Origin of the sequence: Chitinophaga sp. YR627 (assembly GCF_900114995.1) — a bacterium.
Lineage (GTDB): Bacteria > Bacteroidota > Bacteroidia > Chitinophagales > Chitinophagaceae > Chitinophaga.
Genome location: NZ_FOUX01000007.1, coordinates 346,030 through 403,700, shown reverse-complemented (window position 1 = coordinate 403,700; position 57,671 = coordinate 346,030). Strand labels below are relative to the sequence as shown.

37 protein-coding genes and 2 tRNA genes (2 of these 39 only partly in view) are annotated in these 57,671 nt (G+C 45.7%); 25 read left to right on the top strand and 14 right to left on the bottom strand.

Features of this window, described 5'->3' with window-relative positions; translation table 11 throughout:
* From BMZ72_RS33815 to BMZ72_RS33780, 8 genes are all read left to right on the top strand, one after another.
* Nucleotides 1–658, top strand: partial view of a SusC/RagA family TonB-linked outer membrane protein gene (locus BMZ72_RS33815; RefSeq protein ID WP_177223012.1) — the 3' portion only. Its footprint begins 2,732 nt before the window's first position; only the last 658 of its 3,390 coding nucleotides appear in the window; its start codon lies beyond the left edge, outside the window; it ends in the stop codon at nucleotides 656–658.
* A 12-nt stretch (nucleotides 659–670) separates the two neighbouring features.
* Nucleotides 671–2,101: a RagB/SusD family nutrient uptake outer membrane protein gene (locus tag BMZ72_RS33810; protein WP_089815521.1), complete on the top strand. Its 1,431-nt coding sequence runs from the start codon at nucleotides 671–673 to the stop codon at nucleotides 2,099–2,101.
* Nucleotides 2,102–2,179: 78 nt separating this feature from the next.
* On the top strand, nucleotides 2,180–3,124 hold the full coding sequence (locus tag BMZ72_RS33805) for an ABC transporter ATP-binding protein (RefSeq protein ID WP_089815519.1): 945 nt from the start codon (nucleotides 2,180–2,182) through the stop codon (nucleotides 3,122–3,124).
* Nucleotides 3,121–5,331 (top strand): Gldg family protein, encoded by a 2,211-nt coding sequence (locus BMZ72_RS33800; protein ID WP_089815517.1) that lies wholly within the window; start codon nucleotides 3,121–3,123, stop codon nucleotides 5,329–5,331. Before BMZ72_RS33805 ends, BMZ72_RS33800 begins: the two co-directional genes overlap by 4 nt.
* A 297-nt stretch (nucleotides 5,332–5,628) precedes the next feature.
* Nucleotides 5,629–5,862, top strand: a complete 234-nt coding sequence (locus BMZ72_RS37250; RefSeq protein WP_143087858.1) for a serine hydrolase — start codon at nucleotides 5,629–5,631, stop codon at nucleotides 5,860–5,862.
* Nucleotides 5,859–6,386 carry a serine hydrolase gene (locus tag BMZ72_RS33795; RefSeq protein WP_089815515.1) on the top strand — a complete coding sequence of 176 codons (528 nt, stop codon included), beginning with the start codon at nucleotides 5,859–5,861 and terminating at the stop codon, nucleotides 6,384–6,386. Before BMZ72_RS37250 ends, BMZ72_RS33795 begins: the two co-directional genes overlap by 4 nt.
* Before the next feature lie 235 nt (nucleotides 6,387–6,621).
* Nucleotides 6,622–7,050, top strand: a complete 429-nt coding sequence (locus tag BMZ72_RS33785) for a VOC family protein (RefSeq protein WP_089815510.1) — start codon at nucleotides 6,622–6,624, stop codon at nucleotides 7,048–7,050.
* Nucleotides 7,051–7,223: 173 nt separating this feature from the next.
* Nucleotides 7,224–7,724: a hypothetical protein gene (locus BMZ72_RS33780; protein WP_089815508.1), complete on the top strand. Its 501-nt coding sequence runs from the start codon at nucleotides 7,224–7,226 to the stop codon at nucleotides 7,722–7,724.
* Between the two features lie 127 nt (nucleotides 7,725–7,851).
* On the opposite strand, the gene BMZ72_RS33775 is transcribed toward BMZ72_RS33780, so the two are convergent.
* From BMZ72_RS33775 to BMZ72_RS33760, 3 genes are all read right to left on the bottom strand, one after another.
* A complete protein-coding gene (locus tag BMZ72_RS33775; protein ID WP_089815506.1) occupies nucleotides 7,852–8,172 on the bottom strand; it encodes a DUF805 domain-containing protein in 321 nt (106 codons plus the stop codon).
* A 541-nt stretch (nucleotides 8,173–8,713) separates the two neighbouring features.
* Nucleotides 8,714–8,786, bottom strand: a tRNA-Lys gene (locus tag BMZ72_RS33770).
* A 611-nt stretch (nucleotides 8,787–9,397) separates the two neighbouring features.
* A complete protein-coding gene (locus tag BMZ72_RS33760) occupies nucleotides 9,398–10,072 on the bottom strand; it encodes a DUF4844 domain-containing protein (RefSeq protein ID WP_218155323.1) in 675 nt (224 codons plus the stop codon).
* Nucleotides 10,073–10,298: 226 nt separating this feature from the next.
* On the opposite strand from BMZ72_RS33760, the gene BMZ72_RS33755 reads away from it, so the two are divergent.
* Nucleotides 10,299–11,324 carry a zinc-dependent alcohol dehydrogenase family protein gene (locus tag BMZ72_RS33755; protein ID WP_218155322.1) on the top strand — a complete coding sequence of 342 codons (1,026 nt, stop codon included), beginning with the start codon at nucleotides 10,299–10,301 and terminating at the stop codon, nucleotides 11,322–11,324.
* Nucleotides 11,325–11,395: 71 nt separating this feature from the next.
* Nucleotides 11,396–12,301 carry a helix-turn-helix domain-containing protein gene (locus tag BMZ72_RS33750; protein WP_089815500.1) on the top strand — a complete coding sequence of 302 codons (906 nt, stop codon included), beginning with the start codon at nucleotides 11,396–11,398 and terminating at the stop codon, nucleotides 12,299–12,301.
* 97 nt (nucleotides 12,302–12,398) lie between these two features.
* Here the strand turns inward: BMZ72_RS33750 and BMZ72_RS33745 are convergent, their stop codons facing one another.
* Nucleotides 12,399–12,800: a hypothetical protein gene (locus BMZ72_RS33745; RefSeq protein ID WP_089815499.1), complete on the bottom strand. Its 402-nt coding sequence runs from the start codon at nucleotides 12,798–12,800 to the stop codon at nucleotides 12,399–12,401.
* Between the two features lie 341 nt (nucleotides 12,801–13,141).
* On the opposite strand from BMZ72_RS33745, the gene BMZ72_RS33740 reads away from it, so the two are divergent.
* Nucleotides 13,142–13,837, top strand: coding sequence for a peroxiredoxin-like family protein (locus BMZ72_RS33740; protein WP_089815497.1), 696 nt, complete (start codon nucleotides 13,142–13,144; stop codon nucleotides 13,835–13,837).
* Between the two features lie 20 nt (nucleotides 13,838–13,857).
* Here BMZ72_RS33740 and BMZ72_RS33735 read toward each other — a convergent pair whose 3' ends face one another.
* Genes BMZ72_RS33735 through BMZ72_RS33725 form a run of 3 tightly spaced genes read right to left on the bottom strand, consistent with a single transcriptional unit; the run spans nucleotide 13,858 to nucleotide 17,577 of the window.
* Nucleotides 13,858–15,129 (bottom strand): mandelate racemase/muconate lactonizing enzyme family protein, encoded by a 1,272-nt coding sequence (locus BMZ72_RS33735; RefSeq protein WP_089815496.1) that lies wholly within the window; start codon nucleotides 15,127–15,129, stop codon nucleotides 13,858–13,860.
* Nucleotides 15,116–16,678, bottom strand: a complete 1,563-nt coding sequence (locus tag BMZ72_RS33730) for a gluconokinase (protein WP_089815494.1) — start codon at nucleotides 16,676–16,678, stop codon at nucleotides 15,116–15,118. Before BMZ72_RS33730 ends, BMZ72_RS33735 begins: the two co-directional genes overlap by 14 nt.
* A gap of 8 nt (nucleotides 16,679–16,686) precedes the next feature.
* Entirely contained in the window at nucleotides 16,687–17,577 is an 891-nt protein-coding gene (locus tag BMZ72_RS33725; protein ID WP_089815492.1) for a helix-turn-helix transcriptional regulator, read from the bottom strand.
* 147 nt (nucleotides 17,578–17,724) lie between these two features.
* Between BMZ72_RS33725 and BMZ72_RS33720 the strand changes: the two genes are divergently transcribed.
* From BMZ72_RS33720 to BMZ72_RS33705, 4 genes are all read left to right on the top strand, one after another.
* Nucleotides 17,725–20,895 carry a SusC/RagA family TonB-linked outer membrane protein gene (locus BMZ72_RS33720; RefSeq protein ID WP_089815491.1) on the top strand — a complete coding sequence of 1,057 codons (3,171 nt, stop codon included), beginning with the start codon at nucleotides 17,725–17,727 and terminating at the stop codon, nucleotides 20,893–20,895.
* 11 nt (nucleotides 20,896–20,906) lie between these two features.
* Complete coding sequence (locus tag BMZ72_RS33715; RefSeq protein ID WP_089815489.1) at nucleotides 20,907–22,436, top strand: SusD/RagB family nutrient-binding outer membrane lipoprotein; 1,530 nt, start codon at nucleotides 20,907–20,909, stop codon at nucleotides 22,434–22,436.
* Between the two features lie 12 nt (nucleotides 22,437–22,448).
* A complete protein-coding gene (locus BMZ72_RS33710; protein ID WP_089815487.1) occupies nucleotides 22,449–24,170 on the top strand; it encodes an IlvD/Edd family dehydratase in 1,722 nt (573 codons plus the stop codon).
* 296 nt (nucleotides 24,171–24,466) lie between these two features.
* Nucleotides 24,467–25,747 (top strand): MFS transporter, encoded by a 1,281-nt coding sequence (locus BMZ72_RS33705; protein ID WP_089815486.1) that lies wholly within the window; start codon nucleotides 24,467–24,469, stop codon nucleotides 25,745–25,747.
* 301 nt (nucleotides 25,748–26,048) lie between these two features.
* Here the strand turns inward: BMZ72_RS33705 and BMZ72_RS33700 are convergent, their stop codons facing one another.
* The 3 genes from BMZ72_RS33700 to BMZ72_RS33690 form a co-directional block, all read right to left on the bottom strand.
* Nucleotides 26,049–26,654: a hypothetical protein gene (locus tag BMZ72_RS33700; RefSeq protein ID WP_089815484.1), complete on the bottom strand. Its 606-nt coding sequence runs from the start codon at nucleotides 26,652–26,654 to the stop codon at nucleotides 26,049–26,051.
* A gap of 238 nt (nucleotides 26,655–26,892) precedes the next feature.
* Complete coding sequence (locus BMZ72_RS33695; protein ID WP_089815482.1) at nucleotides 26,893–28,674, bottom strand: RagB/SusD family nutrient uptake outer membrane protein; 1,782 nt, start codon at nucleotides 28,672–28,674, stop codon at nucleotides 26,893–26,895.
* Between the two features lie 23 nt (nucleotides 28,675–28,697).
* Complete coding sequence (locus BMZ72_RS33690; protein ID WP_089815480.1) at nucleotides 28,698–31,883, bottom strand: SusC/RagA family TonB-linked outer membrane protein; 3,186 nt, start codon at nucleotides 31,881–31,883, stop codon at nucleotides 28,698–28,700.
* A gap of 763 nt (nucleotides 31,884–32,646) precedes the next feature.
* On the opposite strand from BMZ72_RS33690, the gene BMZ72_RS33685 reads away from it, so the two are divergent.
* From BMZ72_RS33685 to BMZ72_RS33675, 3 genes are all read left to right on the top strand, one after another.
* Nucleotides 32,647–33,204 (top strand): hypothetical protein, encoded by a 558-nt coding sequence (locus tag BMZ72_RS33685; RefSeq protein ID WP_089815478.1) that lies wholly within the window; start codon nucleotides 32,647–32,649, stop codon nucleotides 33,202–33,204.
* 415 nt (nucleotides 33,205–33,619) lie between these two features.
* Nucleotides 33,620–34,117, top strand: coding sequence for a hypothetical protein (locus BMZ72_RS36435; protein WP_143087853.1), 498 nt, complete (start codon nucleotides 33,620–33,622; stop codon nucleotides 34,115–34,117).
* Between the two features lie 194 nt (nucleotides 34,118–34,311).
* Nucleotides 34,312–35,223 carry an alpha/beta fold hydrolase gene (locus BMZ72_RS33675; protein ID WP_255373362.1) on the top strand — a complete coding sequence of 304 codons (912 nt, stop codon included), beginning with the start codon at nucleotides 34,312–34,314 and terminating at the stop codon, nucleotides 35,221–35,223.
* Nucleotides 35,224–36,488: 1,265 nt separating this feature from the next.
* Here the strand turns inward: BMZ72_RS33675 and BMZ72_RS33665 are convergent.
* The 3 genes from BMZ72_RS33665 to BMZ72_RS33655 all read right to left on the bottom strand — a co-directional run bounded on the left by BMZ72_RS33665 (nucleotide 36,489) and on the right by BMZ72_RS33655 (nucleotide 40,221).
* Nucleotides 36,489–36,561: transfer RNA gene (locus BMZ72_RS33665), tRNA-Lys, on the bottom strand.
* A gap of 74 nt (nucleotides 36,562–36,635) precedes the next feature.
* Nucleotides 36,636–39,059: a penicillin acylase family protein gene (locus BMZ72_RS33660; protein ID WP_089815470.1), complete on the bottom strand. Its 2,424-nt coding sequence runs from the start codon at nucleotides 39,057–39,059 to the stop codon at nucleotides 36,636–36,638.
* Nucleotides 39,060–39,111: 52 nt separating this feature from the next.
* On the bottom strand, nucleotides 39,112–40,221 hold the full coding sequence (locus tag BMZ72_RS33655; RefSeq protein ID WP_089815468.1) for an aminotransferase class I/II-fold pyridoxal phosphate-dependent enzyme: 1,110 nt from the start codon (nucleotides 40,219–40,221) through the stop codon (nucleotides 39,112–39,114).
* A gap of 26 nt (nucleotides 40,222–40,247) precedes the next feature.
* Here BMZ72_RS33655 and BMZ72_RS33650 point away from each other — a divergent pair, with 26 nt between their 5' ends.
* Nucleotides 40,248–40,844, top strand: a complete 597-nt coding sequence (locus BMZ72_RS33650; RefSeq protein WP_012790649.1) for a MiaE family protein — start codon at nucleotides 40,248–40,250, stop codon at nucleotides 40,842–40,844.
* Here the strand turns inward: BMZ72_RS33650 and BMZ72_RS33645 are convergent.
* A complete protein-coding gene (locus BMZ72_RS33645; protein ID WP_089815466.1) occupies nucleotides 40,841–43,081 on the bottom strand; it encodes a patatin-like phospholipase family protein in 2,241 nt (746 codons plus the stop codon). The genes BMZ72_RS33650 and BMZ72_RS33645 overlap by 4 nt on opposite strands.
* A gap of 173 nt (nucleotides 43,082–43,254) precedes the next feature.
* On the opposite strand from BMZ72_RS33645, the gene BMZ72_RS33640 reads away from it, so the two are divergent.
* The 6 genes from BMZ72_RS33640 to BMZ72_RS33615 form a co-directional block, all read left to right on the top strand.
* Nucleotides 43,255–44,739, top strand: a complete 1,485-nt coding sequence (locus tag BMZ72_RS33640) for an MFS transporter (protein WP_089815463.1) — start codon at nucleotides 43,255–43,257, stop codon at nucleotides 44,737–44,739.
* Nucleotides 44,740–45,154: 415 nt separating this feature from the next.
* Nucleotides 45,155–45,550, top strand: a complete 396-nt coding sequence (locus BMZ72_RS33635) for a hypothetical protein (RefSeq protein WP_089815460.1) — start codon at nucleotides 45,155–45,157, stop codon at nucleotides 45,548–45,550.
* Nucleotides 45,551–45,558: 8 nt separating this feature from the next.
* Nucleotides 45,559–47,094: a chymotrypsin family serine protease gene (locus tag BMZ72_RS33630; protein ID WP_089815458.1), complete on the top strand. Its 1,536-nt coding sequence runs from the start codon at nucleotides 45,559–45,561 to the stop codon at nucleotides 47,092–47,094.
* Between the two features lie 2 nt (nucleotides 47,095–47,096).
* Nucleotides 47,097–50,540: a DUF6603 domain-containing protein gene (locus BMZ72_RS33625; RefSeq protein ID WP_089815457.1), complete on the top strand. Its 3,444-nt coding sequence runs from the start codon at nucleotides 47,097–47,099 to the stop codon at nucleotides 50,538–50,540.
* The gene (locus tag BMZ72_RS33620; RefSeq protein ID WP_089815455.1) at nucleotides 50,537–53,926 is read left to right on the top strand and encodes a hypothetical protein; all 3,390 of its coding nucleotides are present in this window, start codon (nucleotides 50,537–50,539) and stop codon (nucleotides 53,924–53,926) included. Before BMZ72_RS33625 ends, BMZ72_RS33620 begins: the two co-directional genes overlap by 4 nt.
* 16 nt (nucleotides 53,927–53,942) lie before the next feature.
* Nucleotides 53,943–57,671, top strand: the 5' portion of a protein-coding gene (locus tag BMZ72_RS33615; RefSeq protein WP_089815453.1) for a hypothetical protein. 1,851 nt of this gene lie beyond the right edge of the window; 3,729 of the gene's 5,580 nt are visible here — the first part of the coding sequence; its start codon is at nucleotides 53,943–53,945; the stop codon falls past the right edge of the window.

Below are 57,671 nucleotides of genomic sequence, written 5' to 3'. Positions count from 1 at the left end.
CTTCCGCTCAGCAGGCCTCGATCCTACCAATGGTTCCATGCTGGTATACGATGCTGACGGGAAAGTGGTTACGAACTATGATCAGAGCGGTACGATAGTGGCCAACATGACTGATGTGAAAGGACTGGTATACAGCGGAACACTCCGCCCAACTTACACTGCCGGGCTTACCAACAGCTTTAGCTATAAACAGCTTTCTCTCAGCGTAATGATCATTGCCAATGGCGGCAACGTGATCCGGGATGTAGTTCCTACCATCCAGACCAACTTTCCACTCAGGAACACCGACCAGCGCGTAGCGAATTTCTGGCGTAAACCGGGTGATGAAAAAATACCTGGTATGATGCCTGCACCTGACCTTAAAGGTGATGGCGGCAGCTATTACACACTGCTCTCCTACGCGTCTGACCGCAACGTACTCAAAGGCGACTACATAAAAGTGCGCGACATTGCGCTCTCCTACAACTTTGAACGATTGTTGTCGCCAATCAGAAAACTGACTTCTGCCAAACTGACCCTTCAGGTACAGAATCCTTTCTCCTGGTACGCCAACGATGCCGGTATAGATCCGGAAGCATACGAGCACGCCTCACAATACGCCAACAGGCTGTTGCCGGTGATGCCAGTTTACTCAGCAGGCATTGATATCACCTTCTAAAAAAGCGGAATCATGAAAAAATTATCTATATATATATTCAGCCTCATTGTTTTATCCGGTTGCGACAAGTTTCTGGACATCAAACCGAAAGATAAGTTCATTCCCATAACCACCACCGACTACGAGAACATGCTCAATTCCGGTACCATGGTTAACTTTGGCGATTATTTCTGGGATTTACAATCCGATGACGCGTTTCTCCCAGAGGGGGAACCCGGTAACCTGTATACGAAGCAGCAACTACACGGCCGGCGCATATACACTTTTAACAACAATCCTTACGACCAGGGCGCCAACGATTATCTTTGGAGTGAAGGTTATAAAAGGATCTTCTACTACAATAGCATCATCAACAACATTATGGATGCTACTGAAGGAACGGAAGCCAACAAAAGGAGCGTTCGCGCCGAAGCTTACCTTGGCCGTGCTATGGAGCATCTCCAAATGGTAAACGTGTACGCGCAGCATTATGATGCTGCTTCTGCCGCTACAACGCCCGGGATTCCCATTGCATTGATCGCTGACATCAATGCTAAATTTACCCGGAACAGCGTAAAAGAAGTATACGATCAGATCTTGCGCGATGGAGAAGCCGCAGTGGCAGATCTCCCTGAGAAAAATAAACTCACAAAATTCAGGGCTTCTAAAGCCGGCGGATATGCACTACTGGCCAGGACATATCTGTTTATGGGCGATTATGAGAATGCCCGTAAAAACGCGGCACTGGCTATTTCGCTACAAGGCGGACTTAAAAACATGAATGATTACAGCATCATCATTCCCGGTCCGTTCCCTAATGTACCGGGAGCACCGCTGGGCTGGACCAACATCCCGGATGCGCAGCTGAATCCTGAAACCATCGTGGCACGACATTTCCTACGACCATTCGGGCTGGGCATGGACGTTTGCGCCTCACCCGAACTAAGTGCTTTGTTCACCAACGACGATAAACGCTGGACGCTATATTACGCCGATGGCTGGCCACCAGCACCACCGTTCAACTACATGTCGAGGTACCAGGTAAAAATTTTCCTTCGCGGAGACTTTTACAGTAACTACCTCAACGTACCTGAAATGTACCTTGTACGCGCCGAATGTTTCGCCCGTGAAGGCAAAAAGCAGGAAGCCCTGGACGATATCAACAAACTTCGTCTAAACCGGATTACACCGGCCGCTTACAAGGTATTTACGCCGGAAGATTTCGGGAACGATGATGAACGTATACTCCGTTTCGTACTGGAGGAAAGACGTCGTGAGCTTGCATTTACAGGCATGCGGGTTATCGATTTGAAACGTCTGAACAAGGAGACACGTTTTCGTAAAACCATTAAACATACCGCCGAAGGAAAAGAATATGAATTGCTACCCGGCAGCGACAAATATCTGCGTCAGCTATGGCCCAACGCCACCATATTCAATCCGGACTGGCCACTGAATCCATAAAAATATCCAACCAACCATTCCTATCAGGCGCCGGAAGTTTCCGGTGCCATTCATCTCTTATTGCGTAATAAATTGAATATGCAGGATAATATCGTAAAAATCGAAGGCCTATCTCACCGCTACAGCAAAGACTGGGCGGTGCAGGATATCAACTTCGAGATCAACAGAAACGGTATAGTAGGACTACTCGGTTCTAATGGGGCCGGGAAATCTACTACTATGAACATCCTTTGCGGCGTGTTGAGCCAAACACGTGGCCAGGTGTTGATAGAAGGCATCGACATGCGTACTGATCCGGAAGAGGCAAAAAAACGGATCGGTTTTTTGCCGCAAAACGCACCACTGTATCTGGAACAGACCGTAGACGAATACCTCACTTATTGTGCGCACTTACGGTTGATCGAAAAAAGGAACATTCGAGAAGCCGTTGACAAGGTGAAAGAAAGATGCGGCGTAGCTCATTTCAGCAAAAGACTGATCGGTAACTTATCCGGCGGTTACCGGCAACGGGTGGGCATTGCCCAGGCGATCATTCACCGGCCACTGCTAGTTGTCCTGGACGAACCTACCAACGGCCTGGATCCTAATCAGATCCTGGAAGTACGACAGCTGATCAAAGAGATTGCAACCGACCGCGCTGTAATCTTTTCTTCCCATATCCTTTCGGAAATACAGGCTACCTGCCAGGATATCATCATGATCGAAGGTGGCAAGATCGTATTTAAAGACACGATGGATACTTTCAACAATTACATCGAACCGGATAGTTTGGTAGCTACCATGGAAAACCCTCCTTCAGCCGAAGAACTACGGGCAATCGGAGGCGTGAAAGAAGTCGTGTTCCTCACGGACAAAACCGTTCGCATGCGCTTCGATCCTACCGCCGACATTGCAGAAGGACTGGTGGAAATAAGCGTTCACCGGAAATGGCGCCTGAAAGAAATCACACTGGAGAAAAGTTCGCTTGACGCCATTTTCGCACAGTTATCCAACAAAACATTTAAACCATCCGTTCAATCATGAAAGTAATTATCAGAATAGCCCGCCAGGAACTGAGCCTGCTGTTTCATTCGCCGGTGGCCTGGCTCATCCTGATCGTGTTTCCCGTACAGATAGGCGTTAACTTTCTTTATTACATACAAATGATCGGCCGCGCACAGCGTATGGGCAATCATTTTAACGATGTCACCTCCATGGTGTTTGCGGGATTACAGGAAGGATTTTATCCCGGTGTAAAGAATACCCTATACTTCTACATTCCATTGCTTACCATGGGCCTGATCAGTCGTGAAACACACAGTGGTTCCATAAAACTGCTGCTATCCTCTCCCATCAAAGTAAAAGATATTGTACTCGGCAAATACGTAGCCATGATGGGTTACGGCGCACTGTTGCTCATTATTATTTGTTTATACGGAGTGGCAGGTTCGTTTTTTATTACCAATATCGATTGGCTATTTTTAGCCTCCGGTGCGATTGGACTGTACCTGCTGATCTGCGCCTATTCGGCCATCGGACTATTTATGTCGTCACTCACTACCTACCAGGTTGTAGCAGCGATCAGCACACTCGCAGTATTAGCGGGACTTAACTTTGTAGGCGGATTGTTCCAGGGAAACGATACCGTACGGCATATCACCTACTTTATGTCGATTGCCGGCAGAACCGAACAATTTATTTTCGGTCTGATCAGTACCCAGGACATCATTTACTTCCTGATTGTGATTGGCTTCTTTTTGGCCATTACAGGAATGCGCCTGCAAGATCAACGCGAAGCCCGCTCCAAACTGATACGCACGACCCGGTACATCGGGTTGGTCGGATTGTGCTTCCTGATCGGTTATTTGAGCACCATTCCTGCCTTCACCGGATATATTGATATGACGGCTACGCAAACGCATACCTTAGGTAAACAAAGCCGGGAACTGATCTCCAAAATGGAGCATCCCCTGAAAGTAACCACCTACGTAAACATCCTGGATAATAACTACTACCTCGGGGCACCCGAAAAGAAAAGTGAGGACGAACGTATCCTCACCCCCTACCGCCGGTTTATGCCCAATATGAAGATGGAATACGTATATTACTACGACTTTTCAAATAACGAAGGACTTTACAAAAATTATCCTGGGGAAAGCGATGCAGCTATTGCCAAAAAAGTTGCCGATATCCAGGATCTCGATTTCCGAAAAGTGCTGAATCCGGACGCAGTAAAAAAGATCGTAGATCTGAATCCAGAAGAAAATCGCCTGGTACGACTGTTGGAGTATGGTGATAAGAAAACCTTTTTACGTTACTACAACGACATTCGCATATATCCTGGCGAACAGGAATTTACCGCGGCGCTGAAAAGGCTTATCACACCTGCTGACATTCCCGTTATTACTTTCCTGCGTGGCAACGGCGAACGCAGTATCACCAAAGCAGGCGATGCGGAATTCAGAACGTTTGTAAACGAACTTACGTTCAGGGGTGCGCTCATCAACCAGGGTTTTAATGTTGATACCGTAAATCTTGCGCTGCAAGACATTCCTACATCCACTTCGGTCCTGGTGATCGCCGATCCAAAAACCGCGTTCCCCTCCGAAGTGCAGCAAAAACTGGTACAGTACATAGCTAACGGCAGAAATCTTTTTGTGATCACTGAACCTGCTTCCCAAAACGTTGTAGCACCGCTGTTACAGCCACTCGGGATACACCCAGATACTACAACGATACAGGAAGAAAGCCGCGATTACGCCCCCGACTTTATCCTTGCCCGCTTTGCTGATAGTGCAGCCACGATAGCCCCTAAACTAGCCGGCTACAGGGCTGACAACGGTGTGGTATCTATGGTGGGTACCTCTGGCATCAGCTACCGGGACACAACCGGCTTTCACATTGTACCTTTGCTGGTAGCGAAAAATAGCGAAGCGCTGGCCATAGCGGCGCAACGTAACATAAATGGCAAAGAACAGCGGATCATAGTGACGGGTGATGCCGATTTCATGAGTTCCAGTGAACTGGGCCGCCGCAAGCCATATAACTGGAATCAACCGCTCATTACAGAAATGTTCCGCTGGTTTACCTACGGCACGTTCCCTGTTAACACTGGCGCCATCCGATCCAAAGATGTGATCGACAGCGACGATCAGGGTATTTTAATAATGCGAATTATCTTCTTTGGTGTAATACCAGGCGCCTTGTTAATCTTTGCCGCCGTCCTATTATTATACCGCCGCAGGCGATAAAATAGTAAAAGCAGCTGTTGTATGACAGCTGCTTTTTACTAATATCCCGAATACTCACCCCAAACCAACCTCTCCAATTTCAATTTGAAGCTCCGTAACAGTTCATAGACCTGATAAATAAACCCTGCTTATCAAGATAGAATAGCAGAAAAATGGGCAACAGGCTGAGAGCCAATCGGCAATTAAGAACAACAATCCGCTTAAAACGCCACTTGACAGTATTATTCAGCGGGCAGCAGAACATTACATGCAATCTCCCGCAACCTTTGATTTGTCTATCGGCATAATTAAAATGGCATACAGCATCAATATAACTTTCATCGTGGAGATGGCGAATTAAGTCAAAGTAACAGTATTTTCGGATTAGGCTCAATTGCAAAAACATTTGCCGGCATCATGCCTGCCCAGGCGGTTATAGATAAAAAGATGAAACTGACCGATGATATCAGGAAATACTTACCTGGAAAATACCCAAATCTACACTACAAAGGACATTCAGTCCGACTGGTTGACTTAACGGCAACGCTATGATGGTACTTATTGCTACTTTACAGCGAGTCTATCATACTTCATACAATCAGCTTGTTACCTCGTTTCCGAAAAAGCAGATAAGAATGGCAAATACTACACCTCAGTTAACAGCAAAAGAAGAACAACAACTCCTTACCGGCCATGACCAGAATGGGAAAGCATTACCATTTATTCCCGATTACGGTTTCCGGGCAGCCCGGTCCATGTTCTCGACATCCGCAGACATGCTCACATATGCAGCTGTTAATCTAAACAAGAAAAATGATGCAATTAATCTAAGCCATCAGGTTACCTTTACAAAACCAGACGGCATGAGCCTTGGATTAAACTGGATGTTAGGAAAAGAATACAACGGCTTACCATTTATAATGCATACTGGCAGAGATGGATTTGGCTTTACTTCTCTATGTTATATTTATCCTGATAATAATGCAGCTATTGTTATATTGGTAAATGATAGTAGTGGCGAAGAAAGGGTATCAGATTTAAAGAATGAACTTATTTCAAATTTATTTCTATTTTAAGTGTGACATCTCATCGTGGAAATCCCCGTAAGTCATGGATTGTGGCTTTACCCGTAAAAAAATCAACATAAAAGCCATGAAAGACTCTCCCTTCCGTCGGGTCGTAGCTTCATTTCCATGGCTTAAAAACCCCCTTATTTGTCGCGAATAACCCTCATTAAACATCTTGTCATCACCTACCTTTGATTCATGACGGTAGTAAGATTCCCCATAAAGCAATAAATAAAATACTATTATGAGAACAATCAATCCATGGATTAACTTTAACGGTAATGCCGAAGAAGCTTTCAATTTTTACAAATCAATTTTGGGCGGTGAATTCAGCAAGATCATCCGTTTCAAAGATTTGACAGTTGGCGAAATTCAAATCCCCGAAAGCGAAGCAAATAAGATCATGTACATCGCTTTACCGATAGGCGGACAGAACGTGTTAATTGGGAACGATGTACCGGAATTTATGGGCCAGGTAAATGAAAGGGAAAACAGGTCGAAGATACTTGTAAGTGCCGAAAGCCGCGAAGAAACAGACAAGGCATTCCAGGGATTATCAGCTGGCGGAGAAGTTGAAGGAGACATAGGTGATACACCATGGGGTACCTACGCAGGAATGTTCAGGGATAAATACGGCATCGAATGGATAGTGGAATTCGACCCAAGCCTGTAATAATTAGGCATCACACTCTCTTCCCCTTTCAGGGGAAGATGGCTGTCAACCGGAGGAAGTAGCAAAATATTTTCCACCCATCTGCCCTGCGTACATCTCTCACCCAGAGGCGGAGGGAGTAGAGGAGCATACTCAGAATTGTCGTATATTCATACAAACCGAACACGCTCAACATGAAATCATTTACACGTACAGCCCTTTCCGTACTGGTCATCAGTACTCTTCTCTCCTGCGGCTCCTCCGATAGTAACAATAATAATCAGGACACAACGGCACAACAACAACCCTCAGCCACAGTCGCAGCAACACCGCTCCCGGTAGACATAGAAAAGAAATTCGGAAAAATAATAGATGAGTATCAGAAAAAGATCAGCACCGGCTTCTCCGGCACATTCCAGGCAGATACCAGGCACGGAGGGAAAGGACCAGAAGAGGGCGTATTCGACGCAGACAAATTCGACGCTTACATGACCAAAAAAGGATTCAGCAAAATCCCCAACACCATGCTTAATTATAGTGGCGAAGTAGATGAGGTAAATGTAACCATCGCAGAAAAAACCACCTCGGGTGAACATGGAGGCTGGATTCACAACTGGACCATAGAACTGCAAACCACCACTCCCGAAGGAACATTTAACAAACAACACCAGTTCAGTACCCAACCAGGCGCATAATCATAGTCGCTCCCTCTTTCCCTTCGGCAGTTCTTAATAGGAAGAAAGGTAGCATAATGCCTATATCTCATGATGTTTATAATACTGCACCCCTTCACGCCTCTGGGGAGCGATATCCCCTAACCTGCTATCTTAAAGATCCCGTACCCAATAGTTCTTCTGCACACATCCCATACTTATTTGGCTCAGCACTTCCGGGCGCCAGCAGCAGCCAGAAAACGTACACAGGAATAAACTGCCATAGCATATTGTTATCCAGATCATGACACCGTTTGGTGCCCTGGGCCAATAAGAAATAGAAAACAGGGATAAACAACAATACCAGCCAATTCCAATAAAGGGCAGCCAATATACTGATAAACGTTACTGCCAACGTTGCAATTACCAACGAGGAAAAATACTCTAGCCTGCCAATCCTGCCATTAAATGAAAAAGGATCCGTAAACATAAATAGCTATTTAACCGGGTGAAAATAAACTAACCAGATACAAGACAAAATGTTTAGATCAACACCTGGAAATATGTGTTCTTGCTTACCGACCCGCTAAATATAACTCTAGCTCGGCCACAACTCTGCTTCATGACGTCATAATCACTCAGGGCGCAGCTTTCTTTAAAGACCGTTGGCAGAAAGTGAGGTACTCCCAAAAGGTAGGACAGAGGATTGCGCATTAAGAAACTCCTGGGCTATTGGAAAATGTATGACTGTAATTGCTGCTTAATGGAAGGATCGTCGGTGATACGGTCGTGCTCTTCCAGTAGCAGCACGGAGCGCAGATCTCTTGTAGCCTTGAACTGCTTTTATTCCAGTGTTTTTGATCCGGCCAGACTGATTTTCTTTCGAATTTTTCAGTCTGGAATAAGCCATTATTTCGGGCGTTTTGAACTGATCTGTTGACCGGGCTGTTTCTGCAATTCTTTTGAAAATCACTCTGGTAGCGGGAAACAAAAAAGGCGTTCCGATAAGAACGCCTTAATTTTATTAGTTGTGATCCCGCTGGGACTCGAACCCAGGACCCATACATTAAAAGTGTATTGCTCTACCAACTGAGCTACGGAATCATTCCCTCTTTTGTAATTGGGAGTGCAAAGATAGGTTAATATATTTTATAACCAACACTTTTTTAAAAAAACTTCTTTAAATATTTCATCACATGAATTATCATACCCCCTCAAACCTTTATCTACAAGTCATCTCCGGACCAATTATGCAATCTCGCCGCCATCAATAAAACACTCCACATCTCAAAGAAATCAGCACCTTTGTTCGCATTAAGTATAATAGATTCACCGCTTTTCATCTTTACAGAAAGCTGATGAAGTTCACTCTTACCACCTTCCCTTACTTTCCGTAAACGCTCATTTCCATCTAATCCGATCAGCTCTACAGGGGACATCACTTTAATATCACCAAGCGAAGCAGCACAACACGTCTGACCGTCAAAACCCACTACCTGCCGGGTACATAACAAAGTCCACTCACCTCCTGGCTATGTAAAAAGTAGCACAGGGATACCTGTTGATGACTTGTCGATATATGATAACAAATCGGTCTGGTGCTCCGGCGACAGGTCGTCAAATAAGAAATTAAATTCTGATGATCCCGGGCGCTGTCTGACCTTCCATAGATACCTCTCTTTAAGGAACCGGTCCGTTTTCTCTGCCATAGAATACTATTTCTTCCTGAAATACTTTATCTGCTCTAATCTCACTTTGGCCTCCTCTTCACTATAATCGGCCTTTGACAGTTGTTCGATGGACGCATGATTCTCAAATCTGAATTGTTTAACACCGGGTCCTACTGACAACAGATTATACTCATTACAGTTATTGCATCGGATAATAGACCAGCTAAAATCCGGGATACTTGCTTCTTTCCCCAGGATAGATGTGCGTAGCGGTAAGTTGCAACTCGTACAGGGTTGTTCCAGGGTTTCTATAATCCGTTCCTGTCGTTTCAGCAGATTGCTTATTCTAAGCACGGTGCCCAGTATCATACCGTGCAGCCAACTGTTCAGATCATGTTTTATATCGGCATCAACAATCCGCGACAATTCATAATAATAGTCACAGATCAGCTCACGTTCTTCTGTATCAAAGTAGGTAGAATCGAGATTATCAAGGCTACTTCTGAGGATCTTCACCAATTTCTTCTCATTGCCATCTGCCTCAACTGCGGCAATCAACTGATCAGTACATATATTCAACTGCGTCTGCAACCACTGACACAGTTCATCGTCAGAAGGATTTAAGCCTCTTTCCTGAAATACACCGTAGGAAAATTTATCCCTGCGTTTAAAACCGGATAAGGCTGTCAGGATATGTTCTTTCACGCGCATAATTTTCATAGACATTGGAAAACAATCAGGGGATATATGCTCTCAAATGTGATCAGATTTTATCTCCCATGGGTATAGCTTCTTGCTATAAGATCTGCAATGCTACTAAAATGATCGCAAAAAGGGGCAAAATAAAATAAGATCTACTGTTTGATTTTTGCAGTTTTTGGATTGATATCCGCATATTTAGCCCTGCCGATACGCCGAATTTTGCCCTATCAAATAACAAATTTTTATGGCAACACAAAAAATGAAGGCATGGAGACTCCATCAGTTCGGCATTGAACATCTCCACTTAGATGATATAGCAATCCCGCAACCAGGGCCCAATGACCTGCTTATCAGAGTCAATGCTGTTTCCATCAATTACAGAGACAAAGCCATTGTTGATGGCGTCTACAATCCTGATATTCTGGAAAAGGGACCTATCACGCTGGCTTCAGATGCCAGTGGAACCGTCGTGGCATTGGGTACAGATGTAACCCGTTTCCGGGAAGGCGATAAGGTCATTACACAAGTCTATACCAGGTGGCTGGATGGAGAACGGACTCCCGACGATCCAGATTATCTGCTGGGTTCTCCGTTGGCCGGAGTGCTATCTGAGTATATAGTGATCAATGAAGCTGCTGCAGTCGCTAAACCAGAATATCTCACGGATGAAGAAGCTGCCACTCTTCCCATCGCGGCACTAACCGCCTGGAATGCTATTACGACCGTAGGCAACATCCGGAAAGGACAAACCATCTTCATTCAGGGGACCGGAGGTGTCGCGTTGTTTTCCGTACAAATCGCTGCCGCGCTGGATGCTAAGGTGATCATCTCTACCAGTCAGGATGAGAAAGGTATTAAAGCAATGAGCCTCGGGGCACATCATTTTATCAACTATCATACACAGCCGGACTGGGAACTGGAGGTATTAAAACTGACTGGAGGAACTGGGGCCGATGAAATCGTTGAGCTGGTGGCAGGTGATATCACCAGATCTGTAAAGGCTATCAAATTTGGAGGCACGATAGCGATAATTGGCTTTCTGGACCACCCACAGTTAACTGTGAATGTCTTTTCTCTGTTTGCTAAACAGCCCAACATTGTAGGACTATCTATCGGACATCGCAGGTCATTCGAAGAAATGAATGCTTTTTTTGAACAACATCAGATTAGACCGATGATTGACGGGGTCTATGATTTTGCAAATGCAGCGGAAGCTTTCAGGCATCTGTCGAAGGGACCATTCGGAAAAATCGTCATCAAAATCTCATAAGTAGTTCTTACTCAACCAGAGGCAGGCCATCATACCTGCCTCTATCTTTGATCTTTATCGTAAATTTATATATGCCAAAGTCAGAACATGAGGAACTACAGCAAACCAGGATGAGCTGGATGCCGGAAAACCTGAAACGGGACATAGGTCAATTCAACGTCTTTCTGTTGAAAGACCCGGACGGCCCGGTGGTCAATTGTCAACCGTATGACCGAAAAGGGTATTACAAAATCAGTATCCTGAATGGACATACGAGGCTGTATTATGCTGATAAATCACTGGAAGTACAGAAAAGCGCCCTGCTATTCACCAATCCCAATATACCTTATGCATGGGAGCATGTCGGCGAAGACCAATCGGGCTATTTCAGTGTGTTTACCGAAACCTTTTTTGATCAGTTCGGACATATCCGGGATTATCCTGTATTTAAACCAGGTAACACCCCCCTATTTGAGCTACTTCCCGAACAGACGACTCATATAACAGGCATATTTAAGAAAATGCATGACGAGATCAACTCCGACTATACCTACAAATACGATCTGTTACGTAACCTTGTCATGGAGCTCATCCACTGTGCACTTAAAATGGAACCCGCTACCGGCCAACAATACAATAAATCAAACGGTACCCTACGGGTTGCATCTATGTTTACCGAGTTACTGGAGCGCCAGTTTCCCATAGAATCTCCTATGCAGCGTATCAACTTTCGTTACCCAGCAGAATTTGCCACACAGCTTTCCGTTCATGTCAATAGTCTGAACCGGGCGCTGAAAGAAATCACCGGTAAAACTACCTCTCAACTTATTGCAGAACGTATTACACAGGAAGCACGTGGTTTACTGAAGCATACAGACTGGAACATATCAGAAATTTCCTGGTGTCTGGGATTTGAAGAGCCGCCTCATTTTATCAACTTCTTTAAGAAGAATGAACACCTGACACCCAAGTCTTTCCGCCGGACAAAGAACATTTAAAACTTTCAATATATAAACCAGAAAAGGCGTCCCGTAAAAAACGGACGCCTTTTCATTAGCTTTAGGGTACTGCACCCTGGAACTCAATTATATGAATCTATTCTTCGTCAAAAAACCAATCAAGCAAATCCTCTCTCCCATCCTCAAATGTATCCTTCCAGTCATCAGCTTCATCCAGCAGTTCTCTTGACACAGTCAGCGACTCATGAATTGGCTCATAATCCGAATAATCATATTTCGACCAGATCTTTTTGATCTCCTTGAAATACTTTTTAATCAATTTCTCTGTGTCATCATCTTCCCCGTAAGCAATAAGGAATGCGGTCCAGTCATACACACGCTCCTTTTCCTTCAGTTTATCTGCTTCACGAATGAGGTATATTCCAAGATCATAGGAATACATCAATTTCAATGGTGGCTCATCTTTCCGCAACGGAGAACCAAAATCGATATAGATCTTCTTGTCCAGCGGATCAAACGTGTTGGTCTTATATAGCATACAGGTCTCCAATCAATTGAATCTTCTTTTCGTTTGTTGTGCCTATTTTATCAACCAGGTTAATTCCTTCTTCTACCAGGCTTTCAATTTCCCACATGGACATGATGATAGGGTTTAAGGGGTTAATTTGAAAGCAAGATATAAACCATTTATATCTAAAGCAACCAGGTATGAAGATCTGCCGGATATCAGGTCTTGCTCTATCTATAGCCGGCGGACATACCGTGGGAAATATTGACAATGAAACGGGAAATACAGATAGCTCAATAAGTAACAAACACATTTATCTTTGGTATAAAACAGAGTCTCTGTCAAGATTACCGAACTAAATATGTCTTAAAATGAAAGGTTTTACAAAAGAATGCGTCAAATCAATTGCTATAGCACTAGCTATAGCATCTACAACAACCACAATGTCTAATGCCCAGACTACATCGATGCAGTCCTCGTCGATGAAAAATACAACAGCATCATACCAGATGCCTTATTCAACACCGCAAAAGCCGGAAGATATCAGTCCTTTACTTAACGGGGAAAAGATTCCCAAAGCGATATTAACTGATGTATCTGGAAAGAAATTCGACCTCAATAAAGCGGTATCAGAAAAACCGACCGTCCTGATATTCTATCGGGGTGGCTGGTGTCCTTACTGCTCCAGACAACTTTCAGGATTACAACAGGCTGCACCAGAACTGGAAAAGCTTGGATACCAGTTGATCGCAATAAGTACTGACACCCCGGAAGAACTTATGCAATCTGCCACAAAAGAGAAACTGGATTATAAGTTACTTTCCGACGCTGACCTCTCGTTATCCAAACAATTTGGGATTGCATACAAAGCGCCCGAAGCATATTGGAATATGCTTCCAAAAACAACCGGTGGTATGGATACAGAGTTACTGCTTCCAGTGCCGTCAGTATTTATACTGGACAAAAGTGGTACAATCCATTTCGAGTATATCAACCCCGATTTTAAACAAAGATTAAGTCCTGATCTGCTAAAAGTCGTAGCCAACAGCATCAGAAAGGATCTTTAAGTATGCTTACGAAGCTACAACTATTCAAAAAAAGGCATCCCTGGCACCGCATACTTCTTCATTCCCGACTCATTGATCTCGACACCAATACCTGGTTTTTCTGAGACGGTGATATATCCTTTTTTCACCCATTCACCATCATAGGATACAATTTCCCGAAACATTGGTTGGGAATGGAAGTAACGCTGCCACTCTAGGATCATGAAATTAGGCACTGCGGCACAAACATGTACTGAAGCCATAGCGCCCAGAAACGACGCTACCATGTGTGGTGCAAAAGGAATATAATACAAGTTAGCCAGATTGGCTATCCGCTGTCCCTCCCCCAATCCGCCACACTTTTGCAGGTCCGGCATTACAATATCAACTGCGCCTATCTCCAGCATTCGCCTGAAACCATAGGCCAGGTATTGATTCTCCCCTACGCATATAGGGGTCGTGGTAGAATCGGCAATAAGTTTATACACCTCAATATTTTCAGCCGGCACGGGCTCTTCCAGCCACATCAGATTCAGGGGCTCCAATCGTTTTGCGATGGCATGGGCAGTTACCGCATCATAACGTCCGTGCATATCTGCGCAAATATCGATGTTTGGCCCTACTGCCTGCCGTGCAGCTGCCAGCTGGTCATACATACGTTGTAATTCCGCTGCATTAGCCGTCCAGTTATATCGGTCATATTTATTAGGATCGTTTGCCTGATCAAGATCAAATTTGATCGCATTGAATCCCATTTTTTTTGCATCAAGCGCTGCTTCAGCAAAATCAGTGGCGGTCGGCAGATTATATTGATACAATGCCGTATCGCAATAAACCCGCACTTTATCACGGAATTTGCCCCCAAGCAATTGGTATACAGGCAACCCTAAGGCTTTGCCCGCCAGATCCCACAATGCCGTTTCTATAGCGGATAATACGGCTACGTACATACCCGACTGAGCCCCCTGGAAGAAGCCCGATTTACGGATATCTTCAAACAAACGGTGTACATTCAAAGGACTTTGCCCTTCTATCCGCGCCCCAAGGATCTTTACAAGGTAATAAGTTCCGGCGACAGCATCCACTGCTTCGCCGCAACCCCAGATATCCTGATTGGTGTAGATCTTAACAAACAGGCTACCACGGATATAACCACATTTTACCGCTGTGATCTTAAGACTGGAAGGAGAAGATACTTTAGGTATGCGATCAATCGCCCTTTCATAACCCTGCCCGAAAATAGATAAAGGCGACAACGTGGCGGCAATTGCGGCTTGTGATATAAAAGATCTTCTTGAATTATGGTTTCTCATTTATATGTATTTTAGAGGGATGAGCATACTTCTGCTGCAGATTTCCGATAGCTTCGAATTCGTCGGACAACTTAGTAGTCAACTTCTCAAAGATGCGGAAGTAATCCGCATATATCCCATGATGCTGCCTGTTGGGTTTAAAAACATTGGAAAATTCCGCCGGTTTCGTGGAAACATCATCCAGTGATTTATATATCCCCATTTCAGTAGCACTCAATAAATAAGCGCCGAAGCTAACACTATGAAATTGTTGCCTTACCTGGACCGGTTTATTGAATATATCGGCAATTAACTGGCTACAAAAAGGAATCGTGCCAAAACTGCCGTTGACCGAAAGGCTTTCAATAGAACGATGCTCGCCTAGCGCCTTACCAATACTGTAGATTTCATATAAAATCCCTTCTATCGTAGCACGGATAAAATGTTTACGCTCATGATTGATATTAAGGCCGAAATAAGCACCGCGCGCATTTGCATTCCAGATCGGTGCACGTTCACCTAACAGGTAGGGCATGAATAAGAGTCCGTCTGATCCTGGCGACACATTAGCCGCTTCCTCCAGCAATTTCTGCATACTCTGCTCCATATCAAACTGACTGATAAATTCACCAAAATGCCTGGTGAACCATTCAAAAATATTCCCCCCGTTATTGGTTGGCCCACCTGATATATAAAAATTATCAGTAAGCAAATAATTAAAGAATCGCATTTGTTTATCTTTCAATACGGTTGGCCCTATTACCCGCACGGCTCCACTATCTTCAATCGTGATACTCGCTTTTTGCTCCCCTTTCATAATGCCATCTCCTAATGTAGCCAGACAACCATCGCTGGAGCCAATGAGGATTTTTGTATCTGGCTGTAGGCCTAATGACTGTTGATACGCCTTTTTCAATTTTCCCACAGCCGCAAATACAGGAACTACTGGCACTAATTGCTCCGCCGTAATACCGGAATATGCTAACGCATCATCTTCCCAGTCCACCTTATGAATGTTCAGCAATCCTGTGGCCGATGCAATACTATAGTCAATCATATACTCCCCGGTGAGCTGATGAATGATATAGCTTTTGATAGACAGAAACTTACTGGTCAGCTTGAATCTCTCCTCATCACGGTCCCGGATCCATGCAATTTTCACCAACGGAGACATGGGATGTATAGGCGTCCCTGTTTCCTCATACAGCTTTCTTCCCATAGTTGAGTTACGCAGTTCCTGTGCTTCTTGTTTTGCGCGGTTATCTGCCCAGGTAATGGCATGACCTAATGGATTCCCTTTCATATCGACAGCAAGCACGCTGTGCATAGATCCGCAAAAACATATACTGGCAACCTTATACTTTCTCGGATGTACATATTCATTTAAAATGTTTTTCAACACATATAAGGTTGTAATAAATATCTGCTCAGGGTCTTGCTCACTATAGTCAGGTTGGGCATGAAATGTAGGATAGCGCCCTTTCATCGATCCTATAACATTGCCATCAAGGTCATATACAAACACCCATATTCCATAAGTTCCTAACTCAACTGTTATGATGCAATTCATATCTACAACTATTTTATATTACGCAAATGATTTTTTCGAAATTCACTTGGACGATAACCTGTCAGCTTCTTAAAAGTGGTAGAAAAATGTTGTGAAGAATAAAAGCCGGTATCAAGTGCGATATCAGTCACAGTGACATCGGTCCGCTTCAATAATCTGATCGCTTCTGAAATGCGGATATTGATCAGGTAACTAATTGGCGAAAAACCCGAGTAACTTTTAACCTTTTCCGTGAACAAAGTGGTGCCCATACCTACGAGTCCTGCCATTTCTTCAACTGTCCACTGATGTGAAAGGTCCTGACGCAACAACACTTCCAGGTCCGTAAAGGCTTGGGGAAAATCACGTGGGGAACGCGTCTGGCGCGTCACTTTACGGGCAACCTGTATCAATAATTCATCTATATGCTGATTAATGCGCGTCTGGTAAGCCACTTCCATCCCGATCAACTCCGTATAAATACTTTTAATAATATTACATACTTCACTGAACCGGCTCAATGCAGGTAGATTGTTCAAACATAATATTTTGCCAATGGCGGTGGCTTCAGCGTCGGACAACGCGCTCCATTCACCTGGTTGTATATGACCGTTATCCAGCTTTTGCACGGTCACTTGTATCCATATATAGGAGCCAATCGCAAGTATGTTGTTCTCTGCGCCTAATGCAATACCAGGCATTATCAGCGCTACATCACCGGGATAGAACACATACAGTTGCTGGTTAATGTGCCATTCAAAACGGCCTTCTGTTATATGGTAGATGCGTAATCCTTCTGCAGTTGTTACCGGAAAGCTATCAGGCTGAATGGAACCATTCTTCTTCATGCCTAACTCCAGAATATGCGGGAACAACAACAGCTCTACAGATTTACCGTATTGTAGCACAAATTGATTCATATAGGTTATGTATAGGCATACATAAAGTAAGGAAATTTGTTCAACCTATACGTACAAAATTCAACGCTGTTTTATTTTGGAAGTTTTTATCTGTAATACCGGATAATTTGGTACTTCCAAAGATTCCTCACCACACCAATTTGCGTTATGAAAAAGTACTTCTACGGCAGTGCCCCCCGTCTTGCCGGGCCGTGGCTGCTTCTTATTTTAAATCTGATTGTCTCCTACACCTATGCACAAACTGTGACCGGAACGATTGCTGACGAGAAAGGCATAAAATTGCCCGGGGTTTCTGTAGTAGTAAAAGGAAGCTCCATCGGCACCACTTCCGATAGCACGGGCAGATACAGTATTGCTGCAGCCAACAACGCCACGCTGGTTTTTACTTCTGTAGGTTTTAAAACAACAGAAGTAAAGGTAACGGAACGCAGGGTAATAAATGTAGCCATGTCCATTGACAACCAAAACCTGGGTGAGGTGATTGTAACGGCGCTTGGCATTAAAAAACAGGCGCGTAGCCTGGGATATGCCGCCACCAGTGTTAAGCCGGAAGAAATAAGCGTAAACCGTAGTAGTAATGTGATGAATGCCTTGCAGGGTAAGGTAGCCGGAGTAAATATCTCTTCGCTTGGCACAGGTCCGGGCGGTACTTCCAAGATCCGCATCCGGGGCCAGTCGTCTATTTCAGGACAGAACAATCCATTAATAGTCATTAATGGAGTTCCGGTCGACAATACCAATTTCAACGATAATATCACTGGCGTAAAAGGTGGGGGTGTGTTTTCAGATGGCGGCGACGGATTGTCAAGTATTAATCCTGATGATATTGAAAACATGACTATATTGAAAGGCGCACCTGCATCCGCGCTGTATGGCTCCCGCGCCAAAGACGGCGTAATCATGATCACGACAAGAACAAAAGGGAATACAAGAGGTATCGGCGTTACTTATAATCTGAACTATACCAACGATACTCCACTCGATTTTACTGACTATCAAAAAGAATACGGACAGGGTGAAAATGGCGTCCGGCCCACATCACCAAATCCGACCTCCGGGCAATGGTCGTTTGGGGAAAAATTTGCTCCGGGAATGACGCAAATCCTTTTCGATAACTTAACAGTTCCCTATGAACCACAACCTAGCCGCATAAAAGAATTTTATCGTCATGGTCAGAATATTGCTAATACAGTTGCCTTTGAAAGTAGTAATGATAAAGGTGGCTTCCGGTTATCGCTCAATAATACCCAAAACAGGGGGATCATGCCCAACAACACCTTTAATCGCAAATCGATGAACCTTGGGTTTAGTTATAATCTTTCAGCGCAATTTTTGATATCCGGTAACATAAATTATTCCCGGGAAATCAATAAAAACCCACCCAATATAGCTAATCAGGACAATTCAATTCCTACTACGCTGATGGCCATGTCTACCTCCATGCCGCTGCATGTGCTGGATGAAAATAAATACAATTCAGCCGGCAATGAATACAATTGGTCAAGGTTTACTAACCGCACCAACCCCTATTGGGTAATGGCAGAACAATTCCATAACATTAAGCGGGACCGTATCTTCGGTAACGTCACCCTAAAATACAACCTCCGGCCATGGCTCAGCGTACAAGGTCGGTTTGGACAGGACTACTGGTCCAGGGACGAAGACGTAAATAACTTCCCAACCGGTCAGGCTTCCCGGGCAGCCGCACCGCCAGGATTTGTAAATGGCCTGTATACCCAGGAATCGCGGCGATTCCGGGAAACTAACCTTGACTTCCTGATAAATGCGAATAAAAAATTCGGTGAGATAGAAGTAAACATAAATGCTGGCGGTAACCGTATGCGTAAGCGGACTGACGCCAACAATGTTGTAGTAACAGACTTCATCACCAGAGGTATATATACTGTACAAAACGGACGTTCCAAAGACCCGGTTTATACGCTTATAGAACAGGGGGTAAACTCATTGTACAGTTCCGCTGAAATAAATTTCAAGCAGACTTTATACCTCACCGGTACCTTACGAAATGATTGGTTCTCCACCCTGTCGCCAGAAAACCGGAGTATTTTGTATCCATCTGTATCCGGTAGTTATATTTTTTCAGAACATCTGCCTCATGTCAGTTGGCTGAATTTTGGTAAACTGCGGTTAGGATATGCCGAAGTAGGCAGCGATGGAGATGTTGCGCCATATTCTAATCAGCTGTTCTATACACCCAATGCTAATTTCATCAGCAACCCCAACGGACAGGCAGTGCCCGTTGGCACCAGCAACATCAGTAATAACGTTACCGGCACTACATTACCAAACGCAAATCTAAAACCTAGCAGAGTAGCTGAAGTCGAAGCCGGCCTGGAAATGAGGCTATTCGATAGCCGTGTTAATATCGATCTGGCAGCGTACCGCAAAATCACAAGTGACCAGATAGTACTGGTACAGATCTCAGATGCGTCGGGATATCTTAACAGACCAATCAACAGTGGTAAAAGTCGTAATCATGGTTTTGAAGCCGTACTAAACCTGGTACCGGTAAGAAGTCTTAACTGGAACTGGGAATTTACTGCAAATACCTCCTATAATATCACAAAAGTACTAAGTATCATCACGGATAAACCAGGCGAACGTATCACTACCGGTACACACGTCTTCAACGGAGAAACAAGGCACGTGGTAGGTCAAGAAATAGGCCAGATTGCTGGCTATGGTTATGCGTATAATGATAAGGGACAACAAATATTCCAGTCAAATGGCTTACCCCAACGTACGTCCGACTTCCTTTTATTTGGCAGCGCATTGCCCAAATGGGTCGGCGGCTTCTTAAACACAGTCAACTATAAAGGATTCAGACTAAGCGTCTTTATCGATTATAAACTGGGTAATAAATTACTGTCAGGCACCAACTTCAATGCAATAAGACATGGACTACACAAAAAAACGCTGGAAGGACGTGAAGGCGGTGTGAAGGGCGTAGGTGTAGATGCCAGTGGTAATCCCAATAATGCTGTAGCGGCAGCACAGACCTACTGGGAACATCTTCGCTCACAACAGATCATTGCTGCTGTTGTATATAATGGCGGTTACTGGAAGCTACGGCAGATCTCACTAGGTTATGATTTCACCAGGCATCTCCCGGCAGGATGGCCTGTAAAAAGTATGAAGCTGGATCTCGTTGGCAATAATGTACTACTCTTAAAGAAATGGGTTGATAACATTGACCCTGAAACGTTTGGCTTTGGCTCCGATAATCAGATCGGGCTGGAATCACCCGGACTACCCACAACCCGTAGTCTTGGATTGAATTTGAACATTAAATTTTAACAGCCTCCATTATGAAAAAGATTTTTTTTCCAATCATCATATCATTTTTCTTTGTTGCCTGTGATAAAGGCTTAAGCGATCTGAACGTCAACGAAACCAATTCTACCTCGCTTGATCCGATCCTGTTGCTGAACCAGGCTATCATCAACACGTCCTTCCCTGTAAAATCCCTGGTATTCGATGTCGGAGTCGTACAGCAGATGGTATCTCCTAATGGTGGCGTACTCGCCGGCGCAAATTTCAACCAGGACAGTCGCGATGTAACTACCCAGCCACTGTGGACCGCTTACTATCAAAGCGTGATAAAAAATACATATGATGCACTTGTCCGGTCAAAGGACCTTGCCAATCGTAGTAACATGTACAATATGGCCCGCATTTACCAGACATATGTTTTTATGATACTTACCGACGAATATGGAGACATTCCTTATCTGGAAGCTGGTGCCGGTTTTAGTACGGGCGTACTATTCCCCGTATATGACCGCCAGCAGGACATTTATCCATTGCTTATACAGGAACTCACAGAGGCCGCGGCAGCACTCAATACTACTGCTGTTATCGAAACCGGCGACATATTATATGCTGGCAATATAACCAGGTGGAAAAAATTCGCTTACTCTCTGCTATTGCGTGCCGGTATGCGGTTGAGTAAAGTAGATGCGGCGAAAGCGCAAAGCACCGTGCAGTCCGCCATAGCAGGCGGCGTGATCACTGATAATGCAGACAACGCATATATAAGACATGATGCCAATTATACCCAACCTATTGGCAATACACTTAACGGAGGTGAGGCTGCTAATTTTTACCTCGCTAAGCCATTTGCGGACCAGCTAAAAAACACGAATGATCCGCGATTATCAGCAATTGCCATCAGATATGTAGGCGCCACCAGCGGAGCAGGACAAACTGCTGCTGCCGGTACGAGCGATCCTGCGAGACAAATTGGTATGCCTATCGGCAAAGACAATGGCACCATCGGTGCCGCTGCAACGGCCGACGGTCTGGCTAGTTTTTATGACTATAGTCAGGTTGACAGGCGCAGATTGCTCAAAACGTTTTCACCCGTGTTTCTTGTAACGGCAGCGCAGACCAACCTATTGCTGGCAGAAGCGCGTTTCCGGGGTTGGATCACCATGGGTACCGCTGCTCAATACTTCTCTGACGGCATTAGAGCTCATATGGATCAGATGGTAGTATATGACGTTAATTCAGCTATTAAAGCGGAAGACCGTGAAAATTATATAGCAGCCCATCCGCTTACAGCCGGTAATGAATTGGAGCAGATCAATACGCAATATTGGATTGCCTCCTTTCTGAATGGACCAGAAGCGTTTGCTAATTTCAGAAGAAGTGGCTTCCCCGAACTTTCGCCTAATCCCTATGGACAACCTGGGAATCCTGACGTACCTAATGGTACCTTCATCAGGCGACTGACCTATCCAACATCTGAACTAAGCGTAAATAGTGAAAATGTAAATGCGGCCATTTCAAGGCAGGGACCTGATAAGTTAAGTACAAGAATCTGGTGGGATAAGTGAAAAATGGCGGCAATGAATAAACAGAAAAAGCTAAGAAGCTCCGACTGGTTCGGCAAACAGGATAAAATGGGCTTTGTACACCGGTCCTGGTTCCGCAATCAGGGTTATCCCGATGATTATTTCGTTAACAGGCCGATTATCGGGATCTGTAATACCTGGAGTGAGCTCACTCCCTGCAATGGCCATCTTCGCGAAATAGCCGAAGTGGTAAAGCGCGGAGTGCTGGAGGCAGGAGGTGTTCCATTTGAATTTCCGGTTACATCACTCGGAGAAACGGTCATGCGACCAACCACAATGCTGTTTCGTAACCTGACCAGTATGGACGTGGAAGAAACAATCCGCGCCAATCCCATAGATGGAGTGGTATTACTGACGGGCTGTGACAAAACCACACCAAGCACAATCATGGGCGCCTGCAGTGTCGATCTCCCTACGATTGTAATACCAGGTGGCGCTATGCTCAATGGGCACTTCCGGGGTGAATGTATTGGGAGCGGTTCTTTCAACTGGATGATAAAAGAAAAACTGGGAGTGGAAAATTACACGATGCAGGACATTCAGGAAGTGGAAACCGGCGTAGCGCGCAGTCAGGGCCACTGTATGACCATGGGCACTGCCAGTACGATGGCCTGTATGTCAGAATCCCTCGGCATAACGTTACCCGGTGCGGCAGCTATTCCTGCTGTAGATGCGCGCAAGAAACTGCTGGCTCAATTAAGTGGCCGGCGCATTGTGGAGATGGTAAAAGAGGATCTGAGACTCTCCCGTATACTTACCAGGAATGCGTTTGAAAATGCAATAGTCGTAAATTCTGCAATTGGCGGCTCTACAAATTTTATTATTCATTTGCTGGCAATTGCCGGCCGGATCGGAATTCCACTTGCACTTAAAGATTTTGATATCATCGGCAGTAAAATCCCTCTTCTGGTTAACCTGAAGCCATCAGGAAAATTTCTGATGGAGGACTTTTATTATGCAGGTGGCCTGCCGGCAGTTGTACGCGAAATGCAACCATATCTGAAATCAGATGTATTAACCGTTAATGGAAAAAGCCTCATAGATAATTGCGCCATCGCCCCCTGTTATAACACGGATGTAATTGCTACACTGCAGTCTCCATTGCAGTCGGAGGCAGGTATGGTTGTGCTTAAAGGCAACTTATGTGAGCATGGGGCTATTATTAAACCCGCCGCTGCATCTACTCATTTACTAAAACACCGGGGACGGGCAGTCGTATTTGAAAGTATAGAAGATTATACCGCTCGCATCGACCATCCGGACCTGGATATTGATGAACAATGTGTGATTGTTCTGAAAGGCGTTGGACCAGTGGGTTATCCAGGGATGCCTGAAGTTGGAAATGTAGATCTACCGATGAAACTCCTGCAAAAAGGCGTTAAAGATATGGTGCGCATTTCAGATGGCCGCATGAGTGGTACTGCAGGAGGTACGGTAATATTACATATATCCCCGGAATCATCAATAGGAGGTACGCTGGCCTTAGTACGTAATGGAGATATAATAGAGCTGGACGTGGCTAACCGAAGACTCCATCTTGATATTACTGATGAAGAACTCGCTGCACGGAAGGCTAATTGGCAGCCCCCCCCTCCTATGGCAATCCGTGGTTATGTAAAATTTTATATTGATCACGTGCAACAGGCACACCTGGGCGCCGACCTGGATATACTACGCAATGGCTCCGGGGCCGAAGTTGTCAGGGATCTTCATTGACTTTGAAATACCTAAATTGTGAAATACATATTTAGGTTCGACTAATTCTGTAAATTTCTCTACATGGTCAGGATATGCGTCACTCGGAGAGATTGATGGTATTTTGTCCGCTGCATGTATCTAAGGCGTACGTTTGTACTAATTTAATTTATGATACAAGATTTTTTTGTAATTTAATCCTGCGCGGCTTCTATTGTCCGGAGAATTGAATGTGAGATCCGCCTTGATACAGAGACAAATCATACACGTTAAGAAACCCGATACCTGACCTATAATACTGTCCAAAAACCACGTATATGCAAAACATTCAAAGTAATAAGTTATTCTGGGCAAGCTGCCTGGCATTATTAGTGACCTCCCTTTCCTTTGGTATCCGCGCAGGAATGATGAACCAGTTAGGGGTCGATTTTCAGTTAAACGCGACTCAGTTGGGTACTATTACGGCTACCGCCTTTTGGGGGTTTCCGCTGGCCATGGTCGTCGGTGGTTTTATAGTCGACGTCATAGGTATGAAACGACTGCTCGTGCTTGCTTTTGTTTTTCACCTGGCCGGCATTGCACTTACCATTTTTGCCCAGGGTTACTGGACGCTGTTTTTCTCTACCTTACTGATTGGTATTGCCAATGGCACAGTAGAGGCGGCCTGTAATCCGCTGGTAGCAACACTTTATCCAAAGGAAAAGACAACCAGGTTGAACTACTTTCACCTTTGGTTTCCGGGCGGTATTGTGATCGGCACGCTGGTGGTTACTTTGTTTGTTAAACTCAATCTGGGCTGGCAATTGCAGGTGGCTACCATGCTGATACCTACTCTGATCTATGGATATTTGTTTTCAAGGCTCGATTTCCCACCTACTGAAAGGGTTTCATCCGGTTATTCCAGTGGTGATATGTACGCGGCAGTATTTACACCGCTTTTTATCTTCATGTTCGTCTGCATGCTGATGACTGCCATCACCGAACTTTTCACCGGTCAGTGGATTGGTCTGCTGCTAAAAAACGTCACAGACAATGCACTTTTGCTCCTGACCTTAACGACTGGTATTATGGTTGTGGGCAGAGCCTTCGCTAAGCCGATCGTTAAAAAGCTGGAACCACAGGGCGTACTCTTGTTTTCCGCTATTTTCGCTGCCGCAGGCCTTTATATGCTGAGTACATTTACAGGCAGCTCTGTATTCTTCGCCGCGCTGATCTTCGGTACTGGCGTATGCTACTTCTGGCCAACGATGATCGGTTTTGTTGCCGAAAACATCCCACAGTCCGGAGCACTCGGGCTTAACCTGCTGGGAGGAGCCGGGATGTTTGCCGTATCCATATATACTATGTTTATGGGAGGATTTTATGATGGTTTGATTGTTAAGCATCTGCCGGCAGGCACCAGCCTCGCCACCTATGCGACGGCCACGGAGGGGAGTCCCGAAGCTGCAATGTTAAACGAGGCGAAAAATCTTGCAGGCCCTGAGGTATTGAAGATCACTGTAGTGCTGCCAGTTATCCTGATTGTCGCGTTTACTTTCCTGGTAGTTTACATGAGATCCAGAAAGGCCAGACAAATGACCAGCGCCCAAACTATTTAAAAAAGCTGACAGCTTATATATACAGATGCCCGGCTTCAGTTTGAAGCCGGGCATCTGTATTCATTAGTATTATATGCTTACTTTAGTTCGTGAATGATTAATCACACACGAAAACCATGTTACTTCATATAAATAGCGGTCATTATAAAGCCCAAAAATCGATGCCGGGATATTTATTGATGCCAATAATCAGCTGATGAAAAAAACCTTCTGCTCACAAAAAACGTCCTTCCAGGCATCCCCTTAAAAGCCGCATTCTTCGACAGGATACAGACAATCCGGATATATAAAAAAAGTACATTTAGAAGGATAGATTATACTGTCCATACAGCGCTTTATTTTCAATGCTCTTTGCGAAATTAGGCGTCTCTTCACGATTATGGGCATCGGATGCCTCTTGTCTGGCTTTGGCCGCATCCTTCAGGCTAATTCCATGTTCTTTAATGAAATTCAGGAACTCCGGTGTTGCCGTCGCGTGAATGGTATTAGTGTATCGCGTTGTATTGTCGTCTACACGTTCAGCTCTGAGTTCCCAAAGCACCTGTACTTTTGATCTTCCGCCAGCAGTAATCGTATCCGACACGGAAAGCATTCGGCAATAATCAGGTCGATGAACGATGGCAACATAATGTTGCACCACAAGTGCATTCCCTATAGTTTCCACATTGATAGACATGGGTTCACCATCGAAGGTAGAAGTTACTCCGGCAGCTATGTGATTTACTGAACAGCGTTGATATTCAGCATCCGGCAAATTTAAAAGCCAGTCTGCGATATCTACTTTTTCAATAGGGGCATTGATGATTGCGCTTACCGAGGATTCGGAAAGTGCATTTTCAACGGTTTGTTTAATTTCTGTAATAGCAACATATGGCTGTTCCAATGCTCGTGTTAATATTGCGTTCATACTCATTTCGTGTTTAAAGTGCTAAATATATTATCAATCGATATCCGGATACCCGACTGATAACCCTTCAAAAATAGCCACGAATTATATTGTTTAAGTCCCGGTTCGCTGACTGGGGAGTTTAGATAGCCAAAAGAGGAAATCGAAATGGTGAGGCGATCTGATGAAATATCCGTCATGTTTAGGGGGCGTGTCAAAAATCATTTTTTACACGCCCCCTTTTTATTTAAGCAGCATATCAATACCCTGGATTCTGAACGACCCGTGAATTGCGATCTATCACATCCTGTGGAATAGGATTGAGATACATTTTCTGCAGGAACACATGCGGATGGTTCAATGGTACAACTTCATATTGCCATACACCGCTGTTATCTCCGGGAATGCTATTGGAAATCTTCATGCCATGTCTGTCATGGATCAGCAGTTGCTCTGCCGTTTTCCAACGTATGAGATCATAAAATCGTTTATTTTCAAAGCATAACTCTACACGCCGCTCGTGGTAAATAGCAGTGCGCATACCGTCCTTACTGAGCGCTGGCGGTAGATCCGGAAGTCCCGCACGGGCCCGCAACTGGTTCATTGCATCATACACAGAGGCATCCGGACCTACAGCTTCATTCTGCGCTTCGGCGTATCCAAGCAGCACTTCCGCATAGCGGTAATAAATAAAGTTTGCACCACTGATGGTTCCTCCACCGGGTCTCACGAGTGGGTTCAACCGTTTCTTAAAGTAGTATCCTGTATTGCTGACATCATCCGTACCGAAGTCGATCTGATTTTTGGAGGGCCGTACTTTATCTATGCGTGTATAAATAGTATCCTGCTTATCCATCCAGTTCATTTTGTATGGAGCACCGTCATAGACGATCCATTGATAGAACCTTGGTTCCCTGCCAACATATGGATGCTGAGGGTTATAACCAGATGCAGGGTCCTCTATACTTTTGCCATTTGCCATCTGAAACTGATCTACCAGTTCCTGCGTAGGATTGTAATTGCCCCAGGTATAATAGGCGCCGTTGATCCATACCGGTCCACCATATTGTTCAAAGGAAGATCCCATAGTGACAGCTACGACCTGACGGTCCCAGACCATTTCGCTATTATACTCATTCGCTTCATACCATAAAGCTGACAGGTCAGGAAACAGTCCATAAGGGTGACCGTTGCCAAATTGATCCAGGAATTGTCTGAAGGTAGCAGCGGCAGCGGCCCATCTGTTTGCGTCAAATTGGCCGTAACCAGCCACGTGGTGCGGGTCTGCCCCCGCAGCTGCTTGTGCTGCATTATAGGCCGGACTGGCAGCATATAGCTGTACCCAACCTTTTAAGGCCAGTGCCGCGCCTAAGGTAGCTCTACCTGCATCAGCATCACCCCTGTTATATTTAACAGCTAAATGGGCATTTAAAATAACTGTATCAAGGTCGCTGGTAATGAAGTCTACTGTTTGGACAAACGTGCTCCTTGGGTAATACAGCTGACTGCTATCACCGGCGTTACGATCTGGTACATTAGTAATAATGGGAAGGCCGCCGAGGTGCATCCAAAGTTCACTATAGAAGAAAGCCCGTAGGAAGCGTACTTCGTCCAGCCGTCTTTGTCTCCAGGAATCCGAAAAGTTGGCGGCATAGGCCTGGACCTTCGCCATGAAGGTGTTACATTTTCTGACGGCGGTGAAAGTGGCGGGCCAATTGGTAAGATCGCCTGATCCGGTAATGCCACCCCATACGGTATAGTCTGTGCCTGCGGGAGATACAATTCCCTGTTTCCAATTGTAGGAGGTGTAATAGAACCCCGCATCATTGTCATCGGTGAAATTATCCAGGTTCTCTGGTTGATTCCAGTAGTTTGGTAAACTGCTATAAATATCATTGAGGAAGATATCGGCATCTCCTTCTGTCGACCATTGCATTTCATCCGTTAATTGGGTCTTGTCCTTATTCTCCAGAAAATCTTTCGTGCAGGAAAAAAAAGGTACGCATCCGGCGAGCAGCATGATGTATATAAGACGTTTCATAATAGGTCCTGTTTAAGCATGAACTAAAAGGTTACATTCAATCCCGTCACAAACACTTTCTGATTAGGATAAGCTGTTTCTCCATCGGTATAACCCACTTCGGGGTCCATGAAATTCAATTTACTGATGGTGAATACATTCTGCCCGGATACATATACACGCAGGGATTGCATCTTCCAGCGCTGCGCGAGCGCGGAGGGTAAAGTATAACCCAGTACCGCTGTTTTCAGACGCAGCAGCCCGGTATTGGCCATCCAGAAATCGGAGGTCTGTGTATTATTGGCGTAGGGAGACTGGTTAGCCCGTGGATACTTCGCCTGCTGATTACCGGGTGTCCAGCGGTTATTATAGTATTCATACGCTGAATTACTGTTGTTGTTATTAAAGGGAATAGTCTGGAAGCCTGCAATATTAAAACTGGATAAGGAAGATCCCTGAAATAATAGGCTAAGATCCAGGCCTCTCCAGGAAGCAGATGGTGTGAACCCATAGGTGATCAATGGATAATTGGGATAACCAATATGCGTTTCATCATTGGCATCGATCTTTCCATCTGATTTTCCATCAGGTCCACTGAGATCTGCATATTTTATATCACCAGGATGTAAATTGCCAAACTGTATCACATTATAACCGTCTGCCGGATTGATGATCCCGTCATTATTCTTATCATCGGCAGTACTGAACAGTCCCAATGCGTGATAACCGAACGGCGTACCGAGGGCCCTGCCTGTCCGGCTTCTGTTAGGATTATTACGCGTAGCGGATGTTTCGAAGATCTGTAACATTTTATTACGCGCATAACTGAAGTTTGCGTTCAGGCCGATACGCAGCCCGTTTGCAAATTGATGTGTTGTACCCGCTGTGATCTCAATACCATGGTTCTGCATGATTCCTTCGTTCTCGTCCGATAAATTAAGGCCATATTCAATGGGGATAGTTACAGCTGGCGGCAGCAGCATGCCGGTTCTTCTTTCCCGGAAATAGTCCACTTCCAGGTCCAGTACGCCCTTCCACAATGACGCTTCAAACCCGATGTCTGTCTTAGTTGAGATCTCCCATGTGATGTTGCGGTTAGCTTCACGAGGTACAAAAGATCCCTGTACCATAGTGCCATTGCCCCAGGCATAGGCATTACCATACAAAGAATAACCCTGTAAATACTGGAAGGATGTTCCGGCAAGATTACCAGATTTGCCCCATGATCCTCTTAATTTCAGATAACTGACAAAGGGTACTCTTTGCATGAATGGCTCACCAGACATCACCCAGCCGAGAGATACCGCCGGGAAATATCCCCAGCGTTTGCCTGGTGCAAAATAATAGTGGCCATCATAACGGCCGGATGCTTCCACCAGGTATTTGTTAGCATAACTATAACCGACCCTGTATACGAATCCGATCTGACTGCCGGTAGATGAAGACCCGCTGTTATCAAAGTCATTTTTATTGGAACTACCCATGCTGAGCTCATCGATATTTACGCCAAAATTGTTTCTGCGGGCAGAAAAAGCACTTGAGTCGCTGTCTCGTGCTTCTGCTACCAGCAAACCAGTGATGTCATGTTTACCGAATGCGCGTTTGTAATTCAGATATCCCTGGTAAGTGTATGTTCGCTGTTGTGCATATTCCTGTTCCAGCCATGTAAATGTAGCGGCGCTTCCCTCGGAAGTGGAGATCTGCCTGGTGTAGCTATATGGCGTGGTAGACAGATTCTGCGAATAGAAATAAAACGGCGTATGCCATCCTTTACTGGTGGTTTGCATCGGGTCGAAGCTGAAAGCAGCCTTGAGACTTAAGCCTGGTATGAATGGCAGTTCCTGGCTGACCGCAAGGGTTGATAACATCGTGCTCTTATTATCACGCTGGTACCCTGCATTGAGCACGCCAATAGGAGAATTGCCTGCGAATTCTCCCCATAAACCATTACTATATCTCAGGTTCGCAATCGGGATGAATTTATAGCCACTGCGGAACAGATTACCGACCGTTGTAGCGGCATCCACAGAACGTGTCTGTTGCCAGGCACCGATCAATGAAACATTCACCGTAGTGGTTTTGGTAGCCTGTACATCCAGATTGACAGTATAGTCATACCGTTGATATTTAACAGGGTCAAACATGCCAGTCTGGTTCAGATAACCTAGTGCAACAAAATACTTCACTGATTGTGAACCGCCGGTCAGCTGGAGGTTGTAGTTCTGCATAGGCGCATGCAGATGCACGAGATCTTTGGTATTACTGATCGGATACCGGTCAGGATCTTTTGCATTCAGTGCCGGATAATCGTCGATCAGGTCCCTGGAGTAAGGCAATTGTGCGCCGCCTGGATTCTCATTAAGATAGGCTTCATTGTGGAGGCGCATGTAGTCCTGGGCATTCAGCATATCAGGATAATAAGTAGGTGTCTGCACGCCATAATAAGCATTCAGAGATAACTGCGGTGGGCCATTTGTTCCTTTTTTCGTAGTGATCAGCAATACACCGTTAGCGCCACCAAGGCCATAAGGCGCTACCGCAGCAGCATCTTTCAGCACCGTTACGGAAGCAATGGAACTGGCAGGTATTTCGTTGATATTGTTACGGATAATACCATCAACCACGATAAGTGCGCCATTGTTGCCTGTAGTGGCGATGCCCCGGATATGAATATCCGGATTATCGGCGCCCGGCTGACCACCATCAGGTCGCATACTCACACCGGCGACTCTGCCCGCCAATGAATTTGAGATATTGGGGACCGTTGCTTTCGCCAGTTCTTTGCCACCTACAGATGATATGGCGGCTGTGGAAGACACTTTTTTCTGTGTGCCATATCCGATCACCAATACTTCATTTAACCCACTGGAGCTCTCTGCGAGGGTGAGCTCCAGTGTACTGCGGCCTCCGATTGCAATTTCCTGCGACTGGTATCCCATGTAACTGACCTCAAGTACAGCTTTATCGGCTCCTGATACCTGCAATTGAAAACTGCCGTCCTCTCTGGAGACAGTACCCGTGTTGGCACCTTTTACTTTAACTGTTACACCAGCCAAAAATTCACCTTTTGCATTTTTGATAATGCCTTTTAACGTGGCTGCCTGCTGTTGCGAGAGGCTGGTCGCATTGTACCAGGCAAATGCCGGTAGTCCCTTGCCAGTCAGCAATAAGGACACGAGAAGTGTGGAGAGGCCCTTGCATAGAGCGGCTCTCCAGTTTCCTGGTTTCATATGTTTTTCATTAAACGATGGAATAATACATTTGTAGCTTTTACAAGCTATCAGATGCTGTTTCGGATTCGGAAAGTGTTAGTCAGGAAGTTCCCTTCAAAACGTGGAATTGGCTAAGTAATATCACTTTAGGTCATGACGTTGATTGGGTTGATGAATTATTAAATAACCGGTATCAGGTATCAGGGTGTGCGGTACAGAACGTGCCTCATGGGCCTATTGTGAGTTATTCTCTTCGTCGGGTCTTTGAATGTCTTTGTTAGGTTAAACCAGATACCAGGGTTTTATGATGAAATTTGAAAACGCTTAACGGGAGCCTGTCATACTTATTACTATAAATCGTACACACTTCTGATAGCTAATATAAGTTATTAAATCTGATAATTGTCAGACGAACATGTATTAAACTTTACGTAATCGATTCCTTTTTAGCGCATATGATCTAAGACCGCAGAATGGTTTAAAACTGGCGCAGAAGGCACCTCTTCCACAAACCTGAAATCAGATCCGAATATAGTTTATGGCTATTTCAGAAATAGTTTATCACTACAGCTGCAGTAATTTAAAATAACGGCGTTAATAGAACTGTACCGAGATGCATCATATATACAAAGAAAAGATGGGATTGGTAAATATGAAATTGTTTACAAACAAGTCGTAACTTAGGATATCCTGCTGCGTACGCAAATTCGTATATCATACTGGCGAATAAGACGCACATTAACCCTGGCGACGGCACCTTCGCTAAAAAAGCATTGTTACTATGGATACCATAATCATAAAAAGATCTACTGATGCTAATATAGAAGCCAGCCTCGGATGGTTGTTGATAGTAGCTATACCGGTTATCTTATTTTCATATGCATTCTTTACAGCAAGGCATAAACAGGATGCCATTGCGTATGGCATTATTATATTTGTATTTCTTCTTCCCTCTATTATCGATTTTCTTGCGACCTGCATTCCTTTAAAAGCCTCGATAATAATGTCAGATAAAGGATTACTACTCTCGCCAGGAAAAAGTATTTATAGCTGCTTTGCCTTTTTTCAAAAGATCAGCACCAGATCTGAAAAACGTCTGTTATGGGAAGATATAACAAGATTCAGATTAGTAGCAAATGATAGAGAATATACAATATGTCCTACCGATGGAACCGGTCCTGCAACTTATACAGCATCCATATGGCACCTTCATGTGGATGGTAAAACGAAGGATGACGAAGTTGTTTTTTGTATTCATGGTCTGGAACAGACTCCTGATAAAATATTGTCACTTTCTAACCACTTCTTAAAAGAGTATAGAGGCACAGAAAACCAGTAAGCTATCGCTTCAAAGAATCGCCTAAATAACCACAGCTACTATGAGTAACGGAAGAATAAAAAGGTTTATTATCTCAATTGAAGGAATCAGGTTCAGCAATATTATTTTTTCCGTTGTAAAAATAATATTGTGTATCTATGTCCTACGTACTGATCCCTTATCTTCTGGGTTCGGATATCTCATACTACTGCTATTCTGCGTTTCGGTAACAAGACACCTTTTTCTTTACTTTAATAAAATAACACCAGATAATATATTAACTTTTTGTCTTGACCTGTTAACTCCTTGCCTATACGGGTTTGTATTATATCACATGCTTTCTGTTTATGAAACTAAATTTCTGTCGGTTTTAGTCAGTATTTTCTTACCTGGTATAGTTTATTGCTATCTATTTGCCGGTAAGACTTATCATAGAATGGATAAAAGTATTCTTTGGGGCGGATTGTTTTGTTATGCGCTGCCGCTCCTGCTGGCATTAAATTATTCATTCGACTATTCACGGCCTTCAATAGAGAAATATTTCCTGATAAACAAATTTTCAACTACTATCGGATCAGATACTGAGGGCTATAGCGATAATTATTATTTTGACCTTATCCATACTGATAGTATTGCGAAGATTGCTCATTGGGAAGATGTAGATCAGAAAAGTTGTGCGTATTATCGAGATGATTGGATGTATAAAATGATTAAACTTAAAAATGAAACATTTCTAATATCGGCGAGAAAGATGCCTGCAAACAGTAAGCTGCAATGTTCTTTTTTATTGCGGAGAATTAATGGCACTGTCTTTAGAAAAGTCTCAACGGAACAGCAATATTCACACTTCGAAAGAGGCGATACTCTGCATGTGGAAAAACATAGGGGGCTGATTGGTATCAAGTGGTTACAGCTTTTAATGCCCCAACAATAGGCACCAGGATCATTTTTCATCAAGCCGTTAAGTAATCATGTTATATTGATATTCAACTAATGCTTAACATTTTAATTATATTCGTTTTAATCTAAACGCTTATTATTAAATTTATGTGTATTGACTTTACGACAAGTAATTTCAGGGTGCGACATTCCCGGCCTTTTTTATTCATCCATCCGACAAATCAACTTATGATGAACATCTCAAAGATCGCCACCCTCCTCCTATTTCTCCTACTCACCGCCGGTCAGGTTTTCAGCCAGCTAAGAACAAAGCCCGACACCACTATTGTAACCAGCGATGGAGTAAGGTTGTTTCTGAAGGTTAGCGGACATGGAAAACCCTGCATCTTTGTGCACGGAGGACCAGGTGCATGGAGTAAATCTTTTGAAGCCTTAGGCGGAAATGTATTGGAAGAGAATCTCACCATGTATTATTATGACCAACGAGGGTCTGGCCGATCCACATCCCCGGCAAATAAAGATTATAGCCTCTCCCGGATGGTTGAAGACATTGAGGATGTTCGCCGGATAACAGGTGCGGATAAGGTATACTTACTTGCGCATTCTTTCGGTGGTATCCCCGCATATCATTACGCCCTGAAATATCCTACGCATGTGGCGGGGCTAATCATGTTGAATGCTACCCTAAGTATCAATCATTCCCTACTTAGCCAGATCGGCTATATTAACAAGATCCTGGACACCAGTTTTACCACTGCTGATACAAGTGCCATTGTCTCCACCTATGTCGCTGCAATTACTGCGCTTCGCGAGAAAGGCAAAGGCTTTCAGATGTTGTCAGATAATAGCAGGAATGTAGCACTGCTTGACAGCATAGACAGGTCTGCCCCGCGAAACTATGATTTCGGGCGCGTAGCTCTCTTAATGCCGGAATACTTTGCAGATTTCAGACTTTCTACCGCTGATCTTAATATTCCTGTGCTAGTCATTTCCGGTGCGGCTGACCATAACATTGGCCCTGACCACTACCGGTATTTCCGCTTCCCGAATCAGCGTCTTAATGTCATCCAGGGCGGCCACTTACTCTATTACGAAAAGAACACCGACTTTAAACGCGCAGTCACCCGCTTCCTGCGATAGCAAGTATCCGCTGACTCCCGCTGTGGAGTGCCTTATCTAAAACATCATTTAGCAGGGCTTTCCATACCCAACAAACAAAATGTAACAATTTTTATTGCATGTTAGATTGTTGTATCTGAATTCGGATATCAACCAACGCTTCAAGTCTTTAAACTTGAAGCGTTTTTGTTTGTAACGATCCTATGCCCTATCCTTCGGGTCTTTTATCTGTAACTGGACGGAAAGCAGAATGATAACGATGACGTTCTTTCTTCACCAATGGGTAATAATGGTAGAAAAACGGTAATCTTATAATAAAAGTTCGATGCGCTATTCTTGGTATATGTCCCCCGATTACCTTTTCGATACAATCATGCGTAAACTTTTAAATAAATATATCGGGAGAAGGATATTGGTTTCACAAATTCGCTCCATTGAGCTGATTGATCTGTCTGGACGTTTCAAGGCAAATGTCCAGACAACCTATGCCATGTGAGGTAATCACGCTGCTGGAACAACATTTTGTTATCTAACAGGTAACCTTGCTAAGGCAAGATAAATGATCATATTTAGTTGGTAAGTCCTAGAACAATTAGTGAACAAAAACACATCTTTAATTGGAAAAAGTAAATATTAATATGAAAATTGTTTTATCCAAACTATGTGTCCTATATTCAAGAATAAAAAGAGCTTTATGAATGTTAAGTGCAAAAATTGTCTACCAGAAGAGGGGATTAAAATTCCAGAATTAAGTCTATCAGAGAAAAAAAGAATATCGGAATTGAAGCTCCAATCCCCTATCTATTCAGTAAAATATCTTATCGATATTTGTGGATTTAGCCATATGGAAGCTAAATTTATTGTAGCTCATGTTAATAGAACTTATGGACTTTGCAATAGGTGCAATTTTGACAAACTTGATAAGGAGTATATGATTTGCCCTAAATGTGGGTCATTAAATTTTAATTGGAAATGCTGAAATATACAACTCTCGCAAAGATGGTTTATTAGTATATTATACACTGCTTCAGAACACTGATACACACCTACCTATAATAGGGATCAAGTTTGATTAAAGCTGGCTGAATGATTTAATAGTAAATATTAAAAGAACAAGTTTGTTGATTTAAGAATTTTTATACTCCTTTTCTTCTGTGTGAATGATTCATTGTAAAAGCTACACGCTGAAACTGGAACCAGCTTAAAGATTGATAATTAAGATAATGTATGAAATTGTATAAAACAAAAACGCTCCAAGTCTTTCAACTTGAAGCGTTTCATTTCTGTGATCCCGCTGGGACTCGAACCCAGGACCCATACATTAAAAGTGTATTGCTCTACCAACTGAGCTACGGAATCATTCCCTCTTTTTGTGATTGGGAGTGCAAAGATAGGAAATATATATTTCGATCCAAATATTTCTTAAAAAAAGTTTATCCCTTGCTAAAATGTATCTTAAACTTCACTGCCGGATCATCATTTTCTTTCAGATCAAACACATGCAGTAAATAGTATTTACCCTGTACCCAATCCTGTACTGCATTGTCATAATACGGACTACCCGGGTTACCGCTTTGTCCGCCGGGATAGATACCATAGGCCTCTGTCTTCGCACTCAGCTGTACCACCATTTTCCATGACGGACCATGCAGTTGTTTTGTCGCATTTACAATATGGCGACCACCGCCTGTACGGAGATTCATTGCGCTGAAAGGTATGATTGACCGTGTCAGGTGACGGATATTCGTACCACGGAAACGACCAAACTCCAGTTTCTTCTGTGCGTCTAATGATTTGGCACTGTCCACCGCTATCGTGAACGCACCCAGCACAATCTGCGATAGCGTCTCTTTCCCTACTGTATGTATGTTATCAATGAATTTCATGGAAGAGTCCCGCAACAACCATAACAGGGTTGTTTTTTCCCAGGGTTGTTGTAAAGGCATTTTGTCTACTAAAATATCATCATCCCAAATGGATGACTGCAGTTCATCCCAGAAGATATTGAAGATAGTAGCGGCTTTACTGTCAGGCCCACTCTGTAAATCCCATTTATCAAGGATCTGCCAGTAGGTCTTTTGATCAGCGGTCAGCAGGGACACCGGCAGGTGTTTGCGGATCAAAGGCAGCGCGGCCCGCGCAAAAGGATTCAGGTTATCGTTTTGCAGGTCCATCATATCCTGTATCGTGATCTGGCTGTCAGCTGCCAGGACTTCATTGATGCGTTTGCCACGGAACAGGTCGAAGTCTGCTACGTAGCGGTATGGATAGGTACTGTCTGTCGGATGCTGATTGGCAGAGCTCACAAAGCCACGTGCAGGATTATAGATATGCGGGTTCTCACCTTGCGGCACGTAGCCCTGCCATGCAAAGGAGCTATCACTACCCGGCATGATCCATTTCCCCTGATCCTTCCAGCGTAAAGGGAACTGTCCGTTATGCCAGAGTGCTATTTCACCGGTTTTAGCAGCAAAAGCGAAGTTCTGCGCAGGACAAGCGTAATATTTTAAAGCCGCGAGGTAATCATTGTAGTTATGCGCTTTGTTGAGTTCCAGGAAGGTTCTGATCTCAACAGAAGGATCGAGTGCTTTCCATCGCATCGCGAGGAACTGATGATTAGTAGCCGTATCCGGGAAGACGTTGTCGTAGACAACAGGTCCCCAGACAGTATAAGCGACAGTATCATAATAAGGTGCTTCTCCTTTGACGTTGATCTTCTCAATACGCATTTCTGCGTCGCGGTAGCTGCCGTTGAAAAGGTATTGCTGCTTTCCATTACGGAACTGCATCAGGTAATAATCTTTTACATCCTCTGCCGCATTCGTCACGCCCCAGGCAATATGATCATTAAAGCCGATGATTACACCGGGCGCGCCTGGTAAGGTAGCACCATAGACGTTCATATCGGGTGTATGGATCTGTGTTTCATACCAGAGTGACGGTAAACTCAGACCCAGGTGAGGATCATTACAAAGAATAGGCGCACCGGCACGTGTTTTCGAACCAGCCACTGCCCAGTTGTTACTACCGTTGTCCGGATCAGGTCTTTCCTCTTTGAAGTGCAGCGCAAGACCGGCAGCATTCAGGATGCTATCCACGGGTGGTGTAACCTTTACCGTCGGCGCCGGATATTGTGTACCACGGGGAATGATCGGATCGATACTATCGCCAAAATCGGGATACAGATTGTCGAAGTCTGCTTTACTAAAGAGACGGCGGGCATTGGTGTATACCAGGTCGTTCGCACCGCCAGCCAGATCTGCTGCCATCATTTTGAGCAGCAATGCTGAATTCAGCGGCGTCCATTTCTCTGGTTTATAGTTCAGGAGTTTGTATTCTAAAGGAAGTGTCGCATTGGTGAGGGTGTTGATATAAGCATTGATCCCATCGGAATAGGCGTTGATCGCCGGACCAGCCACCGAATCTGCCTCCATCGCTTTCAGGGCCTGTTCGGCGCCATACAGCATCCCGTTACGGCGCTGCTGACGATCATAAGGGATCATCTTTGCACCCAGGATCTCTGACAGACGGCCAGCTGCTGCAAAAGATTGCAGCTCCATCTGCCATAGCCTGTCACGGGCATGCATATATCCCTGTACGTAGTAAGCGTCAGTAGTATTTTCTGCGAAGATATGAGGCACCATCCTGTCATCCAGCCAGACTTCCACCTTTCCTTTCAGACCAGGCAGCTGTAAATCTTCATTGTAATCTTTACTGATAGAGGTCGCGTTCTGCCAAAAGCCTTCCTGCGGACTTAACAAGCGTCCGAGTGGTGGAAGTGAGCCCCAGGATCGGTCAAGGCAAACTATCAGTGCAATGGTTATCACCGCTGAAACGGTAAAGGGAACAAATCTCATACGTACTTACTTGTTCTGCTAATATACATAAAATATGCCGCAGGCATCGGCGTTATCCTGCCAATGCCTTTATCAGCCGGTCAACTTCTGTCTCCGTATTAAAACTGTGCAATACGATCCGCAGCCGCTCTTTGCCTTTGGGCACCGTCGGATGCAGGATGGGACGGACATCGAGTCCGGCGGACTGTAGGCTGATCGCTATCCTGCGCGTCTCTTCATTACCTGGCGTCAGTACGATCTGTATGGGGGTCTCGCTGTATATTGTACTCAAACCGGCTACTCCTTTCCTGAAACGGATGATTAAAGCGGACAGCTGTTCCCTGGCTGCCTGCATATATGGAAACAACTCATAACTGGCCACTATCGCCGCGATAGATGTAGGAGGCAATGCTGTTGTGTAAATAAATGAACGGGAGAAGTTCACCAGGTAGTCCCGCAGATGCGGACTCCCCAACACCACCGCCCCATGACAACCTACTGCTTTACCAAAGGTGTGTACTCTCGCAAAACAGGCATCCTGCAAACCCAGATGCTGCACCAGGCCCTCTCCTTTTGCCCCCACTACACCGGTCGCATGCGCTTCATCCACAATCAGATGCGCACCATGCTGGTCGCAAAGTGCTGCCATTTCCTGCAAAGGCGCAAAATCTCCGTCCATGGAATACACAGACTCCACCGCCACGAAAATATTACCGGAAGCATGCTGCAATTTCTTCAGCAGATCCTCCAGGTCATTATGTACAAAAGAAAAGGCCTGCGCCCTGGATAAGCGTATACCATCCCTGATAGAGGCATGAATCAGCTGATCATAAATGATGGTATCTCCTTTCTGTGGTACAGCCGAAAACAGACCCAGATTGGCATCATATCCTGAATTATAGATCAGTCCTGCCTTTGCCTGATGAAAGGTGGCCAGCATTTCTTCTGCTTCCTCCACCCAGGCATAGTTGCCGGCCAACAGACGCGATCCTGTACTGCCATGCATATACGGCCTCGCCTGCAATAAAGCATGGACTCCTTCCTGCATAGCGGCACTCTGTGCCAACCCCAGATAATCATTGGAACAGAAGTCCACCGATCCCGGCGCTGGTAATCTCAGCCGGCGGAATGCATGCTGCGCCTCGCGCTGCGCCAGTTGCTGTAAAAGAAAATCTTCTTTCATCTCCCAAAGCTAAGTAACTTTGCCCTATGAGTAAAGTCTCCATATTAGGTCTGCATCTTCCTACTGATCCACGCTGGGTAAACCTGGCCGCGATCTCTCTGGAAGAAATTCTGACTGACCATGCCTTCTGCGAACAGAAAGCCGCTACCTCCTGTATTTCCCTGATCCAGCGCTATCCTGAGAAAGATAAACTGGTTCAGGAACTCGCTCCTATTGTTACAGAAGAATGGGGCCATTTCCGCCAGGTACTGGCCGAAATGCGTAAACGAGGGTTCTCCCTTGGTAAACAGCGAAAAGATATGTATGTGAATGCCCTGATGGAACACCAGAATAAAGGAGGTGATCCGCAGAGCGTGCTGCTGGACAGACTACTGATATTCGCCCTGATAGAAGCCCGTAGCGCCGAGCGTTTCCGTCTGCTGAGCGAAGGACTGGAAGATGAATACCTGAAAGAATTCTACCGTAAATTCATGATATCCGAAGCAGGACATTACCGCCTGTTCATTGACTTAGCCAGAGAATATGTGCCGGAAGAAAAAGTAAAAACCCGCTGGCAGGAATGGCTGACACTGGAAGCGGATATTATGAACAATCTGGAAGTGCGTGGGGACAGGATGCACTAGAAGTTAAATCCGATGTTGACATACATCCGTAAGCGTCCGTCCTGGTCACAATACATCACGGACGCTTCTATAGGTCCCATAAAAGACGAATACCCACCTGTTACCCCATAACCACTAAAATATTTATATTTAGACGACACATCTCCCAGGAAGTCGTATACAGCGACGCCCGCGCGTGGTATCGCATAAGTGTTCCGCATAAATTCATATTGCCAGGATAATTGCATGGTTGCTGCGCTTGAAGTGGTGATCTCCGCCTCTCTGATGCCTACCAGTGGTAACTGATTACGGATCACGTTATTCAAACCACCCAACAGAAATGCGTTGATCGGTCCCTGCCGGTGTGTGAAATTAGCTGCTCCCCCCATCTGTACCTGGAAGGTATTTCTTGCATTGAATGGTACATTGTATTTTGCCTGCAGGATCGTACGCTGGTAATCATTGAAATTAAAGCCATAATCGGATGGCATGATCTCGACGCCATCTTTATACACTCTGTAGCCCGTCTGCTGATGGTATACCCAACCGGATTCGAACTGTAGATCCATCCCACGATGCGGATAAATTTTTCTGTCCAGTGAGTTCACACCAAAGAACAGGAAACTGTTCAGCTGATTACCATTACCTCTCAGCACCTCCACCGATTCATAGCGCGGACTGATATTCATAAACTCATAACGTGTTCCTAAACCCATTGCCATCATACTATTCAGGGTATACTGGAACTTCGCTTCACCGTTCAGGTATTTCAGGTGATACTCCATCTGTCTTTTTAAATCCTTGTATAGGGAAAGTGCATCGTCTTCAAAATAAACGCCCAGTCCGAAACCAAAGTTCCGCTTAGGTCCAAGGTACTTGAAGAACTCTCCCTGTACTCTTGGATTCTCACTGATTGCCAGACTTACAAAAGCACGGGAGTTGGGCACTACGAAATTACGCTGTGTGATGTTGATGATCGCACTGGCATTCGTAAAACTATTATACTGCAATGCAAATTTGACATAGGTAAGTGGGTTCTCCTCCACCTGGATATCCATGATACTTTTACTGTCACCCTGCGGATTCAGGTGATAAGTGATCATCTTATAGAAACGCGTGCCAAATACATTCAGGACGGCATCTTTAATATCCTGCGGCGTATAACATCCACCTTTCACCAATCCTAATCTTCCCAGGAAAAAGTCGACATCCGAATGCACCAGACCAGTTACGCTAATGTCTACCAGTTCGATATCCGGTGTAAATGGTAAGCGGTCCTTCACAAAAGGTTTGTCCGGTGGGTACAGGGCATTGAGTGAATCCGCCATCTGTTTAAAGAGCGGATACATTTCATTTCCTTTCTTCTTCCCTATTTCCAGTAATGAATCTACGCTTCCGAAACTGGCAGCACTGTAATCATCGAGATGATGTTGTATATAAATGTCTGTCAGTTTCTTAGCCTGTTTAAAATCATCGGCATCTTTGTAAAAACCCAGCTGATAAATGATATCCAGGGGTGTTACCAGCTGATCCGCTTTACGCAGACCGCCACTTACATTGGATCCTATCACCAGGTCGGCCCCCATTTCCTTTGCCGTGATCACGGGGAAGTTACGTACGACGCCACCATCCACCAGCTTTCTGTCACCGATCTTTACCGCCGTAAATACAGAGGGGATAGCCATACTGGCGCGTATAGAAGTTACGATATCACCGGTATCCAGGGTGACCACTTCTCCTGTAGTGACGTCTGTCGCAATACATTTAAATGGAATATTGAATTTTGAGAAATCTCTAACATTGTTAACCGGCCAACACAGACGGGCCAGTTCCAGCCATAGCTGTTCGCCGGCAATTACACCGGAAGCCAGTTTTGGCTTTCCATATTCAAAGGGAATCTCTATCAGATATTTGTTGTATTCGCGCTTTTCTTCGTAGGAGATATCTGTCAGGGTCGGCTGGTTAGAAAAGAGATTATCCCAGTCCATCTGCCGGGCGAGTTTTTCAATAGCATCACCGGAATAACCCATGGCATAGAGGGATCCGACGATGCTGCCCATACTGGTACCGGTTACATAATCCACCTTCAATCCGGCACTATCCAGCGCCTGTAATATACCTATATGCGCCAGTCCTTTAGCGCCACCGCCACTGAGTGTCAACCCTATTTTAGGTCTTTTTGCCCTTTCCTGCGCGAAAATCACCACAGGAAACAGTAAAAAAATGAAGATAATAACTAAAGCCAGTCGTTTACGCATATATGATTAGTGTGGTACTGTCCGGAAGCCTGAATAAAGTACATTGAAGATACTCATAATAAAGGACGTATTTCAAGCTCTTTTCCCCTATTTAAATATGTAAATACTATAACATTTACAACAATTTCCCTATATTATACATCGATATCAACCAAGTAACCACGTACACGTCTATGAACAACAGCAAAATCTCACAATCCATCTGGCAGGTAATACTGGCCTCTTCCGCTGGGACACTGATTGAATGGTATGACTTCTACATTTTTGGTAGTCTGTCCGCCATTATCGCCCAGAAGTTCTTTCCGCCCAGCAATCCTGATCTGGCCTACATTGCCACATTGGCGACTTTTGCCGTGGGATTCATTGTTCGCCCTTTTGGGGCCATCGTCTTTGGCCGGCTGGGTGACCTTACCGGACGTAAGTACACCTTCCTGCTCACCCTTTTGATCATGGGTGGTTCTACCTTTGCCATCGGACTGGTACCCGGTTATGACAGCATTGGTATTATGGCACCGATCATCGTATTGGTGCTCCGTTTGCTACAGGGTCTTGCACTTGGTGGTGAATACGGAGGCGCTGCCACCTATGTCGCGGAGCATTCTCCGCATGACCAGCGGGGATATTACACCAGTTTTATTCAGACGACCGCCACCCTCGGCCTGTTCGTCTCACTGGCTGTGATCCTGCTGACCCGTTCCAGTCTGACACCGGAAGACTTCAACGCCTGGGGCTGGCGTATTCCCTTCTGGCTGTCCATTTTGCTGGTCGTGATGTCGTATTACATCAGGATCCGGTTGAAAGAATCGCCCCTGTTTGCCAAACTAAAATCGGAAGGCAAAACCTCACTCAATCCCATCAAAGAAAGTTTTGGTAAAAAAGAAAACCTGCGTCTGGTATTACTGGCTCTCTTCGGTGCTGCCATGGGCCAGGGCGTGATCTGGTACACAGGTCAGTTTTATGCGTTGTCATTCCTCCAGAAGACAATGCAGGTAGAATTTGTACAGTCCAATATCATTATCGCCGTCGCCCTGTTACTTGGCACTCCTTTCTTTATTTACTTCGGTAAATTATCTGATAAGATCGGCCGTAAGAAGATCATGATGACCGGCATGCTGGTAGCCGCTCTTGCTTACTACCCGATCTATGCCGGTATGGATCATATCGGTGATCTCAGTAAGAAAACAGAAGATGTTCCCCGTTTCAGTATTGAGAATTCCATCAGTCGTAATGACAAAATGCAGAACATCGAGAAAACCGTGAAAACGACCGCTTACACGGATGGCGCAAGATTCCGGGAAACAACGATCTCCACTGATGGAAAAACAGAAACCATCAAAGAAGTGATCGTGAGCAATACACAGCTCTGGCAACTGATCTTACTGGTATTCATACAGGTGGTTTTTGTAACTATGGTATACGGCCCCATTGCCGCATTCCTCGTAGAATTATTCCCCACCAGGATACGGTATACTTCCATGTCGTTACCTTATCACATCGGTAATGGCGTCTTCGGTGGATTGTTGCCTACAGTAGCCACATTACTCGTTACTGAAACGCATAATCACCTGGCGGGACTATTATATCCCATCGCGATTGCGCTGGTCTGCTTCGTGATAGGCGTCACGGGGATTAAAAAGAATATGATCAGTGAGGAGTAGCTATCATATCTTTTCATGAGTATCAGAAGATATTCACTATTTAATTTTAGCTATTATTCAGTATCAATCTGACAACACAAAACCCGCGTAATCTCCTTGTATTACGCGGGTTTCATATTTTTACAGGCCTGCTTATATCGTTGGATATCAATCTATCCGGGCAGCTTTTTTTTAGCTCCTTTTTGTAGTTATCAAAAATAGTCCTAACTTTTCCTTATAATATGGATCTGTGTTATTGTTTAGTGAGTCCCCCAAATTCCTGATCATTTATTATTACCCCAAAGTCACAACAGCAAGGAAAAGCCAATAGTACAGTCATTATCAGCAAGTCTATTTAAGTATACCGTCATTTCTGTCCGAAGACAAACCGGTTTCTGAAAAACCCGGTTGCGTAGCTATTCATAACTGCCCCACTATGTATGGCATCATCACCACAATACCGGGCGCACTTAAAGGCGGACTGTTTGCCATAGCAGTCGTTGGTTTATTTTATTATACTAAATGTAATGCTGTCATGGGAGAAGATTTTTGTAATGCCTTATCGGGCAATGACCGCCGCGTATTGCAACAGCAGACGGACAGCTTTTTGCGTACCCTCAACGCCGGCGCCAATCAACAGGCAAATATAGCAGCGATCATTCAATGGCTGTCTTCCCACCCCTGCATCAGTCAGGTGGAAGCCGGACATGGTATGTTACGCTCTGATCCGCCGGTGAAGGAGTTTTTTGTAACGATGAAAGATAGTCCGGGCAGCAGCGTTACCATCGGCGTGGAGTTCGCCCCTGACAAATTGCGATTTCATACAAAATAACTGCAACAATGAACCCCAACGAACTGCATTCACAACAAAACGAGATGCTGAGCAACCTCGAAAGTGTAAAGCAATCCCTATTGCAGATACCAAATGTTATAGCAGTGGGAATCGGCATCAAGGAATCCAATGACACCTTCACTGATGAAATAGCCTTCCGCGTATTTGTAGAAGAGAAAAAACCACTGAATGAACTGAAGCCAGAAGAAGTGGTCCCCTCTGTTATTGCAGGTGTAAAGACGGATGTACTAAAACCTTACGTCGTCAAACCACGGCCTGACGTATGCGGTACTGAACGCAGAACACTCACCAAACACAGGCCATTACAAGCTGGAATAGCCATCTCCATCAACTCTACCTCTTATGGTACACTTGGCTGGTTCGGCAGACTTACCGCTGACGACAGCGTGATATTACTCACCAACAAACACGTAATCGGTAATACAGCAAACGATAAAGTAGCGCAACCCAAATTAGGAGACGTCAGCAAGTGCTGTTGCTGCGAATGTGGAGACGATAACGCCATCGGCAAAGTGTTATTTGGCATCAAAAATAATGTTGTCGATTGTGCCATCGCACGCATAGATGAAGAATGGACAGCAGGACTCAATCTACAGATCACCAATGACGCCACATCCGAAGTACTGGAAGTCGCCTCTCCTCCTACCGCCGCGGCAGTAGTTGGTGGTGTGGTCAGAAAGATAGGCGCCCGCTCCGGATTTACCACTGGTGTGGTCGTACATATCGGTGATGCCGCTGTTGCAGGTACAGACCCTGCCGGAGGCACGATCACCATCATTCCCGACCAGGTACTGGTGATCCCTCATTCCACAGAAACTTATCAGGTATCTGATATGCATACAGGCACACAGGTGTGCAAGTTCGCCTTCTCCAACAATGGAGATTCCGGCTCTGTCATCCTCAATGCAGATAACAAAATTGTTGCCTTGTTACACGGTGGTGATGAAACGACCAATTCCGTGGACATAACCTTTGCCAATAACATCGCGAATGTGCTGGCAGCGTTAACTACCGGCACATTCCCTATTACCCTGTCTTCGACAGATGCAGGCAGACGTGATACAATCAAAACACGCACCATCAGCAGATCAGCGCCTGTCACAACAGACAATCAACTGGAAGCCCTACGTGATGCAAATAAGGACAGCGTACTTTATCAGTTGTACGAAAAACATCATGCCGAAGTCCTGCAACTCATCAATCATAAACGCCCTGTAACCCTCATCTGGCAACGTAACCATGGACCTGCATATGTTGCAGCTCTTGCCCGTGCGGCAAGGGAAACAGGGTATGAACTCCCCTTACACATCAATGATATTTCGCGGGAAGATCTGCTATTGGCAATGGAGAACACGCTGCATGCACATGGATCTGCTGCATTAAAACAGGACCTGCTGCATTACAGAGAAGCGATCCTCACCTCCCTCTGTCATACGCAAAGTCTGGATGCGATTGCGGCTGTCTGCAAGGCTACCGGATTGATTGAAAGCATTCCATCCCCGTCTATACCTAAACTCATTTAGCAATGGCATCAGCAAGACAAATAGGTACATTCGAGGCGATCACCATGGGGATCGGACATTTCCTGTCTCCCCTGGAGCAGGAGCTTGCCGGCGGGAAAGCGCGGGATCTGCTGGCTTCTCTGGGATTACAACTCCCGCCTGCGGCAGATGGCGTGCCTGCTTTCTCCAGTGCCATTGCTGATACCTACAATAACGCGAAGCAAATCCCGACACTGATCAATAGTCTGGTAACAGCTATTGACGCAGAGAACGTCAGCAATATCTTCAATGCCGCCAAAGACCTTGCACAGGCTATTGTCAATACGATCAAAGGATTTGACGGTGTGGCAACTGCCATCAATGGCCTAAGCGGCCCTACCGGTATTCCCGGCCCTGTACTCAATGATTTTGCGACAAAGCTGCCGGGACGTCTGATGGATTATCTGATTGTGCGGAATATTGAACAGGCGCCTGTAATACCGGAAGTCCTGGAATTCATTGGCGCAATAGAACGAAAACTGGTGAATGCAGGTTCGGGTGATCCCAATCTGCCGGAGTTTGAAGAATACAGGTTCCATGTCGACAAACTCATGGACTTTCTATCTGCTCCGCTGGACCAGTTAAAAAGCATGTACGACTGGGGCACTGGCAGCTTCGATGGCAATAAGCTCCTGCCTGCTTTACAGCATCTGGCCAACTGGGCCGGTTATCCGGCAGTGATCGACACCAGTGTCAATCCGAATGTGCTGGATATCTTATTCGCAGAAATCTCTCCTAAAACAGATATCAATCCCAAAGGGATTACCATCCGGCTGGTCAAGAAAATTGACGTCAGTAATACCATTCCTTTCAATCAGGGAGGAGACTGGCAGCTGGAAGCACTGATCAGCGGTGATATTGAAGCCTCAACAGCTATTACCATTCAACCAGATGGCAATATCACCTTTGCACCGCCTGCGGCAACTGTCAATGGCGACTATGGTGTACGCTTCACTTCCGGTAAAGCTGATGGTACGCCTTTTATCATCTTCGGACAACCTGGCAACTCCCGGCTGGAAGTCAAACAGTTTATCCTCGAAGCAAAGACCAAATTAAATTTTGGCACCAGTACAGCCCCTACTGCGCCGTTTGTGATCAGTGGCGATATCAAGGGCGGCAAACTCATTATTGACACTTCCGGCGCTGATGGCTTCATTAACAAGTTGCTGTCAGGCATCAAGATAGAAAATGAGTTTGAGCTGGGTATGGGATTCAGCTCTTCACAGGGGCTTTTCTTCCATGGCAGCAGTGTACTGGAAGTACGTCTGAACGTACACCTTTCTCTGGGTCCGATAGATATCAACGGCCTCTATCTGTCCTTCGGCATGCAGGGCAAGGAATTTCCTATTGGTCTGGCGACAGATATCAAAGCCAGTCTGGGGCCATTGAATGTCGTCGTAGAAAACTTCGGCGTACAGGCAAAGATCAGTGTGCCAGACGATCGTAAAGGCAATGCTGGTCCGCTGAATTTCGACATAGGATTCAAACCGCCTAAAGGCGTTGGTTTATCTATAGATGCCGGCATCGTAAAAGGTGGCGGTTACCTCTATTTTGATTTCGATAAGGGAGAATACGCCGGTGTGCTGGAGCTCTCCATTGTTAAGATTGTCACTGTCAAAGCCATCGGGCTTATTACGACAAAGTTGCCCGATGGCAAGCCGGGCTTCTCTTTGCTCATTATCATCACGGCGGAATTCGGCACCGGTATACAGTTAGGATTTGGATTCACCTTACTCGGACTGGGTGGTTTACTCGGTCTGAACCGGACCATGCTACTGGAGCCACTTGCTTCAGGTATACGTACAGGCGCTATCAACAGTATTATGTTCCCGCCGGATCCAGTGGCCAATGCACCGCGCATTATCAGCGACCTGCGGACCTACTTCCCTCCTTATGAAAGAAAGTTCCTGATCGGTCCGATGGTGAAACTGGGATGGGGTACGCCGACGCTGATCAGTGTAGCTTTTGGTATTATCATAGAGATCCCGGGTAATGTAGCGATCATCGGTGTGTTACGGATCAATCTACCTGATGAGAATGTGCCCATCGTTACTATTAACGTAGCCTTTGTTGGTGCGCTGGAGTTCGATAAGAGCAGGATCTGGTTCTTTGCTTCCATGTTCGACTCCCGGATACTGTTTATGACGATGGAAGGAGACATGGGATTGCTGATGGACTTTGGTTCTAATCCGAACTTTGTGTTGAGCGTAGGCGGTTTCCATCCGCAGTTCAATCCACCGCCATTACCTTTCCCGAATCCAAGACGTATACATATTGATGTACTGCGTACGCCGGTAGCGCGTATTACGGCAGAGAACTATTTTGCCGTGACCTCCAATACCGTACAATTTGGTTGTCGTGCGGAGTTCTTCTATGGCATCAGCGCATTCAATCTGCATGGCGATTTCAGTTTTGATGCACTGTTCCAGTTCTCGCCTTTCCGGTTTATGATCGACATGTCCTTCTCACTGGGCATGGATGTATTTGGTGTGGGTGTGTTTACGGTACGGCTCAAACTACATCTCAGCGGACCAGCACCCTGGAATGCACGTGGTACAGCGACACTGTCTATCGATCTCTGGCTGTTCTCTATTGATATCTCCGTTGACTTTGATATCACCTGGGGAGAAGCTGACAATCCGAAACTGCCAGCCATCGATGCGATTCCGATCCTGGTGATCGAATATAACAAAGCAGATAACTGGAAGGCGGAGATCCCTGCGAATCTGACCCTGCTGGTATCATTGCGCAAACTGGATACCACGATAGAAACACTCGTGTTACATCCACTGGGTACCCTGCATATCAGTCAGCGGGCGATTCCTTTAGGTATCAATGTCGATAAGGTAGGCGCGAACCCGGTTCAGGACGCACATCTGTTCTCTGTAGAAACTGCCAGTCCGGGACTGACCATCACGAGTATCGCTCCACAGGAAAGATTTGCCATTGCGCAATTTCAGGAGATGAGCGATGCGGATAAGTTATCACGACCTGCCTTCCAGGAAATAGATGCCGGTGTCGAACTCGCCTATTCCGGCAAACAGCTTGGTTCTTCGAAAGTGACAAAACGCATCGTGCGTTATGAAGTAAAGATCAATGATGTGGATGGTAAACGGCGTGCGTTCCGCTGGTTTAAGAATATTGGCACGCTCTTCTTCCACTGGCTGGGCGGCAATGCAGTAAGTTATTCTGCACTGTCCTACAGCAGGAAGATCGCCATGGTACCAACACTGGCTGATGACCGGATCAAGGTAGCACAACCCGGTTACGTAGTAGCAGGTGTAAATGATAACAAGCCATTGTCCAGTGCACCGGTATTTGCATCAGAGGCACATGCGCATGACTATCTGCAAAAAACGTTTATCAATAATCCCGGGATGATAGAAGAAATTCACGTCATTCCAACATTTGAAGCCACAGCAGTATGAGTATTGCAACTTATTCCTTTCTGCCTTACCTGCGTCAGGGACTGGCAAACGGTCTGCAATCATCCGGCGGAGCCCGCGGTACCTTTACCGTGGACCTGAAAGTACGCGGTGACAGCGCCACTGCCCCTGTTGAGCAAAAGAAGGTGGAGATCTATGGTCCCGGAGACATTGTCGGCATAGATCCCCGTGCGATCGTTAAGACAGACCCTCACCCCTGGATTACCAATTTTGAGCCGAATTACCTGGCCTATATCGACTTTTACAGCGAAGACTACCCCTGGCGCTATACGCCGGTACAAGCGGCCGGAAAACGCTTAAATCCCTGGATTTCGCTGATCGTACTGGCGGAAGGTGAGTTTACCGAAGTCGGGCAAACAACCGGAAGACCATTACCTGCCATTAAACTGAGCAATCCGGGTATACGCGATTTCTTCCCAAAAGCGGATCAGTTATGGGCCTGGGCGCATGTGCATATGAACGGCGACCTGACGGCCAGCGACAGTACCATCCTGGTAGATGGACAGGCTGCTGTAGACGCTGCATTGGACAAACTGCAAGCAACGCTGCATACTAACGCAGACATGGCGTATTCGCGCCTTATGTGCCCCCGGAAGCTATTGCCAAGTACCCCTTATCATGCGTTTGTGATCCCCTCATACGAGAGTGGACGTCTGGCGGGTCTTGGTGGAGATGCTGCCGCTATCGCAGCTGCTGCACTAAATATCGGCTGGCAGCAACCGAATGTGGAGTTCCCTTACTATTACCGCTGGCAATTCAATACAGGTAAAGAAGGTGACTTCGAATACCTGGTCAGGCTGTTGAAGCCCAAAGTAGCAGACAGCCGGGTAGGAAGACGCGTCATGGATATGACCAAACCGGGTGCTAATCTGAAATGGCAGGAAGACCCCGCACACAATCTGGGCGGTATACTCCGTCTTGGCGGCGCCTTACAGGTGCCGGATGAAGCGCTGACCGATGAAGAAATTGACAAGAAAGAAAAATTTGATAAATGGGCCATCCGTAATCTGCCGGCCCTGCATCCCTTCCAGGTGCAGCTGGCCGGCTTTTTAAATCTGGCGGATGATTATAATCTGGTGAAATCTGCAGATGCTAATGTCAATGCAAAAGAACAGAGTCAGCTGGACATTGATCCCAATGAAGATGCCGATCCGCTGATCACCCCTCCTATTTACGGTAAGTGGCATGCCATGGTAGAACGTGTATATGTAGACCGTGATGGCACCCGTATAGACCACAACTACAACTGGCTGAATGAACTGAACCTTGATCCCCGCTTCCGTGTACCGGCGCATTTCGGTACGCGTGTGGTACAGGAGAATCAGGAAGATTATATGGAAGCTGCCTGGGAGCAGATCGGCGAAGTACTAAAAGCTAACAAGAAAATACGGTTTGCACAGTTTGGTATGGCCGCTGCCACTGCATTGTATAACAAGCACCTGATCACAGCAAATGCGGTATCTGCGCCGAAGACACTTTTACTGACCGCACCTGTGCAAAAGCGGATCATGTTTAATAATGCGACCGTCTTCCATAACATGCGGCAGAGTGTATTACCCAATACGATACTATCAGCGCCTATGCGCAGGATCGTCAGACCGAGAGGACGTATTGCCTTTCATCTGGAAAAACAATTACCTGCCGGTGAGAAAATACGCCTGGAAACTGTTGTGACCAAGATCAATGAGGGAGAAATATTACCAGCGCCTCCAAAGACAGTTCCACCTGCATTACCAACTGTCGATGAAGTAGCAGGCAGCCTTGAACCGAACATTCCATCATTCCTCAAGGATCTCTTACGTCGTCATAAATGGCTGCCATTAGCAGCATTAGGCATTGCCATATTGATCATACTCCTGTTATTGCTGTTTGGTGCAGGAGGTGGATTATGGGCGGTGGGTGTAGTGATTGCGGCTGGCTTTGTCTATCTCTGGCGCCTGTTGTCACAATGGGCGAAGGCATTGAATGCAGCTGAAGCTGTTGCTTCTGACAATCTCACGCCTGCTACGGTAGATGAAATGCCAAAGAGTACTGATTTCCATCTGACCGATATCGACGACACATTCAGACCCAATACAGGGAATACAGATAGTGCGAACAGTGCAAAATTCAAGGACTCACTGAAAGATATGTACCGCCTCTTTGAAGGCGTCAAAGCGGACATACCAGCGAAACGTGTCCCAATCAAACTGAATCTTCAGCAGGTAGCGACAACAGTTGTGACACAACTGCAACCGCAAAAGACGATTCCTGCCTGGATCTGGCAACAGGTATTTTTCCCTCCATGGATAAAAGATCAGATAGATACAGAACAGTTTACAGAAGCAATGGCGTATCCGAAGATCAACAAACCGATGTATGAAGAACTGAAGAAAATCTCTGATGAGCTGTTCCTGCCGAACGTTGATAAAATAGAACGTAACAGTATGACATTACTGGAAACCAATCAACGTTTTATTGAGTCTTATATGGTGGGCCTGAACCATGAGTTTGCAAGGGAACTGTTATGGCGGGAGTATCCGACCGACCAGCGTGGGAGCTATTTCAGACAGTTCTGGGATGTATCCAGTGTATTGAAAGACCCCGCTTTGCAGGGGGAGAAAGAAGAGATTGCACGCGAACCCTATTACGACATCCCTAAACTACATTTCTGGAGAAGAGCCAGTAAACTGGGCGATCATGATCATCGTCAGCCGCCGGGAGAACCACCCAAAGAAGAGATCGTACTGGTAATACGCGGTGAGTTGCTAAAGAAATATCCGACCACAGTCGTATATGCGCATAAGGCCATCTGGTCGAAGAACAGTAATGGTCAGTTTGATGTGAAGCTGGTCCGGAGTCTCCATATGCAGGCAGAAGGCGACAAAGAGAAACCTGATCCGGAAGTGGTACGCACACCTTTATATCAGGCGAAGATCGACCCGGATATTTATTTCTTTGGATTCGATCTCACGGTAGATGAGGCGAAAGGCGAAAACGAACCCACGAATCCAACACTGGAAAATGCCGGATGGTTCTTTGTGCTGAAAGAAAGACCTGGTGAAGCACGCTTCGGACTGGATGTAACGGCCACTGATGGTGGCAATCAGAACCTGGTGAGCTGGAATGACCTGGACTGGGCCAGGGTATTACCAGGCGACGGCGCGATAGACGTATTGAACCTGCCGGCACCGCTGGCATTGCCTGCCAGTCCGCCGCCGGTATCCGACCCTGACAACACAGAAGAAACCGGACAGCGGGACCAATATCTGGACGACAAGCAGATCACCTGGGACGGCAATGTGGACGCTGCTAATCTTGCCTACATCCTTTACCAGGTGCCCATGATGGTGTGTACACATGCGGCAGACATGCTTTTAAAGAAATAAACTAATTAAACAGCTCATGGCCGATTTTGAACAAACCAGGAATGAATTAAGCAAAGGTCGCAATGATCGCGACAATGCACGGCAGGACCTGAACAGTGCAGCCTATCAGTTACGCCGCCTGCAACAGGAGCGTGATGCACTGGAAAGACAGAAAGGAGATAATAACCCAACGTATTTAAAGCGTCGTGCGGAGCTGGAAAAACAGCTCTCTACAGCGAAGAATAGCTATAGCAGACAACAAGAAAGATTCAAAGCGATCAGCGGACAGCTCGTTGACCAGGAAAACGCTTTTGAATTTTTCACAGATCCCCGCAGGGAACTGAGTGCACACTTCTCCAATCAGACCCCGTTCCTGTTATTTCCCTTACGTTTGGAGACCCGGTTCAAGACCGTCGATAATGCAGCGCAGCTATGGGTGCGTGTTTATCCGGACGAGTGCCTGGTAGACGGCTTTGAGCCATTATTATCAGAAAAAGAAGTGAACAATGCCGCTCGTTTCTGGGCAGAGTATTATAGTGCCGGTACCTCTGCGGACCCGGACAACCCCGATCCTGCGGTTGTCAATTTGCAGAAAGCCGCATGGGCATTACTCGTAGGTGCAGCAGGTGATGGCAGAGCGGCCTGGATCACCCGGCAACTACAACCAGACGAAACTACAAGCGTATTTCCTTTACGTACAGAAGATAGCGTCATCCTTGCGATTGCAACTGACAACTGGGACGCCGCTACACAGGTTGCGATCTTTGATCTGTTTACGAAGTTGTGGTATGCGTATGGCAATGCCGCATTGTCTGCGCAGATCAGGGACCAGTTCAATACGGCCAATCCGGCACTGAATGCGGATACCGTTTTTAATACCTACCGGCCTGTTAATTTCGATGACAAGTTACCTATCAATATAAAGAAAAGAGAAGATGCGGATGTGAAGATAGCAGTAGCTGTCTTTCCTGACCTGACGGATAAAGCCGGTAAGGCACATGGCTGGTCGCAGGCATCACGCGTGAATCTGCTGCCCGAAAGACTGGCATTGATCCGTTATAAAAACAATACTGCTATGGAGCCGGTATTTGGCCGGACCATTCCAGCCACGCTGGCTACCAGCCCTGATCCTTCTGAGGATGCGGAAAAACAGTTTGAACAAAATGAGGCGTATGACATGGAGTTTGCCGAGGAGATCAAATGGGTGGCTGATTTTGATAAAGCAGTCAGCATTGGTATGGGCTTCCGTATCAACCTGGCGCCCGATGAGGTGAATGGCTTCCAGCGGCTGATTGTACTGGGTGTGCGCCTGGGCAGTGATGCGGTAACAGGCAAGCAACAGCTGGAGACATTATTCGATCATCATTACTTCAGTAAAAAGGGATTTACACTATTACCACAGGGTACGCCGACCAATAATACCGGCAGCAGTAATTCCGGTTATACCGGCACAGAAGATCCGGATAAGACTTTCGACCTCTATTTCAAAGGCAAGGCTGGTTTTACAGAAACCGCCGATGCCAATCTGAAGCGAGACGGGCAGTGGATGGCGGAGTGGCTGGGACTGGACTATGCGACCTTTAAAAAGGTGTTACACAGTGACCAGAAAGACCAGGCAGATGCCCGTAACATGAATATAGCCCTGTGGCCCGGAACAATGGGTTATGTGCTTGATGCGCTGATGCAGGGTGGATTTACCGGCGAGACACAACTCAATACCCGTACTTTCTTTAATAGCTATGTCAGTGGCCGGGGTGCGGTGCCTGCGATCCGTATCGGCAACCAACCTTATGGCATACTACCGGTAGCACCTTTTCAACGCCTGGAATGGCTGAATCCGCAGACACCCGTACCAGGGATAGCTGTGATCAATCAAAGCTTTCCGGCCTTCCTGAGAGGGCTTTATCAGCTTTTATTACAACTACATGCACGCTGGAGAGATGATATGCTGAACCAGGTACCCTTTGTGGCAAAGGTGTCTTCTCAACCTTACCAGGATCTGCTTGATATTATCGGACTACATCCGAATTCGGTGGAGTTCCATCGCCGGTATATGGAAAGCCTTATTGAAATGAAGAATAAGGTGAGTATTATCAACCCTGCTTTCCAGTTCAATAGTAATGTAGTCAGTGATGCGGTCAATTTATTGCAATCACTTAAATATCCGACGGAGATACTCCCACAGATAGCCGCCTTGTTAGGTCTACCATGGGAAGCGCCTATTCTGCAACTCATAGATGATCAACCCTTATCTGAAGAAAAAGGTATCCGTGAATATACTGCTGATCATAAGAATTACATCGCAGCGCTGATCGCACAAGCCAGTAAATCACTAAATGCAATCCGTACCGGCGAGGGACTGTCGGAAAGACCGGCAGCAGAATTATATCGCCTGTTGAAGTATGCGCTTGAACTGGCGTATCATAAGAGTGCGGTAGATGCCGCGGAAGAAAAGAAGGTCTTCAATGCACAGCAGATCCTTGCGATGCGTACAGAACAGCCGTTCATGCATCAGCAATGGAAAGACACCGTAGTGGAAAGCCGCTATGCGTTGCTATATGATACGGTACCACAGATATCGCCAAATAAGACAGTATCTGAATACATCCGGGATTCTATTTTCCTGGAGGAGATCCCTTTCCATTCCCGTTATCTGGCCTCACAGCTCAAGGCATTGGAAAGCCTGCGTGATGCTTCTACTGCCAGGTTAGAACGTGCATTCGTAGAGCATCTGGACAACTGTCATTACCGGCTGGACGCCTGGAAGAATGGTTTGTTGACACTGGGCTTGTCTGACATGCGTAACAATCAGCCTGGTGCTCATTATGACAATCGCAGTACGGGTATTTTTCTGGGTGCATTTGGCTGGCTGGAGAATGTGAAGCCGGAGAAAAATAAGGTACTGACACCGAAGCAGATACCCGAAGAGCTAAAAGACGATTTCAATAAAAACGGTGATAAGGTCTTTGTAACAGATGCGGCCAATGAAGGGTACATTCATACCCCTTCACTGAACCAGGGTGTTACAGCGGCGGTGTTACGCAATGGCTATATCTCGCATGGTAAGCCCGATGCCAATAACGTGCTGGCGGTTAATTTATCGTCTGAAAGGATACGACTGGCCTTGTCCGTCATTGAAGGCATACAGGGCGGTCAGCCGCTACCAGCTTTATTAGGCTATCATTTTGAAAGGACATTACATAACCGCAGTGACCTGACTGCTAAAAAGATCGATAGTTTTATCTATGCGATCCGTAAGATATTTCCGCTGAATGCGGACCAGTTAAAGGACACAAGAGTATCAAATACCAACGATCCTTCCGTGGATCCGGATACTGTACCAATTACTGCCATTGAAGCACGCAATGTGGTTCATGGCAGTAATCTGGTAAAACATGTGCAACAACAGACGGGTGTCAACCGGCAATATCCATTTAACTTAGCCCTGCCTGACGGCGAAGCTGTGATCAAAACTGCCATCACAGAAACTGTTTTACAGATCATGGATATCGCGGATGCGATTGCTGATCTTGGTATAGCGGAGAGTGTACATCATGTCGTAATGGGCAATACAGAGCGTGCTGCAGGTGTACTGGAAAGTTACAGTAAAGGCAACTATCCGCAGGAACCGGATGTGATACGTACCCCGCGGAGTGGGCCGACGCTGACACACCGCGTGTCCATTCCATTTACCTATATTGCGACAAATGCAGGTGGCGCACCCCGTGCATTGTCAGAACCTTCCGTAAACCAGTGGCTAAGCAAT

Bases quoted from the DNA above. Each gene is read 5' to 3' on its own strand.
- BMZ72_RS33755 (WP_218155322.1), top strand. From the start codon at position 10,299: ATGGCAACACAAAAAATGAAGGCATGGAGACTCCATCAGTTCGGCATT.
- BMZ72_RS36435 (WP_143087853.1), top strand. From the start codon at position 33,620: ATGGATAAAAGTATTCTTTGGGGCGGATTGTTTTGTTATGCGCTGCCG.
- BMZ72_RS33645 (WP_089815466.1), bottom strand. From the start codon at position 43,081: ATGCGTAAACGACTGGCTTTAGTTATTATCTTCATTTTTTTACTGTTT.
- BMZ72_RS33625 (WP_089815457.1), top strand. From the start codon at position 47,097: ATGGCATCAGCAAGACAAATAGGTACATTCGAGGCGATCACCATGGGG.
- BMZ72_RS33740 (WP_089815497.1), top strand. From the start codon at position 13,142: ATGAAAGGTTTTACAAAAGAATGCGTCAAATCAATTGCTATAGCACTA.
- BMZ72_RS33705 (WP_089815486.1), top strand. From the start codon at position 24,467: ATGCAAAACATTCAAAGTAATAAGTTATTCTGGGCAAGCTGCCTGGCA.
- BMZ72_RS33715 (WP_089815489.1), top strand. From the start codon at position 20,907: ATGAAAAAGATTTTTTTTCCAATCATCATATCATTTTTCTTTGTTGCC.
- BMZ72_RS33745 (WP_089815499.1), bottom strand. From the start codon at position 12,800: ATGCTATATAAGACCAACACGTTTGATCCGCTGGACAAGAAGATCTAT.
- BMZ72_RS33795 (WP_089815515.1), top strand. From the start codon at position 5,859: ATGATGGTACTTATTGCTACTTTACAGCGAGTCTATCATACTTCATAC.
- BMZ72_RS33630 (WP_089815458.1), top strand. From the start codon at position 45,559: ATGAACCCCAACGAACTGCATTCACAACAAAACGAGATGCTGAGCAAC.
- BMZ72_RS33660 (WP_089815470.1), bottom strand. From the start codon at position 39,059: ATGAGATTTGTTCCCTTTACCGTTTCAGCGGTGATAACCATTGCACTG.
- BMZ72_RS33730 (WP_089815494.1), bottom strand. From the start codon at position 16,678: ATGAATTGCATCATAACAGTTGAGTTAGGAACTTATGGAATATGGGTG.
- BMZ72_RS33700 (WP_089815484.1), bottom strand. From the start codon at position 26,654: ATGAACGCAATATTAACACGAGCATTGGAACAGCCATATGTTGCTATT.
- BMZ72_RS33620 (WP_089815455.1), top strand. From the start codon at position 50,537: ATGAGTATTGCAACTTATTCCTTTCTGCCTTACCTGCGTCAGGGACTG.
- BMZ72_RS33690 (WP_089815480.1), bottom strand. From the start codon at position 31,883: ATGAAACCAGGAAACTGGAGAGCCGCTCTATGCAAGGGCCTCTCCACA.
- BMZ72_RS33800 (WP_089815517.1), top strand. From the start codon at position 3,121: ATGAAAGTAATTATCAGAATAGCCCGCCAGGAACTGAGCCTGCTGTTT.
- BMZ72_RS33720 (WP_089815491.1), top strand. From the start codon at position 17,725: ATGAAAAAGTACTTCTACGGCAGTGCCCCCCGTCTTGCCGGGCCGTGG.
- BMZ72_RS33735 (WP_089815496.1), bottom strand. From the start codon at position 15,129: ATGAGAAACCATAATTCAAGAAGATCTTTTATATCACAAGCCGCAATT.
- BMZ72_RS33710 (WP_089815487.1), top strand. From the start codon at position 22,449: ATGAATAAACAGAAAAAGCTAAGAAGCTCCGACTGGTTCGGCAAACAG.
- BMZ72_RS33760 (WP_218155323.1), bottom strand. From the start codon at position 10,072: ATGAAAATTATGCGCGTGAAAGAACATATCCTGACAGCCTTATCCGGT.
- BMZ72_RS33655 (WP_089815468.1), bottom strand. From the start codon at position 40,221: ATGAAAGAAGATTTTCTTTTACAGCAACTGGCGCAGCGCGAGGCGCAG.
- BMZ72_RS33810 (WP_089815521.1), top strand. From the start codon at position 671: ATGAAAAAATTATCTATATATATATTCAGCCTCATTGTTTTATCCGGT.
- BMZ72_RS33675 (WP_255373362.1), top strand. From the start codon at position 34,312: ATGATGAACATCTCAAAGATCGCCACCCTCCTCCTATTTCTCCTACTC.
- BMZ72_RS33640 (WP_089815463.1), top strand. From the start codon at position 43,255: ATGAACAACAGCAAAATCTCACAATCCATCTGGCAGGTAATACTGGCC.
- BMZ72_RS33775 (WP_089815506.1), bottom strand. From the start codon at position 8,172: ATGTTTACGGATCCTTTTTCATTTAATGGCAGGATTGGCAGGCTAGAG.
- BMZ72_RS33635 (WP_089815460.1), top strand. From the start codon at position 45,155: ATGTATGGCATCATCACCACAATACCGGGCGCACTTAAAGGCGGACTG.
- BMZ72_RS33650 (WP_012790649.1), top strand. From the start codon at position 40,248: ATGAGTAAAGTCTCCATATTAGGTCTGCATCTTCCTACTGATCCACGC.
- BMZ72_RS33750 (WP_089815500.1), top strand. From the start codon at position 11,396: ATGCCAAAGTCAGAACATGAGGAACTACAGCAAACCAGGATGAGCTGG.
- BMZ72_RS33695 (WP_089815482.1), bottom strand. From the start codon at position 28,674: ATGAAACGTCTTATATACATCATGCTGCTCGCCGGATGCGTACCTTTT.
- BMZ72_RS33805 (WP_089815519.1), top strand. From the start codon at position 2,180: ATGCAGGATAATATCGTAAAAATCGAAGGCCTATCTCACCGCTACAGC.
- BMZ72_RS33780 (WP_089815508.1), top strand. From the start codon at position 7,224: ATGAAATCATTTACACGTACAGCCCTTTCCGTACTGGTCATCAGTACT.
- BMZ72_RS33685 (WP_089815478.1), top strand. From the start codon at position 32,647: ATGGATACCATAATCATAAAAAGATCTACTGATGCTAATATAGAAGCC.
- BMZ72_RS33725 (WP_089815492.1), bottom strand. From the start codon at position 17,577: ATGAATCAATTTGTGCTACAATACGGTAAATCTGTAGAGCTGTTGTTG.
- BMZ72_RS33785 (WP_089815510.1), top strand. From the start codon at position 6,622: ATGAGAACAATCAATCCATGGATTAACTTTAACGGTAATGCCGAAGAA.